This window comes from Streptomyces sp. SGAir0957 (assembly GCF_043523415.1).
This window is the reverse complement of the sequence record NZ_CP027292.1, coordinates 167,613-223,446: the sequence shown is the minus strand read 5'-3', so window position 1 is coordinate 223,446 and position 55,834 is coordinate 167,613. Positions and strand designations below refer to the sequence as shown.

Here is a 55,834-nt window from a genome sequence, read left to right as displayed (position 1 = left end):
GAGTTTGTGGGTGGGTTCGAAGCTGAAGAAGTCCTGGCGCATGCGGCGGGCTTTGATGCGGTCGCCGCCGATGAGGAGTTTGACGCGGGCTTCGTCGAACTTGTCGCCGGGTTTGACTTCGGAGCAGACGATGACGCGGCGGCCGTGGAGTTCGGCGAGGTCGGTGGGGTGGCCTTCGTAGGGGCGGGCCATGAGGAAGCCGGGCGGGGCGGCGTCGGCGTAGTCGCCGAGGAGTTTCATGAGGACGTCCAGGAGGACGGATTTGCCGTTCTTGCCGGAGCCGAAGAGGAAGGGCAGGATCTGGCCGCCGACGTCGCCGGTGACGGAGTAGCCGAGGAGGATCTGCAGGTAGTCGATCATTTCCTGGCCTTCGGTGTCGTCGCCGAAGGTGTCGGTCAGGAATCGGTTCCAGCGGGGGGTGGGCTGTGGCTGGGGGCCGGTGGTGGTGGAGCGGGAGTGGAAGTCCTTGTTCGGGTCGGGGGTTTTGATCAGTCCGGTGCGCAGGTCGACGATGCCGTCGGGGGTGCACAGGGCGTAGGGGTCGGCGTCCAGGCGGGCGGCGTTGAGGACCATGCCGGGGGCGGATTTGGCCTGGGTGAGCATGGCGTTGATGCCGGTGGTGGACAGGGCGCGGCGGCGGTGGCTTTGGAGGGCTGTGGTGGTGAAGTGGCCGCGGGGGTCGTGGGTGGCGATGGTTTCGGCGAGGTCGCCGGCGGCCCATTGGACGCTGTCGTCTTCGTCGATCTGCCAGCGGGTGGTGTCCCAGCGGTACCAGCCGATGCCGGGGACGTGGCGGTAGTCGTTGGCGTACAGGCGGACGAAGAGTTTGGCGTTGCCGCGGTCGGAGAGGGTGTCGGGGAGCAGTCCGTCCGCGGTGGCGCCGTCCAGCGCGGCAGGGGCAGCGCCGGGGCGGGCGGGGGCGGGGACGGCAGTGGCGCCCTGGGCGCGGATCTGTGCGGCGACGGCTTCGGGGTCGAACTCGAAGAGGGCGTCGGGCCTGGGGGTGCTCACGGCTGCCTCCCGCTGGAGTGGAGGGGCCGCGTGGTGCCGGCGGCCAGTCCGCTGCGGATGGTGGCGTCGATGCGTCGTTCCTGTCCGGGACGGGCCGTCAGCGCGGCGTCCTTCAGGCGGTGTTCGGCTTCGCCTGGCTTGAGGCGGCCAGCGGCGATGAGGCCGCCCAGGGTGTAGGCGGCGCGGTTGAGGATGTCGGAGAAGCCGGCTCCCTCGGGGACCTGGCCGCAGGCGTGGACCGGGGCGAGGATGCTGGTGAGCAGGCCGGGCGTGGTGTCGTGGCTGCGGGCGGCCGCAACGGCTTGCCGGGCCCGGGGCGGGACCAGCCGCGGGGCGGGGATGTGGGCGGGCAGGTGCCCGGTGCGTTCGAGTTCCTGGGCGAGCCAGGCCGGGAGCGGTGCGGGCTCGCGGGCGGTGCCGACGGGGGTGTAGGTGCCGGTGGGGACGCGGGTGCCGGGGGCGATGATGTAGCTGCCGTGCGCGCGGATGTCGACCTGCCAGGCCAGCGCCCGGTTAGGGCTGGTGCCCACGGAGGACTGCCAGCGGTGGGGCGAGCGGTACCAGACGTGCATGCCGCCCGAAGGGGTGCGTACCCGCAGCGTGGTGGTGTCCTGGTCGGGGCTCGGCTGGCCGCGCAGGGCGGCCAGGATGCCGAGGGTGTGGAAACCGTTCGCAAGTCCGTGCAGGTCCACCTGGTCGCCGATGGGGATGCCGGGCAGGATCCGGTCGCGGGCGGGCGGCTCGGCAACGTGGGCGTCAATGTCGATCACGATCAGACCTGCCGGGCCGCAGGAGACCCCGGTCCCGAAGTCCGGGTGGGCGGCCCACCACTGACTGATCCTCTCTTGGTCCAGAGTCGCTGCGTGGAAGCCGTGGCACCAGCGACCGGCTGGCAGGCATGCGCACTCGGCGGGAGCGTGCGCATGCGTTCGGCAGTCCGCGCAGTTACCGGCAGGGGTTTTCTGGCCGGGAGACAGCGGGAGGACCGGCCAGCCTCTCCGGGCGCACCAGTGCGCGATGGATCCCGGCGCGAGCGGCGCAGCGACTGAGGACTCGACCGCAGCCTGCCGTGAGTCGCTGCGTGAAAACCGCAGCTCAGAACGCATCCCCATCCCCAATCAGCGACTCAAGCGACTCAACGACGGACACAGACTAGCGAATGATTCGAATGGGAGTGGGGAGGGCACTGTGCAGCGAGTTGACTCTGTGCAGGTCACCCTGCGGCGCTTGATGGCGCACCGCGGGAGGCCATCGGGTGCCCGGGAGGGGCCGGTGCGGGCACTGCGGTCCTGGACCGGAACAGCGACTCTAGCGACTGAACTGCGACCATGCACTGACGGCTCTCCGGAGAACCGCGACGAGGAATACGCATCGCGAACGGCGAGTCGCTTCAGTCGCTGTATGTAGGGCTGGCACAGGCGCCTGGCCCGGTTCATCGGAACGACAGCGACTGAAGCGAACCCACACCGCGGGATGAGCCCTCGCGTGCCGCGTGGAGGGCTGGGCCCCACTGTCCTCACGGATACCAACTGCAAAACGGGACCTGCGGGGGCGCGGAGGATGGTTGCTTGCTCCAGCGACTGAAGAGGAGCAGCAGCGACCAGACAGGCTGAGTCGCTCGGCGATACGCCTGTACATCGAAGCAGGTCAGAGCGGCTTTTCTGTACCTAACAGCGACTGAAGCGACTGAAGCCTTCTATATATGACGCACATGCGCACACTCAGTCTGTCTTATATATGGGAATGTTCAGTCGCTTCGGTCGCTGTAATCGCGCCAGCAACTCTCTGACCTGCGGTTATCGGAAAGCAGGCGGCAGCGACTGACCGATGACACGGTCGCTGCGGCTCAGTCGCTGCTCCGCAGGTCAGCCGTGCTCTTCCCAGTCTTCCTGACAGCCGCGCAGCAGGCGAAATGCAGAACAACGCTGCCCCTAAAAGTCCGCGGCCGCCTCTTCGAGATGCCCGGCTAGCCGAACGCGCACACCGTCCACGCAAGAACTGGGCCAGGAGTCCGGCGGCCGTCCGGTGTTCCTGGTGGGCGTCCTGACCGGATATCTGATCGCCGAGCCGCCCGGCGGCGGAGAGCAGCTCGATCCGCTCAGCGACCTCATCCCTGTCGTGATCCGTAAGCTGCCCGCCTTCGAGATGGCGGACCCGGAGCAGGTGCCGATGGCCACCGGTGTCCTGATGGCCGCGGCCATGGGCATGGACACCGTCGCCTGGCGCGACCAGTACGGGCCGATCCCGCCGAAAGAAGCGGTCCTGCACGGTTTCCTGCTGTGGCTGCTCGCCGACCTCTTCGACTCCCTGATTGACAAGCCCGGAACCATCGACCAGATGCTGCGCGAGACCTTCGACTCCATGAACACCTCGCAGGACTGACGCTGCACACCCCGCCGGACGTTGAGTGAGGGGATCTGGAACCCACCCCTCGAAGCCCGCCGGGACGACATCCAGACCGTGCTCGGCTTCATAGCGCTGTCCGCCGCAACGTGGGTCGTTGATGCCTCCCGCATCGACGACGTCCCCGCTCGCCGCCCTAACCTTGAGCTCACGCCGTCCGGCCAAGCGGCGTCGACTGCAGGACCGCGGCCTCCCTCCCCGGCCGGGCCCCTTTCGCTGCCGACACTCGTAGGCATCACAGCAGCCGTCGGTCTCGCCGTTTTCGCGGGCCCTGGGATCTGAGCCCCGGCGCCTGCTCAGCAAGTCCGGCGCGCGGAGTCACTGCGCCGGTCGCGTGGAAGCAGATCAGGAGAGGGTCCGCCGCGGTCTTTCGCCGCCCGGCGTACCTCCAGCTCCACGTCAAACCGGTTCAGGCGCTTGATATTGGCGTACTCGGTAATGGCTTGCTGTGCCGCTGCCGCCGCCTCGAACCAAATCGCTCGTTGGCGGGTGCGGGCCTCGTATGAATCAAGTAGGCCGAGATTTACGTGTTCGCGGTTGGCGGCCTCCTGCAGGCCAACTACGGCAGCCCAGGAATCAGTTGCGGTCAGATCGGTGCCGTCGTTTGAGCGCTGGAGGGCCGGTTTACCTTCGGGCACCGATGCGAATGCCTCGGGCGCTGAGTTCCGCTGCTGGGGCGGAATCCTTGGCAAGAGTGGGCGCGCTGGCGCGTCGGCCACGCCCAGCTCTGCGGTGGGGCCTGTAGCCACCGTGAGGGCTTCGCCAGCGTTGGGCGGACCATGTGTCGGGCGGTCTCGGGTGGGCGCTGATGCGTCGGCTGTGAGCGTCAGTTCCACGCCGTAGATGCCGCGGCGTTCCAGGGGTGCGCTCGGAATCCACGTGTCGTCGCCGAAGGTGCAGGTGGTTTCCGCGTCTCTTCCGGAAAACTGCACGTCCTCATCCGGCGCCTTTGGTTCCTGAAAGGTGGGGGTTTCCCCGCTTTGATAGTCGTTCCACCGAGCACGGTCATCGGTGGAGACCCACATGTAGGCGCCAGATCGCCGGTCCCTGCGGGAAGAAGCAAAGAGAGGGGCCACGGTGCCCGTGACAGCACCGATCAGGGTCTGACCGACCATGACGGCTTGGGTGTTCCCCTTATAGCCCGTCCATCCCGTGCCTTCGTCGTCCAGGCGACGCGGGGTCTCCCATTGCAGGTGAACTTTGCCGCATCCTGTCTTCAGCAGACCGTTTGGACAGGGGCGCTCAGCGCTCGCGGTGCACTGCCACTCGACGAGAACGCGGAAGCCGCCCGTCAGCGCAATGTCTTGCGATCTGTCGATCTCCCGCCAGGTCATCTCCCGGGTCAGCATCCAGTTCGCCCGGTCGATGAGGTGGAACCTGTCGTCATGCGTGATCCAGTTGGCCACCAGTCCCGCGTCGGCGTGTGCCTTCGATCGGCGCAGCACGGTGCCGGCGCTGGCGTTGTAGTACTGCGCTTCGCATCCCAAACTCACCCCATTGGTGCCGATGAGTGTCACATCTGGCCGGGACGTTCTGTTTTTTGTCGCCTTCTCCACGCGGAACTCGATGCCGGCCGACTGGCCGGTGCGGGCCAAGAAGTCCTTCATGGCCTTGTGCCTGTCGCTCTCCTCCGCGGTCATCTCATGCGTCGTCGGCAAGTGCACGGCGCGCAGACGCAGGGCGCCATCGGGTCCCCGGTGTTTTCGCACATACATGTGCGGGCTCTTGACCCCGCTCAGCTCTGCCTTGCACTGCTCGCCTTGGCTGCTCTCCACGCAGACAAGCAGTTCACGATCTCTCGTGGCCACGGGTTGGAGGAGGCTCTCGAAGAGCTCGGGCAGATCCGGCCAGGCAGTGCCGAGGCCGAGGTCGGACTTGTCGAGTTCGAGAATCTTTCCGATTCCGGAATGCCAAACACCGTTAGCCACAAAGGCCCCCACCCGGTAGCGGTGCGCGGAACACTTGATTCTCAGAGTAGGGCCGGGTACTGACAACAGGCAGTCGCTTCGGGATTGCTCGCCCGTAGTTCGCCGTGAGGCCGCCATCTCGGCCCGTCGCCGCAGAACGGACTTGCCTCGGGGACGTTCTCTTGCCTCCCCACTCCCGTCTCGGGATCACTGTCCGAAACGCTACGCGGCCCCCAACTGCCCGGGGTCGATGCCCTTTCCGTGGCCTGGCCGGGTCTGCTTCGTTGTACAACCATGAGCGAATACGACGACACGACAGCCGACCGCGCTTTACCCGCCACTCCCACCGGCCTCACCTCAACTTCCGCCCCGGACCAGCTGCGCGCGCCGGTCTCTGAGGTGCCCGCACAGGATCGTTTCGCCGCGATCAGGCAACGCCGCCGCAACGAAGCCATCGCCGCACGCCTGCGCGCAGCCCTCCAGCTGGGCCGCATCCTCGCTGCCCACACCACCGCCGAACTCGAAGTGGCAATCGGCCAGGACGCGCGGCCGCGGCTCACCGAGGCCTACGAGCAGCTGCGCACCGGCACCGGCTCGCTGCTGGAGCTCCCCGAGCCGGTGCACCAGCTCCGTACCGCGCACCCCGGCTGGTGGGGCCTGCCCGAGAACTGACCGACGCGCGCGCGGCCTCCATACCTCCCGCGGCGCCGGCTCGGGAGGTTCTCACGGGCGCCATAGCGCAGCAACGTTGGTAGACACATCGACGCGGTGGCTCGGCCCCAGTGACCGTCGCCCGCAGCGCGGAGCTGCAGTCAGGCGGTCCAGCGTCGCCTCTCCCGTCAGACGATCAGCAGCGTCAGGAGGCAGCTCAGTGACCGTGACCATAGACACCTCGACCGACGCCGGACGGGCCATGGCCACCCACGATCGCTACCCCACCCTTGACCAGGTGATCGATGCGGCGCATGTGTTGGCCCAGGGCCACCCCGAGCTGTGCAGGCTGCGCACAGTGGGCAGGTCGCGCGAGGGAGAGCCGTTGTGGCTGCTGTCCGTCGGCCGCTCTGCCCAGCACGCGCTCATCCTTGCCGGCGCCCATGCCGACGAGCCGCTTGGTGGAGCGACGATCGTCGAGCTCGCTCACCGGACGGCCACGAACGCCTCTGTGCACCGCGGTGTCACCTGGAACTTCCTGCTCTGCCTCGACCCCGACGGCGCACGGCTGGCCGAAGCAGACGCGCACGGCGATGGCGGGGATTCCAGCACCCTCGCCGGTCACTTCACCCGCGCCTTCCGTCCGGCCGCCGACGAGCAGCCGGAATGGGCGCCCTCCCTGGGGGTGATGCTGCCCGAAACCCAGGCGCTCCTCGACGTCATCTCGACACTGCGGCCGTTCCTGCAGTGCTCCCTGCACAACAACGACGTGGGCGGCGCTTTCGTCGAGACCACCCGCCCCTTGCCCGCCCTGGCCGAGCCATTCACCCAGTCCGCTGCCGCCCTCGGCATTCCGGTGGAAGCGGGAACCTACGACGCCTTCTACTGGGACAGCTGCGGACCCGGTATCTACGTCATGCCACCACCGCAGAACGACAAACGCTGGGCCATCAGCCCCGGCGACGCCGGCACGACGACATGGCACGCCCCCCGGGCCTACGGCGGCACAACCCTGATCATCGAATCCCCGCTGTGGACGAGCACACGCCTCGCCGACCCCACGGTCATCGACAACCCGGCCCCGCTGCTGGAGAACGCAGCCGACCGGCTACGACACCGCTGGACACAGCTGTCGAGCATCCTCGCAGCGGCCGCACCCCACCTGAGCGCCGACACCCCACTGCTGCGTGCGGTACACACGCACATGGACGTCTGTGCCCCGATGGCCGACGAATGGGACCCACGCATCGTCCAGCCCGGCGCCCCGCCATGGCCCACGATGACCCAGGCCCGCTACGCCAGCATCGAAATGATCAGCCTGCGGGTGCCCATACGCGCCGCTGCGATGCTGCGCCGGGCGCTCCCCGACGAGCCCCCCACGGCACGACTTCGGTCCCGGCTGCAAGCCCTGCTCAATGCCTGGTGTCTGCAGTGCGAACAGGCGTTCCAGGGGGTGTGGCTCCCCGTAGCCCATCAGGTCGAACAGCAGATCGCCACCGTCGTCGCCGCCGTCGAGCTCACGCGTCCGCCAGCCAACGTGTCGGCCTGAACCGTGGAGTCCGATCTGCCTGCGACGAGGGGAAGATCAAGTGGCCGCGCGCCACCGCCTCTCTGATGCCCGAGCCCATCCAGGATCCTGGCGGCCGGGACGGGGCAGGCCTGCGGCATGGGAGAGTGACGCAATGGATGAGCAGGCGGCGGCCGACTGGGTGAGTACGGTGACCGCTGACGCGCGCGCCACCCGGGGCAAGGTCTTCTCGGCGAGCGTGCCGATCAGCGATCCGAGCGCAGCGTGGCCATCGGAGCCGCTGCTGGCTCAGGTCATCGAGCAGGTCGAGGACCAGGGCTGGCGTCTGGCGTCCGTGAGCCCGTACGGCGCACCCGACACGGCCTACACGGCAGGCACTTTCCGGGCTCTGCTCGTCTTCCGCTCTGCGTATGAGGGCCGGACGTAAGCACTGCGCGCGGTCAGCCGGAACATCCCCCGTGCGGCCAGAGGGTCCTGTCCGGCGACAGAATTACCGGGTCCGCTGAGACGTCTTCGGCCGCCAGCCGCCAGGCCGGGCGGCCGTCTGGCCGCAGCAGATCAGGCAGGGGCGCGGCGTCCTGTGCCGGTACCTCGCCCGTTCAGGGGGATCAGGGTCTCCAGACGGGCGCCCTTGACCCACGCCCCGAGCAGATCGCGGTGCAGGGCCACGATGTCCTGGCGCAGGGCCAGACCTTGCGCGGCCTTGGTGAAGGTACGGCAGGTGGTGACGAACAAGGCGACGTCGGCGCCGTGCTCGAGGCGGGCAGTCCCGACGAACTTCTGCATGTCCTGCGAGGAGACGCTGCGGTGCGGGGCGTACTTCTTGCACTGGACAACCAGCTTGCGGCCATCAGCCAGGTAGCCGACGACGTCGGCGCCCAGGTCGCCACTCCTGCCGCTCACCACCACCCGCGTGCAGCCGTCGCGCCGACACAAGTCCGCGATGTACGCCTCGAACTCCTGCCACGACAGGTCGTCGACCTCGGCCATCGACAACTCCCGCGCCCGCGCCTCCTCCTGCGCCCGCCAGGCACGGTCCTGGCCGATGGCGCGGCGGTGCGCGCGCAGCAGCATCCAGCCGGCACCGCCCACGACTGCCGCGACGAGCACGGTCAGCAGGGCGGGCCACACCGCCGCCCAGTGCAGGGCCATCCACCACACGGTGACCACTGTCGCCGCCGCGGCCGCCACCTGCAGTTTCTTGCGCGTCTGCTTCTTCAGACGCCGACGCCGCCGTGTCGCCATCAGCCGCCCGCTCCCCAGGCTCGTGACGAGCAATGCCTGAAGTCCGCTCGAGTTCGGTTCATCGGCTTGCCTGGGTGACGCCGGTGGCGAGCTGCCCGAGGAAGTCGGTGATGCTCGCGCCCAACGGCGTGGGGGCGATCAGGATGCCGAGGGCCAGGACGAGGATGACGGTCATCTTCTCGTCGTTGCGGCTGCGGGCCTCTGTACGCCGCCGCAGTCGGAAGAACACGATGATCGCCAGCAGCAGTGCCACGTTGATGGTCAGCATCGTCCGTCCCCTCCCCCAGCGATCCACTCCGCGTGGGGCGGCAGGAGACCGCCCCGGCGTTCCTGTGTAGCGGGGCCCTGTTGATGTTGGAGGGGCCTTGCTGACGAATGGCATAAAGCTGTCGGGCTTGACCGAATCTGGTGGGGCAGTGTCGGTGCGGGCGGGCAGGCCACGTCAACGGTGTCGCGCAGCAGGTGCACGGTGCTCATCCAGCTCAGGTGCAGCGGGGCCGTGACCGGGCGTCCAGTGCAGTGCAGGACTGCCGATGGCTGCGGTGTCCTCTCTTGGCACCGAGTGGGTTAGGAGAACATGACGCGGTAGGTCTGGTAGCCGTGTCCTACCTGGCGCATGGCGGCGAAGGGGGCGGTTGCGTTGCCAGTGCCTTTGTAGAAGTACAGGTCGCCGTTGGGCTGGCGGGCGATGAGGTCGGCTTTGCCGTCGAAGTCCATGTCGCTGGTGGCGACGAGGGCGTCGAACTGGTTCCAGCCGCCGCCGATTTTGGTGCGTGTCTCGAAGGGGGCGTTGCCGTCTCCGGTGCCCTTGTAGAGCCACAGGACGCCGGAGGTGTCCCGGGCGATGAGGTCGGGCCACTGGTCGCCGGTCAGGTCGCCCTTGCCGGTGAGCTGTGTGTACTGGTTCCAGCCCTGGCCGACTTTGTGGCGGGCGGTGAGGGTGCCGTCGCTGTAGCCGTAGTAGAACCACAGCACGCCGTCGGCGTCGCGGCCGAGTACGTCGTATCCCGGCGCGCCGGCGAGGTTGCCGGGTGAGAAGACGGTGGCGTACGTGTTCCAGCCGCCTCCGACGTAGCCGTAGCTGCTGGACAGGCCGCCGTTGGTCGTCCAGACCCAGGTGTTGTCGGCGACGCCGTCACCGTCGTCGTCGGCGTTGCTGGCGGTGCGGACGTCCGCGTAGTCGGTGGCGAGCTGCTCGCGGGGGGCGAGGATGTCGGCGCTGTCCGGTGCGTAGGAGTACAGGGCCCCTGTTTTGTCGATGCCGAACATGCCGAAGACGGCCGCTGTTTGGGGCGTTGCGGCTATGCCGCTCCGGGTACGAGGGGGCGCGGTCTGCTGTGCGGTCTGGGTGAGCTGGCGGGCCTGGGCCGAGGCGGTCGTGGTGCCGGCGTCTGCGATGGCGGTCCCGGATGCGGCCGTGACCACGGCGGTCATGGCAACGGCGAGTGCCAGCTGTGCGAACGGTCTGAGTGAGCGGTTCTTGGCGGTGCTGGGCATCGGATCTCCCGTGGATGAGCTGCTCGTGCGGCAGGGCGGCGTGGTGCATGGCCGTATCGGCTGTTGCCTGGCTGGAAAAGCCTTGCCGCGGGGGCGGAAAGTGAACAGGTGCTACAACCTTTTCTGGTGACGGGTAGTCACTCATGGAAGCGGCTGCTGGTCACTGTCCGAAGTGGTGGGCCCGGAGAGCTTGTCACATGCACCTTCTGTGTGCCTAGTGTGATGTTCCTGTGGCGTATCAGTGAAGATCACGCCTTTCGATGCGGTCGGGCGATCGCCTCGCGCCAGGTCGCCGTGCCGCCAGCTCGCTGAACATGCAGTCGATCCGGATGAGGTGATGTCAGGCCCACGCCAAGCGCATCGTTCAGTGCGGTGCGCGAAAGGATGCGGGTTGAGACTCACAAGCACATCAGGCAGGCGCAGGAAACGCAGACTTGTCCGCGGTGCACCGGCGCTGACCTCGGTTACCGCGCTGGCTCTGATAACCACGCTGGCAGTACAGCCGGACGCCCTGACGCCGAAGCAGGACGACCGTATGGAAAAGGTCAGCCAGGGCTGGTACGAGGACACCCCCGCCGAACAGCTGCGCCAGGACCAGTGTCTGATGAACGGGGTGCTGCAGCTGGGCGGCACTTCCATGGCGGCGGTTGCGCAAGACGCCCTCAACCAGCCGGCGGACCAGTTGCACGTACTGGCCAACCGTGAGCACTGGCAGGACACGCCCCTCGCCAAGGCCTACGACACGGACAAGGCCGCAGCCGACAAAGCGATCAACGACTTCGCCGCCCTGAAGACGGGCTGGCAGGCGAAACTCGAAGGCCTCGCCACCCCCGGCGGGTTCACGGAGACCGGCTTCCACTGGCCGCCCGGCTCACCGGGCGACGGCAAGAAGGACTTCTACGACCAGACCGGACTCGGCCAGTGGGCCGCGAACCGGTTCTGGCAGAACGACAGCGACTTTTACGAGGACCCCACCCCGCTCGCCGACGCGGCGACCAAGAACGCCGTCAAGGCCCTCGGCGCCCCGCTGTACGGCGGCGAGACGGACGGCTCCAACCCCGCCTACGACCGGCACGAGGCGTACGACTACCTGACCGACTGGAGCATGGAGCCCACCGGCGCGGACAACGCCCGGATCTTCCTGGAGTCCGGCGGCTTCCCCACCGCGGCGCCCGCGCCGGACAGCGCCGAGTTCCGCATCGCCGTTGAGAACCTCAAGGCGCGCTTCGCCGCATGCGCTTGGCGTGACCCGATCGACCCTGACGGCGTACTGGGTGCGGAGGTGGACACCTCGGCTGCGGAGTGGCAGCAGGAGATCGCCTCCCAGGCCACCCAGCGCAACCAGATTCTGACCGCCAACACCCAAGCGGCCAAGGCACTGGTCTCCGGTTCCAAGATTCTCGGCAACATGCTCGGCAACTCCTGGGTCGCTGACCATGCCGTGCGCTGGCAGTCCTACTGGTCGCCCGGCGGCGGCGGAAAGGATGAGGCGTTCCCGCCGGACGCGGCACAGTTCACCAAGGCCAAGAACGCTCTTGCCCAGGCACAGTCGGTCACCAAGGCGCAGCTGATCCTGCTCAAGCAGCAGGCGGCAGCCGCCAAGCGGGCCATGACCGCCAGCGACACGGCGGTGCAGGACGCGAATGCCATCGCGGACACCAACAGCACCCCGCGCGGCCGTGGCCTGCTGGTAGCACAGCAGAAGGCTCAGGTCACGCACGGCATCGCGGCAGCACTGGACGCCATGGTCATCGCCGGGCAGACCACCGAGACAGCCACCCACGCCTCCGCCGCCGACAGTGCCACCATCGCGCAGCGCGCCATCGCCCAGGCCGCCCAGTCCAAGACAGAGTTCCGCAAGCAGTCCGCGCAGTACGCCGAACTGCAGGCCAAGTGGGCGGCCGAGTCCGCGAAGCAGCACCGTGACAACGCCAAACAGGACAAGGAAGATGCCGAAGCCGCCCTGCAGGTGGCTCTGACCGCCGAGGGCGACGCCAAGGCCGCCGCGGAAGACGCGCACAAAAAGCGCCTGGCAGCCGAGGCGGAGGAAAAGACCGCCAAGACGGAAAAGGAGACCGCGGCCGCCAAGCAGGCGGAAGCCGCCCAGCACCGCAAGGACGCCGAGGGCTACAACACCACCGCACAAGAGGCCAAGAAGAAGGCCGAGACCGCGGCCGACACCGCCTCCGCACGCCGCAAGGACGCGGAGACAGCCCGCGACGACGCCAAGGCCAAGCGCGATGATGCGTGGGACGCCGAACAGAAGGCCGACGCCGCACGCGCCAAGGCCGATGCCAAGGGCGCCTACGCCGACTCCCTCGACGCCGGTGACGCAGCCACCGCCGCACGCGCGGCCGCCGACGAAGCCGACCGTCAGGCCACCACCGCCGAGACGGCGGCGAAGAACGCCCGCACCTCCGCCGACGCGGCCACCCAGGCCGCGGCCGACGCGGACGCCGCGGCCACCCGCGCAGAAGCAGCCGCCAGCCGGGCCCGCGCCAACGCCGACGCCGCCCAGGCCGACAAGCTGAAGGCCGACGCCGCCGTACGCACCGCCACCAGCGCCGCGGCCGACGCCATCGCCGCCGCCAAGCACGCGGCCGCCGAGGCAGCCCTAGCCGTCGAGGCCGCCGACAACGCGGAAAAACACGCAGGGGAAGCCAAAACCCATGCAAACGCGGCGCTGAAGGAGTCGGTGACCGCGCAGGTCGCGGCGGCCCGCGCAGCCGGTTTCGCGTACACCACGGCCCAGGTCGCCGTCGATGCCCGCCAGTCCGCGGCCCGCGTCGTTGACCCGGCCAACGACGCCATCCAGCTCGGCTCCCCGTACGTCACCAAGGACTCCGCAGCCGACCTCGTCGTCCTGGCCGGCCAGGGCGCGAAATCCATCGCCGACCAGCAGGCGGCAGTCGCCGACGCCCACGCCAAGAACGCCGCCAAGGAAGCAGCCCTCGCCAAAACCCTGGCCGACAAGGCCACGGCGGACGCCAAGGCCGCACTCACGGCAGCAGCCGGCGCAGCAGCCTACGCATCCCAAGCCCGCGGATATGCGAAGGAGGCCCTGGGCTACTCAGCTGCGGCAGCCCTGGCGGCCTCCAAGGCCACCCAGTCCCTGACCCGCACCATCGAATACGACCGCCAGGCCACCGCCGACGCAGCAGCCGCCGACGCAGCAGCCGACCGCGCCGAAGGCTACGCCACCGACGCCCGCAACTCCGCCGACGCAGCAGCACTCGACGCCGAGGCAGCCCGCGCCGCCGCAGCCCAGGCCGAAGCAGCCGCCACGGACGCACGCATCGCGGCGAACAAGGCGGACGCGGACGCCACAGCAGCCGAAGAAGCCGCCAAGGACGCCGACCAGTACGCCAAGGAGGCGCAAGAGGCATCCGACCGCACTGAGAGGCAGCAGGCCAATCAGGCGAGCTCCGAGGGGACCGGTACGGGAATTCCCGGTGTGTTCGCCGTTCCGGACGAGTCCACGGTCGAGATCGTCAGCTCCAAGCAGATCGGTACCTGCCCGGGGATGCCGGACGCGGCCTTCTCCGGGTGCGACGCCAAGTATGACCTGGTCGTTACCTATGAGGCCGACTTCTACCTGTGTGCCGACAGCGAGGCGCAAGCCACGGTCGACGGTTGCCCAAAGGCGGCATGGCAGTTCCTCAAGCGGGCGACGCTGAAGAACATCAAGATCGAGGGCTGGACGCACCACTTCTCCGGTAAAGACATCGTCCGGGCCGGATGGCAGAGCCTCTTCGGTGACATACCCGGATCAATCTTGTTCTCCTTCTTCGCCGAAGACTTGATGGACTGCTGGCACGGCGACAAGTCTGCCTGCGCTTGGAGCCTTGCCACGTTCTTTCCGGTCGAGGTTCTGCTCACCCCGATCGTGGATGCCGTCAAGGCTCTCAACACGGCTGCCAAGACCGGCACCGGTTTCACCGACGCGTGGAAACAACTTCGCACACTACAGTTGTCCGACGAAGCCATCGCGGGGCTCGGTGCGAAAGCACTCGAAGCTCTAAGCAAGGCGCGTAAGTGGTGCACTGCCAACAGCCTCCCTGGCACCACGCGAGTGCTTATGGCCAACGGCACGACCAAGAGGATCGCGGACATCAGGGTCGGCGAGACAGTTCTCACAACCGACCCTGAAAGCGGCCGCACTGAACCCCACACGGTTTCCCGCACCATTTATACGGCAGACGACACAGATTTCGCTGACATCACGATCGACGTCGGTCATTCGCGGATCACGGCAACACAGCATCACCCCTTCTGGTCGCCTAGCACTCATCGCTGGACGGACGCGGGAGACCTGCGCCGCGGACAAACGCTGCGAACCGCCACCGGCGCGACCGTCCGCGTGCTCAGCGTTCACCGCTTTCACCGGCCGCACTCCGCCTACAATCTCACTGTCGAAGACGTCCACACCTATTATGTGCTGGCCGGGTCGACGCCGGTTCTGGTGCACAATACAAACGGATGCCCGACCGGGACCATGGTGCTCGGGATCGGCGAGCATTCTGAAGCACTGGCCAAGGAGCTCGCAGGAGGGTATACCTTCAACGGCGATGCTTTCGCAGAAATTGTCGGTAGAGTCGGCGGGAAGCCGGTTGCTCTATGGATGACCGAGGTCTCCAATGTGCTACGCAACAACGGTAAGGTCGCCGTCAGCCTGAAGGGGTTCGACGGCGAGAATCCGGCTGAGCAGTATGCGCTCGCTTACAAGGCCTGGCGTTCGGGTGACTGGGCGGCCACCCAGTGGGAAATGGGTCAGATCGGTCTCCAGATACAATTGGGGAACTTTGAGTGGCGCAACATAACGTTTTACAGCAAAGAGGGCAAGGTCGTGAATATTCCCGAACCGAACTGGGACGTATTGAATGGCTGAACCGCATCCCACCTCGGAGTTCTGCGGTGCCGAAATCTATCGGTCCAGCAGGTACTTCAAGGTCTGGCAATACACTGTCGGCCATCGCAGGCTACTTCTCCGGAGTAGCCGGGATAGGCCACCGGAGACGCGAATCGACGTCCACTTCGGTAATGTTGACCTCATGCTCCTTCGCCCCAGATACGACGGCCTGACAATCCGCCGAGCTGAAGACGAAGAATGCGTGAAGGTCGGCTTGGACTACGGTGTGGAAATCAAGCCGGGGCGCCTGTTTCTACTGGGGCGCGACCTGACGAGTTTCGTTGTTTCCGCGCCTCCGCAATGGCACGAGGATGACGGCGCAATGGATGACCCTTCGTGGTTCGGCCAAATGCGGGGAACGCGCTGAGGACTGGGTGGGAGGCTCCTTATAAGGAGCCTCCCTTCTTCTTTTCGTTTCCCTCGTCAGAGCTGATCCGACAAGCGCCGGCCGCTACCGTCATCTCGCACTCCCTGCTCTCACCGGCACCCCTGACGGCGCCGTCCGCGCTGGTCAACGAGCGAGCCGCCGGGAAGGGGCGGCCGGGGCCGGCTGCACGCACGCGGCGGCTGCTGGAAGCACGCCATGCGTGATCCGCTCCGGGCCTCCTTCACAAAGTGCGGTGGAGGACTTCGCGATCCGCTTCGAGGATGTCGATCAAAGTCGCGTCGTCGTCGGGCAGTTCCCGGCCCAGCCGCTGCGCCAGCAGCCGGTACAGGCGCACCGACCTGTCCTCGCCATCGGCAGCGAGAAGCGTGGACCACAAGGGATCCTCGGCCGCAGTGCCGCGCTCGACCAGGACCAGAACCTCCAGACGTTCCTGCTGATCGAGCCCCGCGAGCTGACGCATGCCGGTACGGGTCTGGATGTCCTGCCAGGACGTGGGCCGCTGTTCACGCGCAGCCTTGCGCAGCGCACCCCGCACCGCGGGGGCGAACCGGCGTGCCGTGGCCGCACGAGCATCGACCAGGGCCTGCTGCGCGGCCTGGACCGCCTGGCGCTCCCGTTCCTCCTGCATCCGGGCAAGCTCGAGAGCGAGCGCCGCGCGTTCCTCCTCCGCGCGCTCTCGCGCACGCTGGTCGGCGTCCAGGCGCTGCTGCCGCTCCGCTTGCTCAGCGATCCGGCGAGCAGCCTCCTGGCGTTCGCGTTCGGCACGCTCCTGCTGCTCCGCAGCGCGCAGCCGGGAACGGCAGTCGGCAACGATGCTGCGTTCCTCGTCGGTGGCGTCCGCGTAGCGAAGGAGTTGCTGGGCCCGGCCGAGCAGGTCGCGGCTGGGCAGACGCTGAAGCAGCTCCAGAACCTGCTCACGTTCTTGTGCCCACTGCTGTTGCCAGGCCTGTCCGCGGCGCAGGGCTATGTGCAACCGCGGCGCGTCGAGTGAGTCCGGATCCCGCGCCAGCATCCGGCGGATGTCCTCCATGGCCGGGACCACCCGTGCAGGGTCCTCACGCAACGCCTTGTCGAAGCGGAGCAGTACTTGCGGTGCGCTGTCGGCGGCCGCCGGCCTGGCACCGGAGCCGGAGGACCTGACGGTCACGACGGTCCGCTGCGGTGATGACGCCGCCCGTTGCCGCGGGGGCGCAGGGGCGGTCACGGCGACGGTGGGACGGGCCGTGGTGAGCAGGCCTTCCTCGGTCAGGACGACATCGCGGGTGTTCTGCCACACGGTGCCCTTGACGGGGACTTCGGTACCGAACTGCATCGCGCGGCCGCCGCCTTCACGGTCGGCGAAGCGCACACGGTGCACGTAACCGCGCTCGGCCAGCACGTGCGCAGAGACCCGGACGCCAGGGCCCAGGATGGTCTCGAACATCTGCGGATCGAACGTGACCGGGCGACTGCGGTCCAGGTGCACCAGGATGCTGCGGCCGTCACCGAGGCGGGCCAGCACCGCAGATCCCAGAGGGTCGGGGTAGCTGAACTCGGCCGAAAGTTCCTGGGTGCGGAGCCAGGACGCCAGGTGTGCCTTGGCGAAGAGATGGTCAGCGCTGTCCTTGCCGCGTTCGGTACGCGCACACCGGCTGGCCCCGTCACTGGTCCCGATGTGGGCGAAGTGGCAGATCTTGTCCGTGCAGCGGCGGGTGGTGAGCCGCCGACCGCAGCCGCCCTCGAACATCGTGCCGCACCAGATGGTGGCATCCGCGTGCTCAAGGCGAAAAGCGTCCAGCTCGTCCGGCGTCTCCGGACACAGGGCTGGTTCATCGGAGTCCGGACTACCGAAAACCGCGGTACGGATCAAACGCCTGTCCACAGCACCCCCCACGAGTGACCATCAGGTAACACACACGCCATTGTGCTCGCCACCACTGACACTCAAGCCTGCCTCCACCTACGGCAATTGGGCGACTATCTATTGCGCGGTCAATTCTCGGAGGTATGTGCCGAACTCGAAGGCCGCCATTGCGAGCGATGGCAGAGACGGTCGCTCTTCGGGCGCACGGGCCTGACACCGACAGTGTCGTGGAATACAGCGAAGTCACCGGTCGCTCCTCGCGTGTACAGGCCGGGCACCGGGCCACGGCCTGCCACCACGGTGGATTCCGGTTGCTCGCGTAAGGGCCGCACCTTCACGACCTGGGCTTCTGGAAACCCTTTCCCGTTTCGTATCCGGCTACGGAGCGCCAGCGGGTTGCTCCGCTGGGGCGGGCCGGGCGCGCGGCGTTCGGTCAGAACGGCGGTGGCGCGTCTGCTGGTGCGGACAGTCGGTCCCAGGGGTTGTTGCCGGGCTGCGTGCGGTGCTGGGGTTGGGAGGGGATCGCGGGTGCCGGGCGTGGTGCAGGGGCGTTCTGCGAGTCACGGGTGCCACGGCCTTGTGGGTGTTCGTTGAACCAGGCCAGGCCTCCGATGTCGAGATTATGGCGGGCCCGAGTGACGGCTACGTATGCCAGTCGTGCTTCGCCTCGCGGGATGGAGCCTGGCCGCCCGAGGGCGTCCTCTTCGGGGGCGAGGAAGTCTTCCCCGATGCGGACCGAGGCCCATTCGCGGCCTTTGGCCTTGTGGGCGGTGGAGACGGTGACGTCGGCTGCGTCTTCGGAGCCGAGCCGGTCGACGGCTTGCAGGATGGCGCTGGTGCCGAGTTCGTCGACAAGGTCGACCCAGGGCAGCAGGTCGGCGCCGGCGGGGTCGTTCTCGGCGTAGTCCTGGACCTCGCCCCAGGTACGGAAGAGGAAAAGTTCCGGGTGCCGGGTGCCGCGGCCGTTCTTGAGGTCCTCGGCGGCGGTGGCAAGGCTGCGCAGGGCGCTGCTTCCGCCGGCCATGGCGACGCGGCGGCCCGCGTCGAGCTGGTGGAGGACTTCGGCCATGGCGCCGCCGTTGGTGCGGCACAGAACGGCGGCGGGGCGTTCCAGGGGTGCGAGGCGTGTGGGGGTGGGTTCGTGGCCGCGCAGGCGCAGGTGGGATCCGGTCACGGCGAGCCAGCGGTTGGCTTCGGTGGCGAGGTCCGGGCCGAAGCGGAAGGACTGGCTGAGGGTGATGTGGGTGCCGTCGAAGCCGGTCATGATGTCGCGGGCGCCGCGCCAGCCGTAGATCTGCTGTGCGCTGTCGCCGACCAGCACGATCTGGGCGTGGGCGCGCTGCACGTTGAGGACGTACTCCAGGGCGCGGTTGGTGTCCTGGGCTTCGTCGAGAAGGATGTAGTCGGCTGCGATGTGCGGGTCGGTGAGCTGCCAGACCTTGAGGTAGTGGTCGTGTTCGACCCTGAGCTTGTCGCCGCGGGGGTCGCGGACGTCGTCCCAGGCCCGCTGGGCGTAGGGCAGGACGGTGCTGGCCAGTACCATGTGCACGCCGGGGTCTTCCGCACCGCGCTGGACGGGGACGTGCTTGGGCAGGAGTTCTTTGTCGGCCGACTGGGAGAAGACCAGGACGGTCTGCTTGGCGATGTAGGCCAGGCTGGTGTGCTCGAAGACGCGTTCGCCGACGGTGAGCCCGTGGGTGAGGCCGAGGGCTTCGGCGGTTTTCCAGGCGGGGACGCGGGCGCCGCCGAAGCGGTGACGGTAGCGGTGCCCCACGGCTGCGTAGGCCAGGCCGTGTCCGGTCCGACATTTGACGCGGGCGGGAAAACGCTTTGCCGCAGCTTCTTTGATGGCGCGGTTGAACGTGATGTAAAGGCCTGCGCGGGTGGTGTCGGCGGCGGCGAGCAGTTCCAAGGTGGAGGTTTTCCCGGTGCCGGCCCCCGCCTGGATGACGAGGTTCCTTCCGGTGGCGAACTCGGTTACAGCGCCCTGCTGTTCGTCGGTGGGAGTCAGGTTCGGCAACGGTTGCACTCCAGTCTTCAGCTGCGGGTCGAGTCCGGGACGTCTCTCGCTGGAGGGTGACAGAAGGCACTGACAGGGCCCTTTGCAAGATTCGTACATGCGGCTCGACTTCGAACCTGAACTGCAGAATCTGGCCGATACATGTCCGGCGAAACGTTCCCCCCGCATTCCAAGTGATGACGCGAGGAATGAAGGTTCGAGACCATCTGGCGCTCCGCAGCGGACCTTTCTAGCCTGATGTTATGGCGAACGGGGTGTGGCACACCGGCTATCGCATCAAGATCGAGCTGACTCACGCGGACCTCGGGCACCCAGGTCGGCCCGGCCTGCTGGACGAGATCACCCAGCCCATCGAGCGGCGCGACCGCGAGTTGCTGCAGTGTCTGCAGCACCACGACACCGGCATCTGCCGGGCCGAGGAAGAAGACCGCTCGCCATGGATGACGATCCGCCGGCGCACCGTCGACGGGGTCACGACGCTGGTGGCCGCGCATCTGCCGGTGCGTACCAAGCCGACGGCGGAGGAGAGCGACAAGCACAAGGCGCTCAAGGAACGGATCGCGAGGGCCGCGCAGCGGCACGGCCTGCCCGCCAAGATCGAGGCCCGCAGCGCAGACGGCAAGGTACGCAGCGACGTCCTGGTGACGGGCAGCGCGGAGCGGATCGGCTGGGAGGCGCAGTACTCGCCGATCACCGCGTCGACGGTCCGGCGGCGCTCAAGTGCGGCAGTGGAACGGGGGATCCTGCCGCTGTGGGTGACCGACAGCGACCGGGCCGCCTTGATCGACCGGGCGCCGTGGGTGAGGGTGGACGACTGGTCCTGGCGTGAGATCGCTTCCAAGCGGGCCATGCTGGTACGTGGCGGGGTGCGTCACCTGCAGGACTGGGCCTGTACACCTGCCGCCGAGCGGCCCTGTCCCATCAACGGCAGCTCGTGCGGAGCGCTGCATGTGCAGTGGGACCTGCCTGTGCTGTGCCTGCCGCCCAAACCGCACACGGCGGTGGACGACCTTGTGGCGGCAAGCGCGGAGGGCCAGTACGTGCCGCTGAAGATCCCCAGCCAGCACAATCCGCGCGCCTCGACACGGCTGTGGGCCCCGGCAGCTGACCGGGACCGCTGGCGCAACATCCTCGGTGAGGACGAGGCGCTGCCCGAAGCGGAACCTTCGGCGGAAGCAGTCCTGACGTTCACGGAAGAAGCGCTGGACTCCACGTGCCGCTACGGCGAAGACACCCGCGTCTTCGACGACCGGCGGCCCCGGCGCGACCACTCCGACGCCTCAGGACTGCATACCTTTCCTGAAGTTCCCCAGCGGATCTTCCGCATCCCCCGCAGCCCTCAGCGGCTCTCCGCAAGCCCAGAGCAACGAACAGCTGCAGCACAGCACTACGGCTGTGCTGTCTGGCACGTTGGCCCCTGCGCCGGCTGTGGGGCACCGATCCACCGGTACGGTCCTGGCTCCGCCCATGCTTGCCGCGACTGCCGCAATCGTGTTCGCTAAGACGGCCGTTGCCGATCGTCTTACCGACGGAGAGGCGTCCGGCTAATCTTCCGGCATGGAAGATACGCGTGGCGCGGTGAATGTCATTCTCAAGGGACCAGCTGACAGGTTCGATGATGCTCTCGCTGTGATTCAGGCGGCCGGCATCTTTGCGAAACGGGACGAGTACGAGCGTGAGGCCATCTCCGCGTTCTTCCACGACGGCACCGACCGTCCTCCCAAAGAGTTTGTCGACCGGTGCGAGTCCCAGGTACGCGCTATCGCCGAGGGCACAGGCTTCACCGTAGACCGGACGGCGGTTTGGAGCAGCAATGCCGCTACGCGACAGCTGCCGCATAACCGGCATACGGGGAAGTGGTTGGAGGAGTTCGTGGACAGTGAGACGCCGCTGCATCTGCGCCAAGAGCAGCTGGAACGCCTGGCAGAAGGGTACGGCATCAGCGTGAATGACATCGAGCTGCGAGACTTCGTTCAGCCGCTATCCGATGAGCCAGGAGGCTCATGACGTTGCGCGTCCTGCCCGCCCCTCCCTGCCCGGCCCGGCTGCATTTTTTCGCCGTTGCGACTGCCGACTTGTTCCCTCAGAACCCGCCAGGCCCTGGATACGGTTGAGTTTCTGGGCGCTTTCGGGCGGTCAGCGCTTGCATACTGTGGCGTTCGTACCTAGGACGGAGACCCGTCTGTCACGGGAGTGCGCCCAACGCCCTCGATGCTCTGCTTCAGATCGCGTTCCCTCGCTGTTTCCTTGCCTTCAACAGCGTCCGCTCCCTCGGGATTGTCGCGAACCTGCGAGTCGGACGCGGCCTGTCTGGGGACGTCACGCTGGGCGACGGCATAGGGGTTGCAGTCGGGACAGCGGTGCATCCTTTCGCGCCCGTCAGCGCCGGTGTTCAACACCCATCGCGTATGGAGGTCCGGCCCGTCGCAGTTGCCGCACCACTGCGGTAGCTCCACGGGCGGCTCGGCAGGCGGCGGTGTGGACCCGATGACGGTGTAACGGGTGTCCGCCAGACGGAGATACAGCTCGGCGATCCCCCGGTAGTCACGGGCGAGTTCGAGCTGGCCGTCCCTGAGCCAGGTGAGAGCTTCGGCTGCAAGCTGCTCGGCCGTCGCAAGGTGTTCATTGGCCATGGGCATGAGGAGTGGTCCTCCAGTACAGGCAGGGATGGTTGTTACGGACGGGACTGTCGCAGTCGCCGCAGCAACTGCTCGTGGGGGTCAGGGCGGCCTGGACGAACTGCGACTCGAGGAGGACCGCTCGCGGCGCGCCGCTCCCTGGCAACGCAGAACATGCACCGGGGCCCTCCGGCAGCTGCGGGATCGATCGGCGCCCCGGGATGGAGGCGGCAGCCCTGGGTGCGCGGGCGTGAGAGCTCGCGGGCAATGATGAAGGCCGAGTGCACGAGGTCTGCAACCCGGTCGAACGCCGCATACGGCGAGCGGTACTCGAGCTCTTGCGCCGCCTCGTTCAGCGATGTCCGGGTGGCCATGAGCGTGGCGTGTGAATAGGGCGGATCAGGAACGGCCCACAACGTCGCTTTGATCTCTCCGGTGGTCTTCACCCCAGGCCGGTTGATCCGTCGGTGGGTATTGCAGATGAGACAGGTGCCCCAGCCCGCGGGCGCTTCGGTGTCTCGGGGGCCGCCCGGGTGCCGCTCGCATCCGGACAGATTCCGCGGGAGAACCAGGTTGCGGGCCGTCAGGAAGAGGTCCCACAGAGCGTCGGCGACGTCCTCATACTCCGTGGGGTCGGCAGGGTCCGGCAGATTGCAGACGCGGTCGTCGACGCTGGGCAGTTTGTTGTACAGCTCCCGCATCAGACGAGGCCGTCCTGTCGGAACCCTGAATGACGAGTCCTGCTCCCATCCCATAGCGGAAAATTCTAGGCCGCCGTGAGCACGCAGGAGCACCAAAGACCTCTTTTCGCTCAGGTGTTATAGCCGCGGCACAGTCGGACGTGCAGTTCCCGGTGCGAGCAACCAAGATCCATCTGAGCGTCGATGACCGATCCAGATCGTTCACTCAACACACTGTCAGAAAATGTTCAAAAACGATCATTCGATGGGTTTATCAGGAGGGCTATAAGGTCTTTCTTCCTGCCGGTCCCGCAGCAGTCCTCTCGCCCACTATGGCGATCTTGATGAGATACGGCGGGGTGGCCTCGGCCGCTGGGCCAAGATTCGCGCTCTGCCTCCGCTATGCCGCGAAACCGACAGTGGTCACATGCTCGTAGCGGCCCCACGAAGACCCCAGGTCGACCATGTGAGCCACCCAAGCGGCATCGAGGGCCTGCTCGTCGTCGTCGGCCCAGGCCTGCACGAGGTTGTCCCAGTGCCGGACGTTGAGGGTGCGGTGCTCGATGACGCGTTGCTGGGGGCGGGGGACCTGAGACTGGTTGAGCGGGTGTATCTCTACGCGGGTGCCGCGTCCGGAGCGGTTGAGGCGGGCGGCCAGGTGCCGGGCAACGTTCTGGCGCCGCACCTGCTGGTAGGCCTCCTCGATCCGCGTCAGGTTCGCCTTCGACGGAACACGCCGTCCGTCGAGCCAGGCCTGGACGGTGCGGTCGGTGGCGGTGAGGCCGGCGGCCCGGGCGGCGGTGCGGGCCCGTTCGGAGCGGGTGAGGTAGTGCAGGCGGGCCAGCAGTCCGCGGCGCTGGATGATGGGGGTGGCGATGAACCCGGCCAGGGCATCGAGCTGACGGGCGACGGCTTGGTGGCCCTTGATGCCGCGGGCCCCGAACTTCCCGAACTCCAGGTTGCGTGCGGGCATCAGGCGACCACCTTTTCGGCGAGGAGTTCTTGGGCTCGGTGGCGGGCGCACACGTGGCGCTCCGGCAGGGCCGGACGCCCGCACGGTTCCTGGGCGCTGCCGCCCGAGCAGGTCGGGGGCGTCGTGTCGGCGGCCGGTGCCGCGGCGGGGGCCGGGATCACGGCGCGGGAGTGTGTCCGCTCGCGGCAGTGCTTGCACAGCCCGTCCTCGAGGGCCGGGCCGATCACCACGATGTGGGCACCGCAGTCGCCGCAGAACCCGCGCGGCACGGCTTCGAGGACCGGTTGGTCGCCTGTCACCACCGCAGTGGTGGTGGGCGGGTGGGCGATGACGTGGTCCAGTTCGCACACAGTGCAGCGGCCCGAGCGGTTGGGGCGGGTGCCGTGCTCGGGGCACAGGCCGGCCGCGATGCGCTCCTCGCGCTGGCGGGCGGCGCGCTTGTCCTGCAGGGCCTCTTCGCAGATCTCGCAGGCGGCGCCGGTACGCCAGATCACCCCGGACTCGCAGTCCTGGTAGCCGCAGCCCCACCGGGGCAGCGCCACCCCCAGCAGCCAGCGGCCCGCGTCACCGATGTCGCAGGTCATCGTGTTGGCCATCCGGGTGTCCAGGCGGTAGTACAGCCGCTCCGGAGCCGTGCCCGCCTTCAGCTGGCGGCCCACCTCTCGTGCCACCTTCCGCGCCACGAACGTGTTCACCTGCGCCAGCAGCATGTGGACCGGCTCCAGGACGGCGTAGATCTTCGCGCTCATCGCCAGCTGCGGGCCGGTGTACTGGGAGGCGGGAGACGGCTTCGAGCTGCTGTTGCGTTTGGTCGGCGTGGAGGGGGAGGAGGGGCTTGGCACACCCGCGCGAAGCGCGAGACCACCCTCGCCCACCCCAGCCGCGCTTTCGTCACCGGCCGGGTTTTCCACAGGCTCAGGCGCCTTACCCACCTGTACTTCGCCTGCGGCGGGTGACCCCAGTCCGCGTTCGTTCTCAGGTGAGTCAATCCAGTGGTCTTCCTTATACGCGAGGGATCCCTCACCAACAGGGGAACCCGATCCCTCACCAACTTGGGAACTGCCCACCTCATCTGCCGCACCGTCAACCGTCGCCTCAGTAGCCTCAGCGGGCCCCTCGACAGCGGTCTCAAGGGCCTCGGGGCGGGCCTCAGGAGCAAGGTCGTGCGCCGTGTACACGTTCCGGCCCCGCTCCCCCGCACGCCGCTGCACCGTCAGCCAGCGCGCCGCCTCCACCTCATCCACCACCGCCGCGGCCGCCGTCACCGACAACGCCTGACCAGCCCTCTTGCCCGAGTGATGCCGCAGATGCCACGCGAGCTCCGCCTCGGTCACCGCGATCCCCCGCGCCTGCGCATACGCGATCAGCGCATACACGCGCAGCTGCCGCGGCGTGAGGTCCTCCGCGGCCGCCACCGGCAGGATCACGAACGCCTCCTCCCGCGCCATCTCCCGCACCCTGCGCATCGCCGAGTGACCGCTGCCGCCCGGCAGCGTCCGGCGCACCGAGAACACCTCCGCCACCCCGTCCGGCACCGCCCCGTACAACTCCGTCAGGCCCCGCTCCACGGATGCGGGCGACAGGCCCAGATATCCGGCGATCGTCTCCGTACGCGCCTCACACCCCTGCGGCCGCGCCGCCAAAGCCTTCACCTTCACGTACACCGACAACGCCACGTCCTGATAGAACGGCGACCACACCAGACGCATCGGCACCCGCACCCGCTGCCGACGCACCGGCCGATCCCCAGCGAGCGCCCGACCTGCGACACCGGCACCAGGCTTCCCCGAACTGTCCACGCACGCGGCATTCTTCGCCGCCACGACGCTCATCGGACCGACCCAACGCACTGCTTTGCAAGATCCATGCGAGGACCCTGCACCAGGTTGCCTGTGGACAATTCTGCGCAGCCGGACGCCTCCGACCAGCGGGCAACGGCCTGCTCGAGGCTTCCGTGGAACCGGGCGCGACGGCCCCGCAGGAACGCGGCGAGCAGCGTCGCGTGGCCACGCAGCACGAGGAGACGTGTGGCGGCGACGTGATCGTGACTATCGGAAGCAAACTCGTAAAACGGGCGTGCGAACTGCGTCACGCTCGCCGTGCGATTCCGGCCAAACGTATGGAAACGGGCAAAACTCGGCTTTTCATGCGCCACGACATCGGGCACTATGGCAACGAGCCTTTCAACTTCATGGCAGCACCGACCCCGCTCAGCGGGACGGCGCAGCGGATGAACGAGGAAGGGAGCCCGCTCCGGGAGGAGCGGGCGGCCAGATGAACCAGGGGCGACTCCGTTTCTTGGTTGATCTGGTGCGCAACTAGGCGCTGCGCGGCTGTGGTGGCCGTGGTTAGCGGCCGTGGGTTGTGCTGTGGCCCTGATGAGGGGCCGTTTGGGAAACAGCGGCTTGATGAGCCGCGGCTCAGGACCGGGTGCAACCGGACTTGAGCGGCCGTCGCGGGTGGTTAGTCCGCGGCGGTGGACGGGCCGAGCGTGGCCAGCGGATGGTTAGTCCGCCTGTGACGCGCGCGGCCGGTGGCGGTTACGTCACCCCGACCCCCTTGATTCCGAGGCTGGCGTCGGCATGCCCGAATCGGGGCCGGCCGCGTCGGGGTACTGCTCGGCCAGGCGCCGCAACAGGTGCAGGTAGGCCGCACGATGCGGACGTCGCGGGTAGGTCTCGCCCAGCTCCCAGCGAGTCACGGCGAGCCGCTTCACGCCAAGCGCTTCGGCGACCTCCTGCTGGGTCAGCCCGGCCGCACGGCGCAACTGTCCCCGCACGTGGGGCGGGGGCAGCCTGTCGTCCAGCAGGGCGTCGACTCGCCGCAGGGAATCCGCGTCGGACATGACCCCACCCTTCCATGATCGAGTAATTCCTGAAAGATACACGATCAGAAGCTCCTTGGCGATCAACTACCGATACGCCGATAGGGTCCTGTTCATGCTGGCCCTCTTCGACCTGGACAACACCCTGATCAACCGCGGCGTCGCCGTCACCGAAGCCATCACCGGCCTGTGCGACGACTACGACTACGGACCGGTCATTCAGGACTGGCTGCACACGCGCCTCGCCGACCGGGCCAACCCCGCCGACTTCACCCAACTCGTCGTGCAACACAACCTGCACGACGACCCAGTCCGCTTGTGGCAAAACTACGTCGACCGCGTCGCGGCGGCCGTCACCTGCCGCCCGGGCGTCCTCGAGGGGCTCGCTCAACTGCGCACCCACGGCTGGACGATCGGTATCGTCACCAATGGTGCTTCCGACATCCAGCGCGCCAAACTGACCACGACCGGCCTCACCGACCTGGTCGACGGTGTAGCCGTCTCCGGCGACGTCGAGATCCGCAAACCCGACCGGCGTCTCTTCGAACTCGCCGCCGCACGCTGCGGCGCCCTCCTTACAGACGGAGGCTGGATGATCGGCGACAACCCGGCCGGCGACATCGGCGGCGGCCATACAGCGGGCCTGCACACCATCTGGCTGTGCGGCCGACCCTGGCTCGACGAGCTCCCCGCCGCGGACCACGTCGTCGACGACGTCACCGACGCCATCGCCATCCTGCTCAACGAGAGGCACTAGCACTGTGGACCAGCCAACCGTCGGCATCCTCCACCCCGGCAGCATGGGCGCCGCCGTTGCCGCCTGCGCGACACGCAACGCCGCTGATGTCCTGTGGTGCGAAGCAGGCCGCAGCCCCGCCTCCGCACAGCGCGCCGACTTGGCCGGCCTCACCCCGGTCGCCACCCTGGACGAACTGCTGGACACCAGCGACATCGTGATCAGCCTCTGCCCGCCGGCCGCCGCCGAAGACCTTGCCCACGAGGTCGCCGAACACCGCTTCACCGGGGTGTATGTAGAGGCAAACGCCATCAACCCGGAGCGCTCCCAGCGGATCGCCGCCTTGCTCGAACCGACCGCGACCGTCGTTGACGGCGGCGTCGTCGGCTCCCCGCCCACCGGCGGCAAAACGCCGACGCTGTACCTGTCCGGCCCCGTACACGCCACCACCGCCGTGGAGAAGCTTTTCATCGGCGCGGACGTGCACACAAAGGTCCTGGGGGGTGAGGTGGGGCAGGCCTCCGCGCTGAAGCTGTCGTACGCCGCGTTCCAGAAGGCCTCTCGCGTCTTGGTCGCGCTCTCCACTGGTCTGGCCCGCCACCACGGCGTCGACCAGGAGCTACTGGCCGTTGCAGCCAAGCGCCAGGATTCGTACCTGTCCGAGCCTGAGTACGTGGCGAAGGCCGCGGCGCGTGCCTGGCGCTGGGGCCCGGAAATGAACGAGGTCGGCGATGCGCTCGAGGACGCCGGCCTGCCACCGGACCTGCTGCGCGCGGCCGCGGTAACGCTGGCACGGTGGGACGAGGCCAAGGACGACCACAAGCTCACGCTCGCTGACGCCCTGGACCGACTCGCCCAGCCGTAACCCGCGCTCATGCCGACGCCGCTCCCGCCCGCTGCCTCAGCAATTGGTCGATGAGCCGCGCCGCGTACTGCGGTGCCGACGCCGAGGTGTCCACCGTCAGGTCCCAGACCATGCCCGGGTGCGCATCCAGATCCTCGCGGGTCGCGTCCCACGCCGCCAAGCGGGCTGCGGTGTCGCTGTCGCCGCGCCCGGCCGAGCGCTGCTCGGTCACCTCGCGCGGGCACCACAGCAGCACCGCCGACCAGTCGGCCGGGTAGCCGTCGACCAGCGCGCGGACGCCCTCGACCTGCCCGAGGTGTACCACGGGCACGCCAGCCGCGAAGGCGGCGTCGACACCAGGCCGGTCGATCACGTACGTGTTGCCGTACCGGCTGTTCGCGTAGACCACGTCGCCCGCGGCCTCCAGCGCGCGCAATTGCTCCGCCGTACCCATCCGGTAGCCGGCGGCCTTACCCGTACCGGCCTTGAGCCGCGCGAACAGCGCGTAACGCGGGTCCAGGTCGCTGAGCGCGGCGGTGACAGTGTCCTTGCCCGACGCCGGCGGTCCGTACAGAATCACGCCCGGCTGGGTCATTGCGACATCACCCCGATCGCCTGCCGCGCCTGGTCGGCCAGTGAGATAGCCGTGCCGAGCCGGTTGTCGACCACCAGATGCGGTACGACCGGGCGTAGATCCACGTCGATCGTGGTCAGGTACTCGTGCCAGCGCTCGAGCTTCCAGGCGTCCCGCGCGGCACCGCGGTGGGAGATGTACTCGTGCATCGACTCCACATCACACCGCACCCAGATCGGTGCGACATCTACCCCCTGCGCCGCGCACCTGTTGATCAGCCGCTGCATCCACTCCTCATTGGTGAGTTCCGCAATGAACGGAGCCGTCACCACCGTGGAAATGCCGCAGTTGACGTTCGCGTACACGGCCTGCATGAGCGCCGCGTACTCCGCCGGGCGGACCTTCTCGCGATAGAGGTCCGTGTGCCGGTCGTGCGCCTGCGAGCCCAGTGACACCAGGAGCGGCTCGACCAGGGGCCGCGTCAATGGATCCTTATCCACCAACGGCCAGCCGGTCAGCTGGGTCAAAAAACGCGCGAACTCGGTCTTCCCGCTGCCCGCGAACCCGCCGACGAGTACGACACACGGCTTGTGCGGGTCACCGCCGGTGCGCCGACGCTTCCACGCCTCCATCACCCGCTGCTGCCAGCCGTAGCTGTCGAACCCACCCCCGTCCGCGATCCGCGTCAGCGCCCGCTCCACAGCGATCACGTGCGAGCCATTGCGCTGCTCCGGCAATGGCGTCACCCCGAACTGGGCGGTCTCCTCACCCGGCAACGCCGGACGAAATCCCAGCGAGGGCTCCGTGGCCCGGTACAGCAGGCAGTACACCCGGCGGTACGGAGGACCGGGGTAGCTCTCCCCCGTCTCGTGCATGCTGAGCGTCTGCGGATTCGCCGCTGGCACCTCCAGCCGGGCCTGCTCCGCGACTAGGCGAAGCCGCTCACCAGCCTCTTCGAGCGTCAGACCGTGCGCTTCGCGATGCTCACGCAGCCTGTCCGGACGCCACCCTGCACGCCGTCGTCCCACCCCTTGATCCTCCGTATGCACCATGCTCCGGACTCTAAGCGCGAGGCTCGGAAACCCATGTGTAGCTACTCGTTGAGAACTCGTTGAGGAGTCTCTGCACGGACTTGATGAGCTGGCTGTGATGTTCTCCCGAGGTTGTTAGAGGTGTGATGGCCACCACAAACGTCGCATTGAGAAAGCAGAGCCATGGGGCCAGCCGGAACGGGATCAGCCTACCGCCTTAAGGGGGTAACGCTTAAGGCGGGCGGACTGAATCCTCGTCAACCAGAGGAACTTGCCGTTGAGCTAGGAGAGGTCGATGGCGTACCGCATGCGGTATCGATGTGCCGCCTTCGTCAGCAGCGAGGCTTCGATCGGCAACGCCTTGTCCGAGTAGACGATGCGGAAGGTCATCATCACAGGCATGTCTTTCGGGAGCTGAAGAGCGACTACCTCTTCCTCGGTGGGGATCTCGGACGACACCTCATCAACGAACGACCGTGGCGGGTACCCGAGATCAGCAAGCAGGGTCGGCGTTCCACCCTTGATCTTGCGTCGCTCCATTATGGCTGTACCCTCGGCCAGTTCGAGCGGGTAGTACGACTGCGTCAACTCGGTTGGTTCGTCGTCCAGGCAAAGGATCTGCTTGCGGAGCAGGGCCTGGCCGTCGTCCGGCAACCCAAGGGCCTGACGAACTTCGTAGGGTGGATTGACCTCGTCTACCGAAAGCAGAGTCACCGATCCCCGCTGCGAACGCTTCTGGGCCTCGCTGATCCAGCGGTACGGCTGTCCAGCCCCCGCTGGTGGCATGTACGCCACGGGCGAGATCGATTGTTGCGTACCTCCACGCACGAAGACGCCTTTGCCCGGCTGGCCTTCCAGGAGCTGTTCCTCCTTGAGCATCTGCAAGGCCTTTTGCACCGTGGTGCCTGCGACGCTGTACTCGTTGATCAGGGCCGGGGTCGACGGCAGTCGAGTGCCGGGGGGGAGGTCGCCGCGCGTGATCTGCCGCCTCAGGTTGGCCGCGATCTTCTGGTGAGCCGACCGGGAGTCCGTGAACAGCTTCGCCATCTCTCAGTTCGCCTCCTCTCTCTGTCGGTATCGAAGGTGCCGGGTCATCGTCATCACGCTGACCTCCAGCGGCTCGCCTTCCTCGGACCTTGTGAAGCGCGTCAAGACGAGGACGGCTGTGCCCGGAGGGAGGGCAAGTGCGCTGCACTGGCTCGAAGAAGCGATCGCGGCAGCTACGTCTTCAAGAGGATGGGCCTCGGGCGTGAAGCCCATGGTCGCGAGAAGGGTGACGGCGCCACCGCGGATCTTCCCGGTCTCTGCAAGCTGAGTGCCTCGGGCAATTCGTGCAGGGTAGTACGAGTCGGCGAGCTCAACGGGCTCATCGTCCAACAAGATCAGCCTGCGTCGTACTACCGCCTTCTCCCCCTGGTGCAGGCGGAGAAAAGCGCGCACCGCTTCAGGAGGATCAACTTCCTCTACGGCGAGCAGGCGCTGGGTGCCACGGCGGCCGCGTTCTGCGGCCTCGGAGCTCCAAGCATCTTGGGCCCCGGCTGCGCGCGGCCTCAGGTACGGCTGCGCGTCCCCAATCCATGCGTCATCACCTGTCAAGACCCGTCCTCCCATCTGAACCTGCTCCTACGAAAACCCTAATGCCCTGCGCCTTCTGGCAGCCTGGCGCGATTCGCAGCTTGCCACCATAAGCCTTATGGCCTTATGGTGGCATACAGATCGACCTCACCGGACCAAGAACTAGCACCGGTCAGGACAGCAGACGTCAACGTCTTCCAAGGCGGCGGCAGTGGGGTGAGCCGAGCTCCTCCGGCCGCAGGCGCTGTACCGAATATCGAGCACAGATCCACCCTGAACAGCGCTGCTGCGCTGTCTGTCCGCCAGGACCCCGGCCGCGAGGTCGGCCTGGCGCGGCAGAGAAGGCAGCACTCGCGACCGCTCCCTTGTCAGGAGGCTTCTATGCCACGTAAGCGTCCCGGCCGCGTCCGGACCAAGAACACGAACCGCCGTGAGGCGCTCAAGCTCAGCAGCATGGCCCCGGAGGACTTCAACGTCCGCCCGGGTGAAGTGAAGACGATCGCGTGCCCCGACTGCCGCAGCTGGCGCCGGATCATGGGGGAGACCATCCTCAAGATCCGTGAGCACTGCATCTCCGACAGGCTCGCGCAGGGCGAGACGCACGTCTTGTGCCCCGGTAGCGACCAGCTCGTCATCGTCGACATCGACCTCCGGCGCTGGCAGGTCCTGCAGGACCGGCTGCTGCGGGACGCGATGCCGCAGGACAACCGACGCGCTGCCCGGCAGTTCTACAAGCCGATCCCGGCCCCGGCCGCTCCGGTCGCCCGGATGCAAGTAGAGGTCACGCTCGATGCGACCCGGCAGGCATACCTGGCCCACCACAAGAATTGCGCGGGTTGCGTCGATGTCGACGCCGATGGCGCCAAGCGGATCAAGCGGTGCCCGGACGGTGTCCTCCTCGCCCGCCGCTACCTCCTCGCGCTTCAGCAGGAGCCCGCCCGCCGCAAGGCCCGCGAGCAGCAGCAGCGTGAGGAGCGCCGCAGTGCACGGGAGTTGTCGAGGCGGTGGCCGGCTGGGCGCAGGCGTCAGTGGGTCACGCGTGGCGGCGAGATGGTGGAGACGGCGAACAATCAGTGCCGCCCGCAGCCGCAGAAGACGGTTTCCGTGTTCCGCGGCCCGCAGGTGCCGCAGACCCCGCTCCACCCCCGTCAGGCCGAGCTTGGCCGAGACCAGCTGATCACGACTGGGCTGCTGGAGTGCGCGCGCTGCGATGCACGCGAGGTGTCCTTGGAGAGTGCGGCGGCAGCGGGCTGGCAGCGGGTACGGCGCGACCTGCACTGTGTCCCGTGCTCCGGCCGCTTCCCACAGTGGATGCGCGCCAGCATCTGACACACCGCCTGGCATCTTGCCCGAACAACCACGGCCCTGTCCGTCCCGGCCTATCGCGGGACGGACAGGGCCGTGGCTGCTCGTACGACCAGCCGAAACAACGCCAGCCCCGGGGATGCACCCCCGGGGCTGGCTCACATCACCAAGACCCCACGGAGGTCTCAATGTCTGTGCTTGCCAGCATGGCACACCCCATTCCCCGCCCGGCCCCGATGCCGAGCCCCCGACCGTCGTCGCTGTCCAGCGTCGACGACCGGGCCATCCGCGCGGGGCTGGAGCGTGTCATCGACGCGCAGATCGGCCCGCGCGCCGTCGGCGCCATCTACCGCAACGTCGACGGGCTGTTCGAGGTCGTCGCGGTCGTCCGGGACCACGCGATGGCCAAGGCGCTGCTCAAGCGCCGGTGCGCGCAGTGGGCGCTGCTCGTGAAGGACATCGCGCGGGTCAACGCGGAGCCGTTCGCGATCGGCAGCGCCTGGACGGACAGCGACCACCTGGAGCGCGAGGCCCTGAAGGCGGTGCGGTGATGGAGTGGCTGAACGAGGCGGCGTGCCGCCAGGAGGACCCAGAGCTGTTCTTCCCGATCGGCGACACCGGCCCGGCGCTTCTGCAGATCGAGGAGGCCAAGTCGGCGTGCCGACGGCGGTGCCCGGTCAGTCAGCAGTGCCTGCAGTGGGCGCTGGAGACCGGCCAGGAGCACGGCGTGTGGGGCGGCCTCTCCGAGAAGGAGCGGCGCCAGCTGCGGCGCAGCCGGGCCCGCCGTCAGGCGAAGGAGGCGACGGCATGACGGACGCCGAACGCCAACGCCTCGAGGACGCCCTCAAGAAGACCAACGCCGACCACGACTTCGGCCGGCGCGCGCATGGCTGACCCGCTGTACGAGCGGTACATGCAGGCCTCGCGCGCACACCACGCGCACGAAGGAAGCTGCACCAGCTGCTCGCCGGAGGCACGCTGCGAGACCGGGCAGCGCCTGCACGAATCGTTCGCCCGGCTGCAGGACGCCTACCTGACCCAGCAGAAGAAGCGCCGCTGACCACCACTGCCGCACCCAACTTTCCCTCCCCGCCACGACGTTCACGAGGCCGGGCGCCCGCACGACGGGCGCCCGGCCTCTCGCACGCCTCCGGCCCGCGATGCGCGGGCCGCGCCCCCTAGAACAGGAGCTGCTGATGCGTCGCCTTCCCCTCGTCGCTTTGACCGCCGACGGCACGACCGCGCGGCCGTGTAACCACATCCCGGCCTGCCCGAACGAGGACAGCCCGGACCGGGAGGCCGCGCTCGTCGTGGCGGCCCACCCGGAGCAGGGCTGGAGCCTGTTGTGCAACGGCGTGATCGCCTTCGACGACACCGGCGACCTGCTGTCCAACGGCACGATCGTCGCCCCGCACCGGCCGTTGCTCCTGGCGGCTTCGGCCTGACGGCTCCCTGTCACCGCTCGCACCACCGCCTTCTACGGCGGGTGGCGCGGGCGCTGGCATGGAGCCGGACAGTCCGGACCACTTGATCCGTGAGGAGCTACGGATGGCCTCTCCCATGAAGACCGGCACGGTGGCGACCGTGTTCCACGTCGACGACTACGTGCTGTACCGCGACCCGGCCCTGTTCTGGACCGGGCAGCCGGACCACACGTTCGTCTGCAGGATCACCAGCACCGTGCCGTACGCGACCGGCACCCGCTACAACCTCGCCCCGGTCACCGGCGGCCTGATCCGCGACGTGCAGAGCGGCTACATGCGGCTGCTGCCCGCCGCCGACGCGATGCGCGACATCGACACCGCCCCGCTGAACGCCGACAGTCCGGCCGACGGCATGACCGCGGCCGCGATGGCGTGGCTGGCCCAGCAGCACGCGACCGCCAACCGGCGCCCGGAGCTGCCCAACTGAACTGCCCCTTCACCACCCCTCACTCCGGCCGGACTGCCTCTCCCCCCTTTTTTTGGCGGTCCGGCCGGGGCGTGCACGATCGAAAGGACCCGCTGCTGTGACCAGCCGACGCCAGCCCGCCCGCAAGGCTGCTGCCAAGAAGACAACGACCAGGGCCAAGACCTCTACGGCCGCCGTGGTGGCCAAGGCGGCCGTGGAGGCCGGCGGCCCGAGCGAGGCCGCCGACACCACAGCCGCCCCCGCTCCCGCCCCCGCGCCGGTGGCGGAGGTCGACACCGAGGCGCTCGTGACCGCCGCCCGCGCGCAGGCCGACCAGCTGCTGGCCGCTGCCCGCAGTGAAGCCGACGGTCTGCTCGACCAGGCCCACCGCCAGGCCGCTGACGCCGACAGCGCTGCCCGCAAGGCGCAGGCGGACGCGGACAGCATCTTGTCCGTGGCCAAGGAGCAGGCGACGCGGATGCGCACGCTGACCGAGGAGCAGATCGCGGCGGCGGAGGAGACCGTGCAGCGTGCCCGCACGATCGCCGACGGCGACCTGGCGGCAGCCGAGCAGACCCTCGCCCGCCGCCGCCAGGCCGCACAGAAGCTTCAGGCCGAAGCGGAAGCCGAAGCCGCCCGGATCATTGACGCCGCCCGGACCCGCGCGCAGCAGCTGCTGGCCGAGGCCGGGCAGGACAAGGACCGCCTCCAGGCCGAGGCCGACGCCACCGCCGCGCACGCCGCGCACCTGGTGGAGGAGGCCAAGCAGCGCGCTGCGGCCCTGATCTCGGCTGCCGAGGACGACGCCCGCGCCCGTCGCGAGGCCGCGACCGAGATGCGGCAGCAGGCGGAGAAGGACTCCGAGCAGCTGCGCACCCAGGCCCGCGAGGAAGTCGCTACGGCCGAAGAGGACGCGGCGAGGATCCTGGACAACGCTCGCGGCCAGGCCGCCGAAGTGCTCCGCGAGGCGGAGCAGGACGCCGACGACACGCGCGGCCAGGCGCAGCAGGTCCTCGAAGCCGCGCAGGCCCAAGCGGAAGAAGACGTCCTGAAGGTTCGCTCGCTGGCGGAGGCCAAGGCGGCCGGCGCCATCTCCAGCGCGGAGGCCGCCGCGTCCGAGCGGATCACGGTGGCGGAGAAGGAGGCGGGCCGCCTGGTCGCCGACGCCAAGCGGGAAGCCGAGCAGGTCCGAGGCCGCGCCCGCACCGAACAGCAGACGGCATGGAAGGAGCTGGAGGCCACCCGCGCGGAGGCCGCCGCTGCCCAGGCGCTCATCGCGAAGCAGGAGAAGACCAAGAACATGGTCAACACCTGGGGCCCGCGGATCGCGCTGGGCGCCACGATCGTCCTCACCGCCTCCGGTGAGTTCGCGCTGGCCAAGCTGAGCGGCTGGCCCTGGCAGGTCGCCTGGGCGCTGCCGCTGGCGATCGACGTCTACGTCGTGCAGGCCTTCCGCCGGCACCGCGATGTCGCGGGCGCGCTGATCCTCATGGTCGCCGCGAACGCGATCTACCACCTGGCAGCAGCCGGACTGGTCGGCGTCGACCACAAGGGACACCCGCTGTGGTGGCTCATCGTCGGCGTCGCTGCGATCGCTCCGTGGGTGATGTGGCGCATCCACCAGATCACCAAGGAACCCGCTGAGACGAAGCCGGGTGAGACGAGCACCACCCCCGGCACGACGGCGAATGAGATCAGGGAGGCCGTGGCCGCCGATGAGACCGAGCACACCCGGGCCGCCGATCTCACCGGCCCGGTTGAGACGGTTCCGCATCCGCGACCCGTCCCACAGGGCGCTGTTGAGACGGGTCAGGGTGAGACACCCCTGGCCCTTGAGACGGCACGCACTGAGACGAACGCGTCGGTGAGCACGATTGAGACGGCGTCTCACTCGGGTGAGACACGCAGGTCAGGCCGTGAGACAGCCTCCACGGCCAAGAGCTCCGGCCCGGTGTCGCTGCGCTCGGGTGAGACCAGCCGCCCGGCCCTTGCCCGGGACGCTGAGATCGAGGGACAGGTCACCTCGCTCCTCAGTCTCATGTACCGCCGCCAGGGCGCGGAGACCGTCTCAGTCGACGAGGCCAAGGACATCCTCGGTGTCTCACGCGCCACCGCCGGCCGCCGACTTGAGATCGCACGGGACCGCTTCACCAAGGTCTCGTGAGACAACCCGGCACACACCGACCGCCGTCAGGCCTCTGGCCCTGAACGGCTCGCACCATCCAGCGGACCCGCCACACAGGCCGGCGCGGCCGCACCGTCCGGTACACATCAGTGAGGGCCAGCCCGCTCGAATCGGGCTGGCCCTCGCCGCGACTGCCGGAAGCAGTCACCGCTCCACCAGTACAGCAGGAAGGGAACCCCGCAGTGAACAGCAGCGACGCCCGTTTCGATGACGGGTTCAACGAGAACACGATCGCCTCGGACGGCCCGCTGAAGGCGATCGCGGAGAACCCGGCCGCCTACGCCTCCTACCTGCAGCACCTGCAGTCGGTGCTGCTGCAGATGAAGCGCAACGTGGAGACGCTGGAGACGCACGTGCGCGTCCACGCCCGCAGCCAGCGGGTGGCCGGTGACAAGTGGGGCCAGGCGTTGTTGCGGGCCCTGCCGCTCGAGCACTCGGTGCGCTCCATGATTTCCGACCTGGAAAGCACCACCAAGGCGATGGAAAAGTCCGCGCACAAGCATCATGCGCACGCCGAAAAGGTGCAGGAGGTCGCGAAGCAGCGAAAGGAAAAGGCGCTGGAGAAGGCGCGGAAGAAGAATCCGCTGCCGCAGGCCGTTCCGCCGCTGCCGCAGCAGCCCCCGACGGCTGGACAGGATCCGAATTCTGGCTATGCTGTTCCTACGACCCTGTACGGCCTCGCCGATCGGAATTCGGCTTGAGCGCCGGTCGTCCGCTGACGAAAGCGGAACGCAAGGACTTCAACCGTGCCGCGCACGAGCGCAAAATCCAGAAGGATTTGATCGCGCAGCACGGTGAGGAACTCGGGAATTTCTATTTCTGGCTCCGGGTGGTCAATATCCGGGGCACGCAGGAGTTCCGCCGGGGCGACAACCGGCTGATCCGGGAAGTCTCCCTCGCCCTGCACAACGTCTACAGCCGCCACAACGGCTGAACCATCACGCACCCCGTGAAGCGGGCCGCTCCGAAGGTTCGGGCGGCCCGCTTCGGGCTGCCAACGCGTGCCGCGCGTGCCGCGTGCCGCGCGTGTCGCGCACGCGTGTACGCGAGGCGCGCACCGCCTGTCAAGATCCGAAGGAGGCTGCCGGTGTCCGATGACGACGACGGCACGAACGTTCTCCATTTGCCCACCAGGGGCGGCAATTCCGGGCCGGTTCCCCGCGCCCCGGACGCCGGGAGCCTTTTCTACACACCCGCCCCCGACACCCCGGAACCCGACGCCGACGACGAGCCGGAACAGGATTCCGGAACTCGCGGCGGAGTTCACATTCCGGCCTTGCGGGATCCGGCTTCCTTTCTGAGTGAGCCGGGAATTGCTCCGACCCCCGATGTTTCCGGGGAGGAAGAGGAATCGGAATACGAGGGTGAATACGAATACCCGCGTACTCTGGCCGACCGGCTGGGTGACTGGCTGGAGCTGCGCCTGGATATCCGCCGGGCCCGCCTCGACGCCGAATCCCCTTACCGGGAGGCGGAAATAGCGCGGAAGGTCGCGCTGCTGGAATCCCAGACCGCCGCTGAGACCGGAATGATGGAGGCGCAGAACAAGCTGCGCCAGGCCCACCTGAAGGCGCGCACCGACAAGGCCGGCGCCCGCGCCGGTGCCTCGTCCGGGTTCGGTGCGGACAAGGGCCGCGGCGGATCCGGCGGCGGTCGCGGCGGCGGCCTGGGCGGCGGTCGCGGGGGCGGCCGCGGCCCAGGCGGCGGATCGTCCGGTGGTGGCAAGGGGCCGGGTTCCGGCTCCGGGCGCGGCGGGTCCGGAGCCGGTCTGGGCGGTGGGCGCAACACGCCGTCCCGCTCCAACAGCGGTTCCGGCAAGCCGACTTCCACCGACAAGCCCCGCACGCAGACGCCCAGCAAGGCCTCTGGAGGCGGCTCTGGCGGCCGTTCAGGGGGTGGCGCGACAAAGGGCCCGCAGAGCGGCTCGCGCGGCTCCCAGGGCGGCTCAGGCGGCTCGCCGAAGAACCGTAACGACGGCCCGACGAAGAACCGCAGCAACGGCGGTGGCAGCGGCGGCAATCAGCGCCCCGCACCGCACCGGACGCTGGATCCGCACAAGCCCGGCAACCGCCCCTGGCGGAACAACGGCGCGACCAACAACGGTGGCGGTGGCGGCGGCGTGGCGAAGAAGCTGCCCGGCAGCGGCGGCGCAGTCAGCCCGTGGAAGAACAAACCGACCAACAACCCCACCCCCCACAAACCCACTCCCAAGCCCAGCCCGACACCCGGGCCCAAACAGCCCGGCCAGGGCCCCTCCGGCGGGACGTCCGGAGCAGGACCGGTGAACAACCGGCCCAAGCTGCCGCCGCACCGCACGATCGACCCGCACAAACCCGGCAACCGGCCATGGAAGAACAACCCCAGCACTAGCGCCGGCGCGGCGAAGAACTTGCCGGGCAGCGGCGGCGCAATCGGCCCGTGGAAGAACAAACCGACCAACAACCCCACCCCCAACAAACCCAACCCCAACAAACCGCCCCTCAACACCCCTGCTGCGCACAAGCCCACGACGCCCGGATCCAAGCAGCCCGGGCAGGGCGGCACCGGCTGGTCGTGGAAGACACCTCCCGCAACTCCGACCCCGGTGAACCCGAAACCCTCGGCAGCAGGGCCGAAACCGGGGACAGTCCAGCCCCCGCCGATGCCGAAGCACCCCCCGACGGCCGGTGGCGGACCCGGTGCCCGTCCGAAGGTCAACTTCACCAAGAAGACGGGCTCGCGGGCCGCCGATGAGGCCCGCGCGCGTGAGGAGGACCGGCTGGAGGAGCGGTTCACCACCTGGTGGACCAACAACAGCACGGCCCTGCTCAACCTATGGCGGGACTGGACCGACGAGGCGATCGACGCCCACCTCAACCAGCTGCTGAAGAACACCGATTTCGACCGGGGCAGCTTCCGGCACCGGATCAAGACATCGTTCAGGGACTACCTCGCCGCCCGGCGTGACGCTCGCAAACGGGCGGGGCGCGCGCAGCAGGAGCGGGAGCAGCACGAGGCCGATGCCGCCTCGAGGATCCCGGTCCCGCCGGAGGATCTCGGCATCTCTACCGAGTTCGGCATTCCGAGGGCGAACAGCGCCTCTCCCCCGCCGCCCGAGCCGGAGCCGAGTGCTTCGGCCGCGTTGCCCCGCAGCAGTGACCGCGAGGCGCCTGACGGCAGCGAGGGCGATGAGCCCGCACCTGAAACACCCGTCCGGCCGGGCACGACCCGGCCGGGCCTGAGCAAGGAGGAATCCGTGGCCGATACGCAGGTGGCACCCGCCGGCAGCGGGCAGGGCGGTCTCGCCGCCAAGCACCAGACCGACATCACCTTCGGCGAGTACCTGATCGAGATGGCGTCGATCGCGGTGACGGCCGCCATGGACGGCGAGCGCTCCGAGGCACTCACCCAGGTCATGACACAGGTCGCCGAAACGCTGGAGGAGATGGCGGCCGACCTCGCCGACGACCACAACGTCGACCGCGAGATCACCGACATGCTCTCCGGCCTGGCCGACCAGGCGGGCGACATGAAGCAGATCGCGCAGCGGTGCGCCGCGGAGTGCGCGGACGCGGCCGAGGCCGCCAAGCTCGCCGGCCAGCGCGTCGCCCGCGTCTACGGCGAGGACATGGCTGCCAAGCAGGACGGCGGCCTCACGCACGCCTCCGCCGCCGCCCATCACGCCTAACGAACAGCGAAGGAACCGCACATGAGCGAGATCGTTCACACCCCCGGACCGGGCGCCACCCAGTCCGACGACAACAGTTACAGCGCGCTGCAGGCCAAGCTGAACGTGCTGATGAAACTGCTGGACGACGGCGCCACCGAGCTGGAGCTGGTCCGCATCTCGATGGTGAACAACGCCAAGCGCTGCGACAGCACGGTCACCGCGATCGAGAACGCGGAGTTCGACGAGGAGTTCATCGAGCTGACCCGCCTGGTCAGTACCGCCCTGGTCGGCGCCGCCCAGCAGGTGAGGCAGCTCGCACAGGGCGCCCACGAGATGGCGGAGGAGACCCGGCTGGTGCGCCAGCAGCATGCCAAGAAGTACGGGCCGCTGGACGCCGTACGCAGCGGGCGCCGCCACCGCACACCCAAGCCGGGCGTCTTCGCGGACTGACCCCCGCGCCAGCACCCCCACTCCGTCCCGCCTTCAGGGCCGGGGGCGGCCCTCGTGCCCACGAGGCCGCCCCCGGCCCTCTCACTCCCCCACTACCGCCCTGCCCGCCCTTTCGACAGACCGTGAATGGAGTCCCGCTGTGTCCATGCCGCGCGCTGCCGCGCTGGAACGTCTCGCGTACACCCTGGCCGCGCCGGTGCTGGCCGCAGCCCCCAACCTTGACCCGAACGGCCCCGTCACCGCCTCGATCGCCGGGGCCGGAGTGATCGGCATCGGTGGCATCGCCGCGGCCAGCAAGTCCCTCGAGGAGGGGCGCGGCCGCAAGATCCTGCGCTGGCTGCCCCTGCCCCTGGCGGCCGCCGTCGACGTCGCCGCCACCTACACCCCCGGCTTCGGCCCCTGGTACTGCGACGCCGTCGCGGCTACCGCCTTCGCGGCGGCGGGCTGGCTGGTCATGCCGATGTCCCGGCACGCCCGCCGCCACCACCGCCCGGCCCTGGCCGCGCCGCTCACCGCCCCGCAGCTGCAGGAAGCCCCCGCCGCCACTGCGCCGACGCCGATCCACGACGGCGCTGACCCGCTGACCTGGGGCATGCAGCAGATGTGGGAGCGGGCCGGGATGCCCGCCCGCACCATCGTCGTCAAGGCCGAACGCCACAAGGGCCGCATCCACGACCTGACCATCCTGCTGCGCGCCGCCGAACCCGGCCGCCCCATCACCGGGCTGACCACTACCGCCGTGGCCGCCGCGGTCAGCGTCGACGACGCGCCCGGCGTCATCCACATCAACCCGGTCGTGCAGATGAAGGGCCGCCAGGCCGGGCCCGGCTGGGCGGAAGTCCAGATCACCCCGGAGGCCGCCAAACGGCGCCGGCAGAACCCGACCGCGACTGAGAAGTGGACCGACCGGATCGCCGGGCCGCGCGGCGGCGCCCCCGGCACCGAACTCACCCAGGAGGCCCGGGACGACCAGCGCGGCGTCACCTTCTACCGCGGCTGCGCCGCCGACTCGGGCGACCTGCCCACCATCGACCTGATGAAGGTCCTGCGCGCCCTGGGCCTGCCCGAGGACGACAGCCGCGCCTTCCTCATGGTCGAAGGCGCCGAATTCCTCATCAGCGTCTTCGACCAGCCGCCGTTGTCCCCGACGTTCAAGGCCACCCGTGAACTGCTCACTCCGGATCCGAAAACCGGCCGGTATGTGTGCGGGTTCAGCATCACCGGGCAGCCGGTGACCAATTTCGTTTTCCAGCACGACAAGAACGCCGCCAAGCACGGCCTGGTCCTCGGGGTCACCCGCGGCGGCAAGACCCAGTTCATCGCCGTCACCGTGATCGCCGAATCCCTCGCCGGGCAGATCGTGTGGCTGTCCAGCTACATGCGGGACGAGAAGACGACCGCGCTGGGTGAGCACATCGACCGCCAGGGCATCGGCGCCCTCTACATGGCCCGCCAGCTGCGCGCGGCCATCGCGCTGTGTGAGATCCGGGCGAACATGCCCTGGCCGCACGACGGCAAGCCGCACGACTACAAGCCGGGCGATCCGCGCTGCCCCTACCGCCAGCTCAACGTCTACACGGACGAGTTCATGTCCGCCACGGCCGATGCGGACTACGGCGAGTTCATCCAGACCGACGCCGACGCCCTCACCGTCATGTCGCTCAAGGCGGGCATCGGCTTCAACCCGGCCGGACAATCACCGTTCGCACATGAGGGCTTCTCCACCAAGATGAAGGACAACCTCAAGCAGAACTCCCGCCCGATCATCTTCAACATGGGTTCTCCCTCCGCGACCCGCAAGGCAGCCGAGGGCACCATGGAGAACGTCTACGACATCCCCTCCATCCCCACCCGCTACGCGCCCGTGGAGGGCTCAGCGATCGAGCGCGCCATGGCCGGCGAGGCCGAGCCCGAGAACGGTGTCTCCACCGGTGGTGTTGCCATCGTCGTCCTCGACAACGGCCGCCCGATGCTGATGAAGGCGCTCTACGTCGACTTCGACGAGGACCTCGCCGACCTCTTCCCCGACCAGGTCGCCGGGCTCACCGACTACGAGATCAGCGAGCTCGAAAAGCGCGGCCTGTGGTTCGACTGGAGCGAGCCCAACCCGCGGCCCGGCGAGCCCTGGTACGAGGACGACGACGAGGACGGCGGGAACAGCAGCGGCGGTCGCGGCGGTCGCGGCGGCGGTGGTGGTGGCGGTCGCGGGCGGAAGGGCGGGGGCAAGAGCGGCGGCAAGCGTGTCCCCCAAATCGCCACCGCCGGCCAGGCCCTCGACGCCATGCGCACCCTCACCGACGCCTGACTCCAGCCCCACCAACACACCGAAGCCCGGCCGCTCCTCTGCGAGCGGCCGGGCTTCCTGACACCTGAAGGAGACCCCAGCCCGTGGCCGTGTCCCTGTCCCTCACCCTGCTCCTGGCCGTCATCGTCGTCGTCCTGCTGCGCACCGGCAGCGTCCGGATCGGCGGCGCCATCGCGTGTGCCCTGTTCGGGTTCGCCCTGGCCAGCACCGGCGCCGCCCCCGCGATCAACTCGTTCCTCGCCTCGCTGGCCGGCCTCGTCTCCGGGCTCTAGCCCTGTGATGCCGGCAGTCGCTCAGGCGGGTGTCCAGGGCGGGTACGGCGTTGTGTTGGCCCCGTCGCAGTTCCAGCAGTCGAACACCTCGGGGTCCTCGAACCGGTTGCCCCAAAAGCCTGCCCGGCGGCAGAACACCACGCACTCCTCGTCGCACCAGTAGCACACGAACACGAAGTTCATCTCTCGCCTCCCTCCAGCGCCCCTCCAGGCTGCCCGCTCCCGAGGCCCACCACAACATCCCGTTGAGCCATGCCAGTTGACCGGTGAACGGTCACCGCCACGGCATGCCTCCCCCTCGCACTGCCACGACACGGGCCCGCCACCGGGACTCGTGCCCTGCCCGTGCCCGCATGGAGATCCGATGCCCGCACCCACCCCCGTCCCGGCCACCAGAGCCGCCCCCACTCCCCCGCCCCCGCCCGGCGCCGCGGCGCCGCTGTCTCTTGAGGAACGCCTCGCCCTCCTCAACACCGCGATGACCGCCCGCCTGGACGAAGCGGCCGTCGCCTACGAGGTCAACACCGCCCACATCGACACTGGCGCCCCAGTCACCTTGGCCGACGTGGTCACTGTGCCCCTCACCCCGCACCTCGCCCCCGAACCGGACCGCACCCCGATCGCCGGTCTCCTGCACCGCGCCCACCAGCTGCTGCAGACCGACGGCTGGTGCACCGGCACCCTCACCGACCCATCCGGTGCGCGCTGCATCCTCGGAGCGCTGCGCGCCGCGTCAGGCGGCAACCGCCGCCTGGAACAGCACGCGGTCGACGCCGTCATGGACGCCATCCACAGCGAGTTCGGCGACGACATCGACTCCATCCCCGCCTTCAACGACGCATGGGCCACGGCCCGTACGCCGCTGCGCCTGGTCGACGTCGCCGCCCGCCGCGCCGACGTCCGCGGCCTGTGACCACCGCACCGCATCGCACTGTTCCGGATCCCCTGCCTCGTACCCGCCCCGATTACCGGCGCGGTTGCGGGCCAGGCCATCCGGCCCGCCCCACACCGCCTACCGCACCGTTTCGAAGGAGCCTTCATGCCTCAGCACCCCGACTTCCCCCAGCAGCAGACCACTGACGAACCGCGCACGACGATGAAGCAGGCGGTCAAGCCGTCACCGTGGGCCGACCTTGCGGCGCGTTCGCGGCGGGTGTGGGAGCAGGCCTGGGCGGAGGGAGGATTCCTGCACAGGTTGTGGCAGGACATCCGCACGGCCCAGCGCCGCGGCGCGGACATGGCTCACTGGCTCAAGGCCCTGCTCATCCTCGCCGGGCTCTCCCTCGTCGTCCTGGTCGCCGAGGCGGCCGGCAGCGCGATCGCTGACGCCGTCGGCGACCTCCTGGCCGCGGCGCCCACCGTCGACATCGGTGCGGACACGTCCTCCGGCGTCTGGGCGGTCATCGACGACCCGATCCGCTCCTACATCGCCACGCACTCAGTCGGCATGGCCGTCTCCGCTTCGACGGTCTACACGCTGTGGCAGGTCACCGGCCTGTACGGGCTGATCGGCGGGTTCATCGGCTCCACCATCGCCCGCCTGGTCTGGACGGCATGGGGCATCGCGTCCGCAGCCGCGATCTGGGTCACCGTCCCGCCCGCCAACCGCCCCCTCACCGTCGCCCTCGCCGCGCTCGCCTGGGGATTCGCCTCGCTGGCCGCGCTGCGCGACCTGCGCCTGCTGCCCCACGTGCACATCGTCAACAAATCGACCTTCACGCCGCAGTTGCAGCTGCCCAGCCAGAAGATCCCCGGCCCGTTCGAGGCGCTGCGCAGCCCGGGACAGCGCCCCGGCTCGCAGCGCTGACCTCCGGTTCGTCTGCCTGGTCCTCACCGCCCCGTGCGGTGAGGACACGGACAGGCCACCCGGCCTCACCCCGCTATGTCCCCGAGCGCAGGAGATCCCTTCCCGTGGCTAACCAGCCCCCGAAAGTCATAGGCGTCCTGACCACCCCGGCCCCGCCGACCTGGTGGCGCGCCCACCGGCACCAGGTCCTCGGCACGCTCGGACTCATCGTCGGCTTCTGGGCCGGAATGCACCTGACCGGCGACACCGACCAGCCCACGCGCCAGCCGCTTCCCGGACACAGCAGCCCGCCCCCGGCCACGCCGTCCGGCCCGCACACCGACCGCGGCCTGCCCGCCTAACTCCCCCGCACGCCATCTGCGAGCCGGGCCCCGCCGACCACCACGGTCGGCGGGGCCCGGCCCTGTCCTGCCCTGGAGGAGATCGCTCGTGCTCATTCCCCGCCCGCGCCGCCGGATCGGCCGTCCCCGCCCGCTCCGTCCCGGCACCCGCTACCCCAAGCCGCCGCGTCAACCGCCCGACGCCTGGGGCAAGTCGTGACTGCCACGACCGCAGTTCGCCTCACCGGTGACGAGCACGTGAGGGACGTCGACGTGCACGACCCGGGCGACGGCTCGCTGCCCATCTTCCGCTGGCGGCAGGCCGGTTACGACAACCTCGCCACCCGCCGCCAGCTGCGCGCGATGGGCCTGCGGCCTGGTGGCCACGACCCGGGCGACGGCTCGCTGCCCATCTTCCGCTGGCGGCAGGCCGGTTACGACAACCTCGCCACCCGCCGCCAGCTGCGCGCGATGGGCCTGCGGCCTGGTGGCCACGAGCCGGTCGCGCGGATCGAGTGCCGGGGCGGGACCAGGTGGGCGTGGCTGTATCGCGTCGATCTGGCTGTGCCCAAGCTGCCGATGACCCTGGCCAAGGAGGCGGCGCTCGATCGCGCGATGGCGGCCCGTCAGCAGTGCCCCGGGCTGTGCGGCCGCCGCTACACGATCTGTCTTCCCCTCAAAACGATTGGGACGTGTCTGGAGTGCTACGACGGCACCCCGGCCGACCCCACCACCCACATAACCCCGGCCCGGCAGGCCCTGGCCGCGTGACCTTGGGAAGGGACCGACATGCTGAACTCCATCACCGTGCCCGCTGTGCAGGCCGGCCGTCCGGCGGATCTGCAGATCCGCTACCTCAACCGCGTCGGCGCGCACGTCGACGTCACCGGCAGCGGCGAACACCTCCAGGACAACCGCTGGCGCTGCCACGGCTGCCAGGACGCATCCTCTGCCCCGCAGACCGACTGGCTCTGGCGCACCCGGGAGCAAGCCAGCGCCCACGCCGCCGCCTGCACGGCCATCGCGCTGACAGCGACCGCCCCGCCCACGAACGCCGCGAGTCTCACCGACAAGAACCTGGACGCCGCCTGCACCGCGGTCGCCCAGGAGGTCGCGCGGACCGACAACAAGAGCTCCTTACTGCTCGCCTTCCAGGGCGCCGCCCTGGCGGGCCTCGCCTCCGTCGCCGACACGAACTTGCCGCTGCCCACGAAGGCGTTCGGTACGGCCGCGGTGCTCTGCCTGGGCGCGGCTGCGGTGCTCCTGCTCCTGGTCGTGCGGCCCCGCCTGCGCGGCGACGACCGCAGCTCGTTCCCGCACTGGGCACGCCTCGACGAGCAGCAGATCCGCTCCGGTATGGACGGCGACCAGCGCGCCGCCCGCATCCGGGTCCTGTCCCAGCTCGCCGTGCGCAAGTACACGCATCTGCGGCGCGCGGTCGACCTCAGCCTTGCCGCGCTGGCCCTGCTCGCGCTGGCCGCGGCTGGCCTCGCCCTGTGACACCCGCCCCGCGCAGCCGCATCGACCGGGTACGCACCTGCGCCGGAATCGCCACGCTCGCCCTCCAGCAGATCGAGGACGACCTCGCATCCGCCGACGTCGACCCGGCCGAACTCGCCGCCATGCTCCGGGAGCTCATCGAGGACACCGACCCGCCCGGCGGCCTCCTCGCCCAGCTCGCGCAGCTGCTCACCGCCGCCGCGCACCGTGCCGAGCAGGTCGAGCCGGACCGCGATGGCGAGGCTTCCTGCCCGCTGCACGAAGCCGCCGCCCTGTTCACCGACGACGCCGCGCCCCGCCTGATCCAAGCCATCCACGCCCTCACCCGAAACGGAGCACCCACATGAACACCACCATGACGCCGACCCAATCGCCGGTGGAGCGCCTGCTGTCTCTGGTCGGTGACCGCCTCGCCGACCAGCGGGCAGAGCAGTGCGAGAACGCGGCTGCGGACGCTGCCGCGCACATCTACGACCGCTACCCCGACACGCTGCGGCTCGTGGTCGACGGGGACGACTGGCGTGGGCACCCGGCCGTCCCCGAGCATCGCCTCGCGCCGGCTGCGACGGCTCACCTCGGTCAGGGCCTGTGGCTGGTCCACACCGGCACCAGCGAAGCCGAGAACGAGAAACTTCGCCTGCTGATCCCGTGCGCCTGCGGAAGCGGCTACGCCGATCTGCTCCTGGACGGCGACCGGGATTTGCTGGGCATCCTCGCCGACTGCCCGCGCCAGCCCGTACGGATGCCGCACGGCAACCCCGACGACTGCGCCAGCCTGCCCGACTCCCGGCCCGCCACGGTCTGATCCGGCGAGCACCATCGGCCCCGCCCTCCCCCGCACACCCCTGCGGTGGAGGGCGGGGCCGTGTGGTGCCCGCCGGACCACACCGGGCCCGACGGCCGTATGCGCCCGCGGCCGCGTCCGGCGCACGCAGGAACGAACGGTGCAGCCGTCAGAGGCCCGGTGCAAAAAGAGGGCGGCGCGAGCCGCGCCGCCCTCTCGCCCGCGGGTCCGCCCGTATCAGTTGCCGTTCATGTCCTTCTCGAAGTCCCGCTTGCAGGCTTCGCGTTCGCTCTGCGAGTCGGCGTGCTTGACGCAGTCGTCGAAGTTCTTGTACTCGTCGGAGTTCAGGAACGAGGCGCCGATGGCGATGATGATCGCGCTCGCGACGAGACCCAGCGCGCCGAGCACGGCTCCGACGATCGCCATCACCTTGTGGGGAGCCCTGCCGCCGCGCGCTCTGCGGGCGGCGATGATGCCAAGGACCAATGCCAGGATGCCGAGCACGATGCCGCCGAAGACGGTCCAGAACGACAGCAGGGCGAGGATTCCGAGTACCAGCGCCGCGATCGCCAAACCGTTGGACTGCCGGGCCGGCAGCCGGTCCGTGGCTGGTGAGTTGTAGGCCGGGTACGTGGGATCGGGGTGAGACACGCGGCTGCTTCCTTGTCTGCTCGGGTGGGGTAACTCGTCGTGCCCATTTGCCCCGCGAAAGCCGTCAGATGCGCTTCCGCTTAAAATTAAGCCAGCAACTGGCAACACCCGGCCGGGCATTGAGCGAGACCGGTGGGCGCGGTGGACCTTTTGGTGGAGGCCACAGCCTCGGCACCGGCGGGAGGCACGGAGAAGGTTTCATCCCTTCGGTGGGTGGAGGTTCCTGTGACTGCTTGGAGGATTCGGTGAAGTGGCCTCCCTGTCGCCACTGCCTCTTTCCAGTTGTTCAGCTTCTTTCGGGGACCAGGACGACGTGCGCGCTGGGGGCCGTGGTGCTGTCGGTTGTGGCGACCAGGAGGTGGCGGCCGGCCCGGGTCGGGTGGAGGACGTAGCGGCCCTGGCTGTCGGTGTAGGCCACGTCCGCCTGATTGCCGGCGGGATCTATCAGCGTCACAGGGGTGTGGGGCAGCGGAGTGCCGTTGCTGCCGCGCAGGTGCCCGTGGACAAGGTGGTCGCCGGCGGGCAGGGGCAGTCCGTCGCTCAGCGCCGCGCGCAGTCGCCGGAAGGCATCGCGGGCTTCCGGGGTCGCCCAGCCAGCGGGCAGGCCACCTGGCCGGGGCGGGGTTCCCTGCCCCGCTGCCTCGGCCAGGGTGTTCATGGCCGGGACAGCATGGGCGTGATCGGTCGCGGACAGTGGCCGGGCGGCGAGTTGGAACCCGAGGTCCTGCAGGGCGAGGAATGCGGGCCACAGGGCGAGTGCCGCCTGCGGGGGACGGATGTCGCCGAGGGCTTGGCGGAAGGCGTTGCCGGTGTAGTACACGGCGGTGAGTAGGGTGCGTCGCCGGATGCGCTCAGCATGGGGGCCGGCGGCCTCAGTGATCAGGGCTCGGGTGGCCGCGGCCAGGTGCCCGCGCAGCAGATCGGGATCAGGGCGCCGCCACAGTGCGAAGACGGCCAGGACGGCTACTGCGCAGCCGAGGGCCGTGGTCAGCAACCGTTCGTCCAGCGTATGCGTCGATCGACGGCCTGCGCGCGGTCGCGGGAGGCGGATTCACCGCGACACCGCCGAGCCCGTCCACCTCCGGGGCCCCGCAGTGGGTGGCCCAGGGCACCTTCACCGCCGGCACCGGCACCTCTCTGGCTCTGACCGTGGACGACGGCAGCGGAAACCTGAAGGTCTGCTCCGTCGCCCTCACCGCCTCCGGCACGACCACCACGCTCGGCGCTGTCCTGGACGCGGCAGCCGGCGCTGCCACGCCTTCGGGTTGCGTCACCGCGGTGACCCCGTCCAGCGGAACCGGCACCATCACCTCGCTCAACGGCAAGGCCAACAGCGGCACGAACACGTGGAAGGCGAGCGTGGACGGCTCTTCCTTCACGTCGGCCGCCCGGAACAAGGTCATCTCCGTAGGCGATACCATCGCGCTTCGCTGGGGCTCCTGACGGAGTCCCTGACTGTAGGGCCTGCCGAACGCGCGGCAGGTCCTACAGTCACGGCATGCGCATCGTGTCCTTGTTGCCCGCAGCCACCGATGTCGTTGCCGAACTCGGCCTGACCGTCCGTTTCCTACACGTAAGGCAGGAAGTGCTAAATGGCCTGCAGTTGCTCGGCCCGCCGGGCCCCAAGCACGGCAGCGATCTGGCGCCCCTCCTCCAACCGTTCAGCAGAACGCCGGGTAGCACGCTGAGACACAGCTGTCAGACCACCACCGAGCCCGACACCCAACCGTGAGAACAACGGCGCCACACCTCCGCCGCCACAAAGCGACCTATGCTGCTGGATGACCGGGGACGTCATCCAGACCTGGCGCGACAATCGGCCTTACGACCACAAGCTGCGCCGTGGCGAGTGCGAGCGCACGAAACGAGTGCTGCAGATCGAACTGCTGAAGTTGCAGCGGTGGGCCCAGGAGTCCGGGGCCCGGCTGGTCGTGCTGTTCGAGGGCCGCGACGCGGCGAGCAAGGGTGGCACGATCCAGCGCTTCACCGAACGCCTCAACCGCGCGGATTGTCGCGCTCGACAAGCCGACCCAGCGCGGGGCCGGACAGTGGTACTTCCGGCGGTACATACCCTACCTCCCTGCACGCAGGAAGATCGTCTTCTTCGACCGCTCCTGGTAAAACCGGGCCGGAGTGGAGAAGGTCAAGGGCTTTTGCAGCCAGGCCGAGCACGAACTTTTCCTCCGTCAATGTCCTGAATTTGCGCAGATGCCGGTGGAGGAAGGCATCATCCTGGTCAAGTTCTGGCTCTCGGTATCCCAGGCAGAACAGCGCACCCGTGTCGCGATCCACTGGGTGGATCCGGTGCGGCAATGCAAGCTTTCACCCACTGACGTCGCCTCACTGGATCTGTGGGGCACCTACACTGCGGCCAAGGTCGCCATGTTCGGAGCCACCGACACCGACGCAGCCCACTGGACTGTCGTCAAGAACAACGACAAACGCCGTGCCCGCCTGGAGGCGATGCGCAGCCTGCTCTGGCGCATCCCCTACGACAACAGAGATCCCGAAGCCATCGGAGAACCCGACCCCTTGATCGTCGGATCCGCTGAAACGCTGATGGAGCGGGGCGAAGACGCCGCAGACCTCTCCCTCACCCTCCTCGCAGACAACCATGACGGGCCCGGGAACCACCCGGGCAGGCAATCCTGAGTCCGGTTCCACGCCGTACTGAGAGGCAGACACGGCGAGGATATGAGCGGCGGCGACTCGTCCGGCGGCCTCAAGCGGCGGTCAGGATGCGGTGGTCCCCGGTTCGTCGTCGACGTCGATGCGTTCCTTGCGCACCGTGGCGCTGACTTCCTGCTGCTCGCTGACCCGCTCGGTCTCCAGCCGGACGCGCTCGACAGCTACCTGTTCCTTGGCCACGACAGGCCGCTCTGCGTGCAGCGTGACCTCGGCCTCATCCTCGGCGATGCGGGCGTGTACCGGGTCACCAGAGCGCACAGGCTCGCGCACCACGCGCACCTCCTCATGGCTGACGGGGATGGTGGTGGTCACATGCTCGGTCACCACCACCTTCCTCAACCGTGCGACACCGACCACGTCCTCCTCCGTACCTACGTGCAGGCGTTCTTCGGACCGCACCAGCTCGGCGTCCTCCCCGGCCCGGTCGGCCTGTGCGTCGGAGTGGGAATCCACGCTCTCACGGCCCGGGGTACCGGCTCCGGGCAGGCCGTCGTGGTCGTACAGCCTGCGGCCCTCCGAATGGGTCAGGTGTCCGTCGGCATCGGCGTTCGGTGCGGCCTTGATGTGCTCCCTGGTGAAGGGGACACGGAGCTGGTCACCCGTGATCTCGGCACCCGCCAGGGGAACGAACGTCTCCCTGGTCCCGAACAGACCGGTGATCACAGTGACCCATTCAGGCCGGCCGGACCCGTCCGCGGCGTAGGCCTGGCCGACACGGCCGACCTTCCCGCCCTCCTGGTCGTACATCGTCATGTCTGCAAGTCGGTCACTGGACAGAAAATCGGGCATTTCATTCCTTCCCGGATGTGCGCGCCGCAGGTGAGGAAGGGGACTTCCCCACAGAAACCGCGGACCTGCAAGCGGGCGGAGACATCGGCCACGGCCTGCGCAACACCGCGTGCCTCTCCGCCACCGTGCCCGAGTGCCCGGCACAGCCATAAAAAGCCAAATAGCCGCATACGTAAACCGGTTCGCCCTCTCACCCCTCCCCCGCACCCCTGCCGCTTGAAGGGCTGTCGCCCAACACTGCGCGGAACTCGGACTGGAGATGCGGTCCGCAGCCGATGAAACACGTTCCGAGACTGGCTGCATCGCACGGCCGGCCGGGAGCCTCGCGCACCCTGCTGCGTCGGCCGTGCGCCTGTACGACGGGGTGGGCTACCAGTTCCCGAAGCCGAATATCCGTCGCCCGGAGAACGCAGCATCACGCCGGTCCCGTGCAGCAGCTTCGGCCACCTCGCGGCAAGGGCGCGGGTCGGCGTGCGGCACCCTGGCGTGTGCATTTCGGGGCAGCGGTCAGGCGAGGTACGGACAAGGCCAGCCATACACGCAGACGAAGGAGGTTGCCGCTCAGAGCGCTCCCGCCATGCCCGGTACTGAGAGTATGACCTGTTCGGGCGCGCGCCGAGACCGGCGCGGCCGTCCTGCCCCTGTGCCAGGGCGTGCCTCACCACCAGGCGCGCCGACTGCACGAGGATGCGCTGCTCATCGCCAGCGAGCTCGCGGCCAATGCGCTCCGCCACGGCGGTGGCGTCACTCGCTTCAGCGCCTGCATTCACGACCGCACCCTGGTGATCTGGGTCCGCGACCGCAGCGCCCGGCATCCCCAACCGCGTGCCCACGATCCCGCGGTAGCCCGAAGTTTCGGCTGGCTCGTTGTTCAGAGTCTGGCCCGCTCGGCCAGCGCCGAACTCCACCACAGGGCAAGACGGTCTCGGCCGTGGTGAACGCCGTCCGTACGCCCTGAGAAACGCTTCTTCGTAACCGGCTCCCGGCAGGGACCCGGGCGCCAGGCCCCTGCCGGGAGGAGACGGGGCTGGAGGAGTCCGGCGGTTCCATCAGGTATTAGCCGACCGCTGTTCGTCAGCGGGGCTCAGTCCGTTTTACTCATAACTGTCCTCGCTGTGCTGAACCTATGACCAGGCCTCGGCAGCAGAATTCCACACCCGTAACCGCCGCGTGAGGCGAACCGGGCGTAAACGCCCGGTTCGAGTGATCCACAAGCCTTGATGGGTTGTAGCTGAAGGGGAGCGGGACAAGGCGGGGCGCTGGCCGTCCGCATGCAGCCAGTACCCCGTTTCCTGGATGTTCCGTCGGTCCGACGAGGTCGTGCTGTCCTCGAAGTAGAACCAGTAATCGCCATTGTCCGGGCCGAAGGAGCAGACGGGCGGGTCGTCGTCGGCCTTCACCTGAGCCACCGGCGCCGCGGTGTGACCCTCGGCAAAAGCCACCGCCGGGGCAGCCAGGGGCAGGGCGGCAGCAACCAGCACAGCCGCCGCGAGCGCAGAACGTACACGCATGAGTCTTTCAATAGGGGAAGGGGAAGGATCTTGGCTCTCCACCCGTCCCCTGCCGCTCCACCGAGCACCCCGACCGCCCTACCGACCACCCGAATGCTGCCGCCGCTCCCCCGCCTCAGCTCACCGGTCGCGGAGAACCTCCCACCCCCGCCCCAACGCTCCCGGACGCCAGCGCAGTATGCGAGTTGTGCAGTGGCATGCAGCCGGTGTCAGCCCCGCGCCCGACGGAAATGCCCGGCAAGCCCCGGCGCCCGGAGCCGATCCCACGGGCGCTGGCAAAACCAGGGCTCAGGCAAGGGCCCTCGCCACGGTCGGGTGCACGGCGATGACTGTGTCGACGCCAACGATCTGCAGGATGCGCAGCACCCGCTCACCGGCGCCGGCCAGGCGCAGCCAGCCGCCTGCCATGGCGGCCTGGTGATGGGCGATGAGCACCATGTTCAGGCCGTCGGAGTCCATGAAGGTCGCCTCGCTCAAGTCCACCACTATGCGCGGGGCGAGGCGGGTGCAGGCGTCGGTGAGCAGATGGCTCAGGCGGTGCCCGCTGTAGTAGTCGATCTCCCCGCACACTGTGATCACCACCGCGCTGCGGTCGGCGGTCGCGACAGCAGTCGCGGTCGCGGTCAGACGTTCGGACTGGGGGCTATCACTGTTGTCCGGCACAGATTCCCATCGGCTGCTGCCCGCCCCGTGCGGGCGAGGACGGACCGCATCCTAAACAGGACAAACCGCTCGCGGACAATGACGTGTAGAAGGCAAAACGCTGGGCACACCATGCCGTTTGAGCACCGTCATCCTGGGGGCCCTCCATGGGCTCGCCGTCAGGCCGCTCCTTGAGCGGGGCCGATCACACCAAAGTCAGGCTGCCGGAGACGGCCGGGCCGGAGGGCGGAGCGTGTCCGGCCCGGCCGCAAGGGTGGCCCCGGGGCGCCATGTGGCACCATGGCGCCGCGCCAGGCCCCCCACCCTGAGTGGGTGTTCTGCGAGTGTTTGCCGGGTCTAGTCCGGACGTGGGATTGGCCGGGGAAGGGTGAAGAGGCCAGGTTCGGGTTCGGCGAGGATGCCGCGGCTGACCAGGCGTTTCAGTTTGGCTCGGATGCCTTCGACGTGCCGGGGTTCGGTGCCGGTGTTCAGGGCGAGGCAGACGTCTTTGGGGTGGAGTCCGTCGGCGGTGTCCTCGAAGAGCGTGAGGATCTGGCGGTAGGCCGAGGGCAGGGGCTCGAGGCCGCCGGGGAGGTCAGGGGCGATCTCCAGGATGGTCTCGCGGGTGATGCGCAGTCGCTGCAGGGCCGCTTCGGTGGCCTGGAGTTGAGCGGTGAGCTCGGCGATCTGGGCGCGGAGCTTGTCGGCCAGGTCGCGGGCCGCGGCCTCGCGGATCTCAAGCTGTTCCAGGAACTGGTGCATGCTTTACCCCTGCTCGTTCGAGCTGACCTCGCGGGGCGGGCCGGGTGGCGGGTCACGCCAGGTCAACGCGGTGGAGGCGGTGAGCCGGCGGGTCATCACGCCGGTCATCGACCAGCGGATCCAGGACGCCGAACTGGCGGGCCGGGCCTCGTAGTCGCGGGCCAGGCGGCGGTGCAGCATCAGCGTGCCCAGGGTCTGCTCGACGATCCACCGTTTCGGTGACGGGGTGAAGCCCGTGGTGGCCGGATCCCGGTGGACCACCTCGACGTCGATGCCCAGGGTGGCACCGTGGGCGACGACGGCGTTCTTGAACCCGGCGTCGACCCAGCTCTTGGACAGCGACGGGTTGTCGGCCGCGGCCTCGTTGAGCAGGGTGATGCCGATGGCGTTGTCGTGCACGCTCGCGGCGACCACGATCACGGCGATGAGCAGGCCGAGCATGTCGGTGGCGATGCCCCGCTTGCGGCCCCGGCTTCTCTTGCCCGGATCCAGCCCCGTGCTCTCTTTGGGTGCGTTGAGCGAGGCGTGCACGGTCTGGGTGTCCATCACGATCGCGGTCGGGTCCGCGTTTCGGCCGCGGCTCTCGCGGACCTGCCAGCGCAACAGGTCATGGACCGCCTGGTCGGTACCGTCGTCCCGCCACAGCCCGAAGTAGTAGTAGACCGCGGTGTAGGGCGGGAAGTCGTGCGGCAGATAGCGCCACTGACAGCCCACCCGGGCCTGGTACAGGAGGGCGTTGACGATCTCCCGCATCGCATACCGGCCCTGATGGCCGCTGACCGACGGATGCCGGCCCTTCCAGGCCGTGAGGACCGGCCGGATCAGCTCCCACGCCTCATCCGACAGGTCACTCGGGTACGGCTGCCGGTCAGCCACTCCTCCAGCACACCGCACCGTCACTCATGCGCAAGCCCTCAATCAGGACAACCACGCCGACGACTCACAGAACGCCCACTGAAAACTGGGGCTACTGGCCCTTTTGCGGTTCGGGGCCCGTCCTAATCTCGGCACATAGACCGGGTGCCGGCTCGATGTCGGCCCCGTGACGGTTCCCGGCCCCCGAACCG

The 55,834-nt window shown here is 68.8% G+C and carries 57 protein-coding genes and 2 pseudogenes (1 of these 59 running past the window's edge); 34 read left to right on the top strand and 25 right to left on the bottom strand.

Annotation, left to right across the window (positions count from 1 at the left end; genetic code table 11):
- A protein-coding gene (locus C1N81_RS05305) for a DNA primase family protein (RefSeq protein WP_394427279.1) crosses the window boundary here: on the bottom strand, positions 1-1,011 show its 5' portion. The gene continues 516 nt to the left of window position 1, outside the view; 1,011 of the gene's 1,527 nt are visible here — the first part of the coding sequence; the start codon lies at positions 1,009-1,011; the stop codon falls past the left edge of the window.
- The gene (locus tag C1N81_RS05300) at positions 1,008-2,117 is read right to left on the bottom strand and encodes a bifunctional DNA primase/polymerase (RefSeq protein WP_394427277.1); all 1,110 of its coding nucleotides are present in this window, start codon (positions 2,115-2,117) and stop codon (positions 1,008-1,010) included. Before C1N81_RS05300 ends, C1N81_RS05305 begins: the two co-directional genes overlap by 4 nt.
- 928 nt (positions 2,118-3,045) lie before the next feature.
- On the opposite strand from C1N81_RS05300, the gene C1N81_RS05295 reads away from it, so the two are divergent.
- A complete protein-coding gene (locus C1N81_RS05295) occupies positions 3,046-3,393 on the top strand; it encodes a hypothetical protein (RefSeq protein WP_394427275.1) in 348 nt (115 codons plus the stop codon).
- Positions 3,394-3,710: 317 nt separating this feature from the next.
- Here C1N81_RS05295 and C1N81_RS05290 read toward each other — a convergent pair whose 3' ends face one another.
- Positions 3,711-5,342, bottom strand: coding sequence for a competence protein CoiA family protein (locus C1N81_RS05290; RefSeq protein WP_394427272.1), 1,632 nt, complete (start codon positions 5,340-5,342; stop codon positions 3,711-3,713).
- A gap of 273 nt (positions 5,343-5,615) precedes the next feature.
- Between C1N81_RS05290 and C1N81_RS05285 the strand changes: the two genes are divergently transcribed.
- The 3 genes from C1N81_RS05285 to C1N81_RS05275 all read left to right on the top strand — a co-directional run bounded on the left by C1N81_RS05285 (position 5,616) and on the right by C1N81_RS05275 (position 7,927).
- Positions 5,616-5,993, top strand: a complete 378-nt coding sequence (locus C1N81_RS05285) for a hypothetical protein (RefSeq protein WP_394427270.1) — start codon at positions 5,616-5,618, stop codon at positions 5,991-5,993.
- Between the two features lie 199 nt (positions 5,994-6,192).
- The gene (locus tag C1N81_RS05280) at positions 6,193-7,521 is read left to right on the top strand and encodes a M14 family zinc carboxypeptidase (RefSeq protein ID WP_394427268.1); all 1,329 of its coding nucleotides are present in this window, start codon (positions 6,193-6,195) and stop codon (positions 7,519-7,521) included.
- 133 nt (positions 7,522-7,654) lie between these two features.
- On the top strand, positions 7,655-7,927 hold the full coding sequence (locus C1N81_RS05275) for a hypothetical protein (protein WP_394427265.1): 273 nt from the start codon (positions 7,655-7,657) through the stop codon (positions 7,925-7,927).
- Between the two features lie 131 nt (positions 7,928-8,058).
- Here C1N81_RS05275 and C1N81_RS05270 read toward each other — a convergent pair whose 3' ends face one another.
- The 3 genes from C1N81_RS05270 to C1N81_RS05260 form a co-directional block, all read right to left on the bottom strand.
- A complete protein-coding gene (locus tag C1N81_RS05270) occupies positions 8,059-8,745 on the bottom strand; it encodes a restriction endonuclease (protein WP_394427263.1) in 687 nt (228 codons plus the stop codon).
- A 58-nt stretch (positions 8,746-8,803) separates the two neighbouring features.
- Positions 8,804-9,013, bottom strand: a complete 210-nt coding sequence (locus C1N81_RS05265; protein WP_394427260.1) for a hypothetical protein — start codon at positions 9,011-9,013, stop codon at positions 8,804-8,806.
- A gap of 299 nt (positions 9,014-9,312) precedes the next feature.
- A complete protein-coding gene (locus C1N81_RS05260; RefSeq protein ID WP_394427258.1) occupies positions 9,313-10,242 on the bottom strand; it encodes an FG-GAP repeat domain-containing protein in 930 nt (309 codons plus the stop codon).
- 535 nt (positions 10,243-10,777) lie between these two features.
- On the opposite strand from C1N81_RS05260, the gene C1N81_RS05255 reads away from it, so the two are divergent.
- Together C1N81_RS05255 and C1N81_RS05250 are read left to right on the top strand one after the other, a co-directional pair.
- Positions 10,778-15,130 carry a polymorphic toxin-type HINT domain-containing protein gene (locus C1N81_RS05255; RefSeq protein WP_394427256.1) on the top strand — a complete coding sequence of 1,451 codons (4,353 nt, stop codon included), beginning with the start codon at positions 10,778-10,780 and terminating at the stop codon, positions 15,128-15,130.
- Positions 15,131-15,293: 163 nt separating this feature from the next.
- Positions 15,294-15,518, top strand: coding sequence for a hypothetical protein (locus C1N81_RS05250; protein WP_394427254.1), 225 nt, complete (start codon positions 15,294-15,296; stop codon positions 15,516-15,518).
- Positions 15,519-15,759: 241 nt separating this feature from the next.
- Here the strand turns inward: C1N81_RS05250 and C1N81_RS05245 are convergent, their stop codons facing one another.
- Both C1N81_RS05245 and C1N81_RS05240 read right to left on the bottom strand, forming a co-directional pair.
- Positions 15,760-17,388 carry a competence protein CoiA family protein gene (locus C1N81_RS05245; protein WP_394427252.1) on the bottom strand — a complete coding sequence of 543 codons (1,629 nt, stop codon included), beginning with the start codon at positions 17,386-17,388 and terminating at the stop codon, positions 15,760-15,762.
- A 427-nt stretch (positions 17,389-17,815) separates the two neighbouring features.
- The gene (locus C1N81_RS05240; protein ID WP_394427250.1) at positions 17,816-19,402 is read right to left on the bottom strand and encodes a UvrD-helicase domain-containing protein; all 1,587 of its coding nucleotides are present in this window, start codon (positions 19,400-19,402) and stop codon (positions 17,816-17,818) included.
- A gap of 242 nt (positions 19,403-19,644) precedes the next feature.
- Here C1N81_RS05240 and C1N81_RS05235 point away from each other — a divergent pair, with 242 nt between their 5' ends.
- Entirely contained in the window at positions 19,645-20,904 is a 1,260-nt protein-coding gene (locus tag C1N81_RS05235; protein WP_394427248.1) for a competence protein CoiA family protein, read from the top strand.
- 55 nt (positions 20,905-20,959) lie between these two features.
- Complete coding sequence (locus C1N81_RS05230) at positions 20,960-21,409, top strand: hypothetical protein (protein ID WP_394427247.1); 450 nt, start codon at positions 20,960-20,962, stop codon at positions 21,407-21,409.
- 158 nt (positions 21,410-21,567) lie between these two features.
- On the opposite strand, the gene C1N81_RS05225 is transcribed toward C1N81_RS05230, so the two are convergent.
- The 4 genes from C1N81_RS05225 to C1N81_RS05210 all read right to left on the bottom strand — a co-directional run bounded on the left by C1N81_RS05225 (position 21,568) and on the right by C1N81_RS05210 (position 25,505).
- A complete protein-coding gene (locus C1N81_RS05225; RefSeq protein ID WP_394427245.1) occupies positions 21,568-22,041 on the bottom strand; it encodes a hypothetical protein in 474 nt (157 codons plus the stop codon).
- 35 nt (positions 22,042-22,076) lie between these two features.
- Complete coding sequence (locus tag C1N81_RS05220) at positions 22,077-22,721, bottom strand: hypothetical protein (RefSeq protein ID WP_394427243.1); 645 nt, start codon at positions 22,719-22,721, stop codon at positions 22,077-22,079.
- A 379-nt stretch (positions 22,722-23,100) separates the two neighbouring features.
- Positions 23,101-23,673 carry a transcriptional regulator gene (locus C1N81_RS05215; RefSeq protein ID WP_394427241.1) on the bottom strand — a complete coding sequence of 191 codons (573 nt, stop codon included), beginning with the start codon at positions 23,671-23,673 and terminating at the stop codon, positions 23,101-23,103.
- Complete coding sequence (locus C1N81_RS05210) at positions 23,673-25,505, bottom strand: hypothetical protein (RefSeq protein ID WP_394427240.1); 1,833 nt, start codon at positions 25,503-25,505, stop codon at positions 23,673-23,675. Before C1N81_RS05210 ends, C1N81_RS05215 begins: the two co-directional genes overlap by 1 nt.
- A 170-nt stretch (positions 25,506-25,675) precedes the next feature.
- Between C1N81_RS05210 and C1N81_RS05205 the strand changes: the two genes are divergently transcribed.
- On the top strand, positions 25,676-25,951 hold the full coding sequence (locus C1N81_RS05205; protein WP_394427238.1) for a hypothetical protein: 276 nt from the start codon (positions 25,676-25,678) through the stop codon (positions 25,949-25,951).
- 267 nt (positions 25,952-26,218) lie between these two features.
- Here C1N81_RS05205 and C1N81_RS05200 read toward each other — a convergent pair whose 3' ends face one another.
- A complete protein-coding gene (locus C1N81_RS05200; RefSeq protein WP_394427236.1) occupies positions 26,219-26,518 on the bottom strand; it encodes a helix-turn-helix domain-containing protein in 300 nt (99 codons plus the stop codon).
- A 94-nt stretch (positions 26,519-26,612) separates the two neighbouring features.
- On the opposite strand from C1N81_RS05200, the gene C1N81_RS05195 reads away from it, so the two are divergent.
- Positions 26,613-27,254, top strand: a complete 642-nt coding sequence (locus C1N81_RS05195; protein WP_394427234.1) for an HAD family hydrolase — start codon at positions 26,613-26,615, stop codon at positions 27,252-27,254.
- Positions 27,255-27,258: 4 nt separating this feature from the next.
- Entirely contained in the window at positions 27,259-28,098 is an 840-nt protein-coding gene (locus C1N81_RS05190; RefSeq protein WP_394427233.1) for an NAD(P)-dependent oxidoreductase, read from the top strand.
- Between the two features lie 7 nt (positions 28,099-28,105).
- Here C1N81_RS05190 and C1N81_RS05185 read toward each other — a convergent pair whose 3' ends face one another.
- From C1N81_RS05185 to C1N81_RS05170, 4 genes are all read right to left on the bottom strand, one after another.
- Entirely contained in the window at positions 28,106-28,672 is a 567-nt protein-coding gene (locus C1N81_RS05185) for a phosphotransferase-like protein (protein WP_394427231.1), read from the bottom strand.
- Entirely contained in the window at positions 28,669-29,703 is a 1,035-nt protein-coding gene (locus C1N81_RS05180; RefSeq protein WP_394427229.1) for an AAA family ATPase, read from the bottom strand. The genes C1N81_RS05185 and C1N81_RS05180 overlap by 4 nt, the downstream gene beginning before the upstream one ends.
- 261 nt (positions 29,704-29,964) lie before the next feature.
- Positions 29,965-30,729, bottom strand: a complete 765-nt coding sequence (locus C1N81_RS05175; RefSeq protein ID WP_394427228.1) for a GntR family transcriptional regulator — start codon at positions 30,727-30,729, stop codon at positions 29,965-29,967.
- Positions 30,730-30,732: 3 nt separating this feature from the next.
- A complete protein-coding gene (locus tag C1N81_RS05170) occupies positions 30,733-31,293 on the bottom strand; it encodes a UTRA domain-containing protein (RefSeq protein ID WP_394427226.1) in 561 nt (186 codons plus the stop codon).
- Between the two features lie 417 nt (positions 31,294-31,710).
- Between C1N81_RS05170 and C1N81_RS05165 the strand changes: the two genes are divergently transcribed.
- The 13 genes from C1N81_RS05165 to C1N81_RS05105 all read left to right on the top strand — a co-directional run bounded on the left by C1N81_RS05165 (position 31,711) and on the right by C1N81_RS05105 (position 43,313).
- The gene (locus C1N81_RS05165) at positions 31,711-32,586 is read left to right on the top strand and encodes a hypothetical protein (protein ID WP_394427224.1); all 876 of its coding nucleotides are present in this window, start codon (positions 31,711-31,713) and stop codon (positions 32,584-32,586) included.
- 182 nt (positions 32,587-32,768) lie between these two features.
- Positions 32,769-33,113, top strand: coding sequence for a hypothetical protein (locus C1N81_RS05160; RefSeq protein ID WP_394427222.1), 345 nt, complete (start codon positions 32,769-32,771; stop codon positions 33,111-33,113).
- Positions 33,113-33,373 (top strand): WhiB family transcriptional regulator, encoded by a 261-nt coding sequence (locus C1N81_RS05155; protein WP_394427220.1) that lies wholly within the window; start codon positions 33,113-33,115, stop codon positions 33,371-33,373. Before C1N81_RS05160 ends, C1N81_RS05155 begins: the two co-directional genes overlap by 1 nt.
- Positions 33,374-33,448: 75 nt before the next feature.
- Positions 33,449-33,622, top strand: coding sequence for a hypothetical protein (locus C1N81_RS05150; protein WP_394427218.1), 174 nt, complete (start codon positions 33,449-33,451; stop codon positions 33,620-33,622).
- Positions 33,623-33,758: 136 nt separating this feature from the next.
- On the top strand, positions 33,759-34,007 hold the full coding sequence (locus C1N81_RS05145) for a DUF5999 family protein (RefSeq protein ID WP_394427216.1): 249 nt from the start codon (positions 33,759-33,761) through the stop codon (positions 34,005-34,007).
- A 103-nt stretch (positions 34,008-34,110) separates the two neighbouring features.
- Positions 34,111-34,473 carry a hypothetical protein gene (locus C1N81_RS05140; RefSeq protein ID WP_394427214.1) on the top strand — a complete coding sequence of 121 codons (363 nt, stop codon included), beginning with the start codon at positions 34,111-34,113 and terminating at the stop codon, positions 34,471-34,473.
- 97 nt (positions 34,474-34,570) lie between these two features.
- Positions 34,571-36,616, top strand: a complete 2,046-nt coding sequence (locus C1N81_RS05135) for a coiled-coil domain-containing protein (RefSeq protein WP_394427212.1) — start codon at positions 34,571-34,573, stop codon at positions 36,614-36,616.
- 203 nt (positions 36,617-36,819) lie between these two features.
- A complete protein-coding gene (locus tag C1N81_RS05130) occupies positions 36,820-37,338 on the top strand; it encodes a hypothetical protein (protein ID WP_394427210.1) in 519 nt (172 codons plus the stop codon).
- On the top strand, positions 37,335-37,571 hold the full coding sequence (locus C1N81_RS05125; RefSeq protein WP_394427209.1) for a hypothetical protein: 237 nt from the start codon (positions 37,335-37,337) through the stop codon (positions 37,569-37,571). Before C1N81_RS05130 ends, C1N81_RS05125 begins: the two co-directional genes overlap by 4 nt.
- A 153-nt stretch (positions 37,572-37,724) precedes the next feature.
- Positions 37,725-40,304: a hypothetical protein gene (locus C1N81_RS05120; RefSeq protein ID WP_394427207.1), complete on the top strand. Its 2,580-nt coding sequence runs from the start codon at positions 37,725-37,727 to the stop codon at positions 40,302-40,304.
- A 21-nt stretch (positions 40,305-40,325) separates the two neighbouring features.
- Complete coding sequence (locus C1N81_RS05115) at positions 40,326-40,736, top strand: conjugal transfer protein TraB (protein WP_394427205.1); 411 nt, start codon at positions 40,326-40,328, stop codon at positions 40,734-40,736.
- Between the two features lie 145 nt (positions 40,737-40,881).
- Positions 40,882-43,041 (top strand): chromosome segregation protein ParM, encoded by a 2,160-nt coding sequence (locus tag C1N81_RS05110; RefSeq protein WP_394427454.1) that lies wholly within the window; start codon positions 40,882-40,884, stop codon positions 43,039-43,041.
- 83 nt (positions 43,042-43,124) lie between these two features.
- A complete protein-coding gene (locus C1N81_RS05105) occupies positions 43,125-43,313 on the top strand; it encodes a hypothetical protein (protein ID WP_394427203.1) in 189 nt (62 codons plus the stop codon).
- 21 nt (positions 43,314-43,334) lie between these two features.
- Here C1N81_RS05105 and C1N81_RS05100 read toward each other — a convergent pair whose 3' ends face one another.
- Entirely contained in the window at positions 43,335-43,496 is a 162-nt protein-coding gene (locus C1N81_RS05100) for a hypothetical protein (RefSeq protein WP_356493312.1), read from the bottom strand.
- A gap of 181 nt (positions 43,497-43,677) precedes the next feature.
- On the opposite strand from C1N81_RS05100, the gene C1N81_RS05095 reads away from it, so the two are divergent.
- From C1N81_RS05095 to C1N81_RS05065, 7 genes are all read left to right on the top strand, one after another.
- Positions 43,678-44,226 carry a DUF6197 family protein gene (locus C1N81_RS05095; RefSeq protein ID WP_394427201.1) on the top strand — a complete coding sequence of 183 codons (549 nt, stop codon included), beginning with the start codon at positions 43,678-43,680 and terminating at the stop codon, positions 44,224-44,226.
- 126 nt (positions 44,227-44,352) lie between these two features.
- On the top strand, positions 44,353-45,120 hold the full coding sequence (locus C1N81_RS05090) for a hypothetical protein (protein ID WP_394427198.1): 768 nt from the start codon (positions 44,353-44,355) through the stop codon (positions 45,118-45,120).
- A gap of 104 nt (positions 45,121-45,224) precedes the next feature.
- Positions 45,225-45,461 carry a hypothetical protein gene (locus C1N81_RS05085; protein WP_394427196.1) on the top strand — a complete coding sequence of 79 codons (237 nt, stop codon included), beginning with the start codon at positions 45,225-45,227 and terminating at the stop codon, positions 45,459-45,461.
- 195 nt (positions 45,462-45,656) lie between these two features.
- Positions 45,657-46,211, top strand: coding sequence for an RRQRL motif-containing zinc-binding protein (locus tag C1N81_RS05080; RefSeq protein WP_394427193.1), 555 nt, complete (start codon positions 45,657-45,659; stop codon positions 46,209-46,211).
- An 18-nt stretch (positions 46,212-46,229) separates the two neighbouring features.
- Entirely contained in the window at positions 46,230-46,940 is a 711-nt protein-coding gene (locus tag C1N81_RS05075) for a Pycsar system effector family protein (RefSeq protein WP_394427192.1), read from the top strand.
- Positions 46,937-47,287: a hypothetical protein gene (locus C1N81_RS05070; protein WP_394427190.1), complete on the top strand. Its 351-nt coding sequence runs from the start codon at positions 46,937-46,939 to the stop codon at positions 47,285-47,287. Before C1N81_RS05075 ends, C1N81_RS05070 begins: the two co-directional genes overlap by 4 nt.
- Positions 47,284-47,745 carry a hypothetical protein gene (locus C1N81_RS05065; RefSeq protein WP_394427188.1) on the top strand — a complete coding sequence of 154 codons (462 nt, stop codon included), beginning with the start codon at positions 47,284-47,286 and terminating at the stop codon, positions 47,743-47,745. The genes C1N81_RS05070 and C1N81_RS05065 overlap by 4 nt, the downstream gene beginning before the upstream one ends.
- A 216-nt stretch (positions 47,746-47,961) precedes the next feature.
- Here C1N81_RS05065 and C1N81_RS05060 read toward each other — a convergent pair whose 3' ends face one another.
- A complete protein-coding gene (locus tag C1N81_RS05060; RefSeq protein WP_394427452.1) occupies positions 47,962-48,321 on the bottom strand; it encodes a DUF4190 domain-containing protein in 360 nt (119 codons plus the stop codon).
- Positions 48,322-48,661: 340 nt separating this feature from the next.
- Positions 48,662-49,369, bottom strand: coding sequence for a carboxypeptidase-like regulatory domain-containing protein (locus tag C1N81_RS05055; protein ID WP_394427461.1), 708 nt, complete (start codon positions 49,367-49,369; stop codon positions 48,662-48,664).
- Here C1N81_RS05055 and C1N81_RS05050 point away from each other — a divergent pair.
- The 3 genes and pseudogenes from C1N81_RS05050 to C1N81_RS05040 form a co-directional block, all read left to right on the top strand.
- A pseudogene (locus C1N81_RS05050) lies at positions 49,363-49,818 on the top strand (hypothetical protein); the annotation flags it as partial. The gene C1N81_RS05055 and the pseudogene C1N81_RS05050 overlap by 7 nt on opposite strands.
- Before the next feature lie 55 nt (positions 49,819-49,873).
- Positions 49,874-50,107: a hypothetical protein gene (locus C1N81_RS05045; protein ID WP_394427186.1), complete on the top strand. Its 234-nt coding sequence runs from the start codon at positions 49,874-49,876 to the stop codon at positions 50,105-50,107.
- Positions 50,108-50,156: 49 nt separating this feature from the next.
- Positions 50,157-51,027, top strand: a pseudogene (locus C1N81_RS05040) (polyphosphate kinase 2).
- An 81-nt stretch (positions 51,028-51,108) separates the two neighbouring features.
- Here the strand turns inward: C1N81_RS05040 and C1N81_RS05035 are convergent.
- From C1N81_RS05035 to C1N81_RS05015, 5 genes are all read right to left on the bottom strand, one after another.
- Positions 51,109-51,816: a YsnF/AvaK domain-containing protein gene (locus C1N81_RS05035; RefSeq protein WP_394427184.1), complete on the bottom strand. Its 708-nt coding sequence runs from the start codon at positions 51,814-51,816 to the stop codon at positions 51,109-51,111.
- Positions 51,817-52,976: 1,160 nt separating this feature from the next.
- Positions 52,977-53,363 (bottom strand): hypothetical protein, encoded by a 387-nt coding sequence (locus C1N81_RS05030; RefSeq protein ID WP_394427183.1) that lies wholly within the window; start codon positions 53,361-53,363, stop codon positions 52,977-52,979.
- A 288-nt stretch (positions 53,364-53,651) separates the two neighbouring features.
- Positions 53,652-54,026 (bottom strand): STAS domain-containing protein, encoded by a 375-nt coding sequence (locus C1N81_RS05025; RefSeq protein WP_394427181.1) that lies wholly within the window; start codon positions 54,024-54,026, stop codon positions 53,652-53,654.
- Positions 54,027-54,362: 336 nt separating this feature from the next.
- Positions 54,363-54,767: a hypothetical protein gene (locus C1N81_RS05020; protein ID WP_394427180.1), complete on the bottom strand. Its 405-nt coding sequence runs from the start codon at positions 54,765-54,767 to the stop codon at positions 54,363-54,365.
- Positions 54,768-54,770: 3 nt separating this feature from the next.
- Positions 54,771-55,643, bottom strand: a complete 873-nt coding sequence (locus C1N81_RS05015; protein WP_394426175.1) for an IS5 family transposase — start codon at positions 55,641-55,643, stop codon at positions 54,771-54,773.
- Positions 55,644-55,834: the final 191 nt, after the last annotated feature.

What these genes read in the sequence shown, in the direction of transcription:
- C1N81_RS05265 (WP_394427260.1), bottom strand. Translation starts at nt 9,013, where the DNA reads ATGCTGACCATCAACGTGGCACTGCTGCTGGCGATCATCGTGTTCTTC.
- C1N81_RS05225 (WP_394427245.1), bottom strand. Translation starts at nt 22,041, where the DNA reads ATGCCCATGGCCAATGAACACCTTGCGACGGCCGAGCAGCTTGCAGCC.
- C1N81_RS05210 (WP_394427240.1), bottom strand. Translation starts at nt 25,505, where the DNA reads ATGAGCGTCGTGGCGGCGAAGAATGCCGCGTGCGTGGACAGTTCGGGG.
- C1N81_RS05170 (WP_394427226.1), bottom strand. Translation starts at nt 31,293, where the DNA reads ATGGGAGGACGGGTCTTGACAGGTGATGACGCATGGATTGGGGACGCG.
- C1N81_RS05285 (WP_394427270.1), top strand. Translation starts at nt 5,616, where the DNA reads ATGAGCGAATACGACGACACGACAGCCGACCGCGCTTTACCCGCCACT.
- C1N81_RS05045 (WP_394427186.1), top strand. Translation starts at nt 49,874, where the DNA reads ATGCGCATCGTGTCCTTGTTGCCCGCAGCCACCGATGTCGTTGCCGAA.
- C1N81_RS05215 (WP_394427241.1), bottom strand. Translation starts at nt 23,673, where the DNA reads ATGCCCGCACGCAACCTGGAGTTCGGGAAGTTCGGGGCCCGCGGCATC.
- C1N81_RS05250 (WP_394427254.1), top strand. Translation starts at nt 15,294, where the DNA reads ATGCTCCTTCGCCCCAGATACGACGGCCTGACAATCCGCCGAGCTGAA.
- C1N81_RS05115 (WP_394427205.1), top strand. Translation starts at nt 40,326, where the DNA reads ATGAGCGAGATCGTTCACACCCCCGGACCGGGCGCCACCCAGTCCGAC.
- C1N81_RS05185 (WP_394427231.1), bottom strand. Translation starts at nt 28,672, where the DNA reads ATGACCCAGCCGGGCGTGATTCTGTACGGACCGCCGGCGTCGGGCAAG.
- C1N81_RS05260 (WP_394427258.1), bottom strand. Translation starts at nt 10,242, where the DNA reads ATGCCCAGCACCGCCAAGAACCGCTCACTCAGACCGTTCGCACAGCTG.
- C1N81_RS05090 (WP_394427198.1), top strand. Translation starts at nt 44,353, where the DNA reads ATGCCTCAGCACCCCGACTTCCCCCAGCAGCAGACCACTGACGAACCG.
- C1N81_RS05275 (WP_394427265.1), top strand. Translation starts at nt 7,655, where the DNA reads ATGGATGAGCAGGCGGCGGCCGACTGGGTGAGTACGGTGACCGCTGAC.
- C1N81_RS05150 (WP_394427218.1), top strand. Translation starts at nt 33,449, where the DNA reads ATGGCTGACCCGCTGTACGAGCGGTACATGCAGGCCTCGCGCGCACAC.
- C1N81_RS05200 (WP_394427236.1), bottom strand. Translation starts at nt 26,518, where the DNA reads ATGTCCGACGCGGATTCCCTGCGGCGAGTCGACGCCCTGCTGGACGAC.
- C1N81_RS05270 (WP_394427263.1), bottom strand. Translation starts at nt 8,745, where the DNA reads ATGGCGACACGGCGGCGTCGGCGTCTGAAGAAGCAGACGCGCAAGAAA.
- C1N81_RS05155 (WP_394427220.1), top strand. Translation starts at nt 33,113, where the DNA reads ATGGAGTGGCTGAACGAGGCGGCGTGCCGCCAGGAGGACCCAGAGCTG.
- C1N81_RS05030 (WP_394427183.1), bottom strand. Translation starts at nt 53,363, where the DNA reads ATGCGTGTACGTTCTGCGCTCGCGGCGGCTGTGCTGGTTGCTGCCGCC.
- C1N81_RS05160 (WP_394427222.1), top strand. Translation starts at nt 32,769, where the DNA reads ATGGCACACCCCATTCCCCGCCCGGCCCCGATGCCGAGCCCCCGACCG.
- C1N81_RS05235 (WP_394427248.1), top strand. Translation starts at nt 19,645, where the DNA reads ATGGCGAACGGGGTGTGGCACACCGGCTATCGCATCAAGATCGAGCTG.
- C1N81_RS05145 (WP_394427216.1), top strand. Translation starts at nt 33,759, where the DNA reads ATGCGTCGCCTTCCCCTCGTCGCTTTGACCGCCGACGGCACGACCGCG.
- C1N81_RS05100 (WP_356493312.1), bottom strand. Translation starts at nt 43,496, where the DNA reads ATGAACTTCGTGTTCGTGTGCTACTGGTGCGACGAGGAGTGCGTGGTG.
- C1N81_RS05065 (WP_394427188.1), top strand. Translation starts at nt 47,284, where the DNA reads ATGAACACCACCATGACGCCGACCCAATCGCCGGTGGAGCGCCTGCTG.
- C1N81_RS05165 (WP_394427224.1), top strand. Translation starts at nt 31,711, where the DNA reads ATGGCCCCGGAGGACTTCAACGTCCGCCCGGGTGAAGTGAAGACGATC.
- C1N81_RS05180 (WP_394427229.1), bottom strand. Translation starts at nt 29,703, where the DNA reads ATGGTGCATACGGAGGATCAAGGGGTGGGACGACGGCGTGCAGGGTGG.
- C1N81_RS05035 (WP_394427184.1), bottom strand. Translation starts at nt 51,816, where the DNA reads ATGACGATGTACGACCAGGAGGGCGGGAAGGTCGGCCGTGTCGGCCAG.
- C1N81_RS05095 (WP_394427201.1), top strand. Translation starts at nt 43,678, where the DNA reads ATGCCCGCACCCACCCCCGTCCCGGCCACCAGAGCCGCCCCCACTCCC.
- C1N81_RS05175 (WP_394427228.1), bottom strand. Translation starts at nt 30,729, where the DNA reads ATGGCGAAGCTGTTCACGGACTCCCGGTCGGCTCACCAGAAGATCGCG.
- C1N81_RS05110 (WP_394427454.1), top strand. Translation starts at nt 40,882, where the DNA reads ATGCCGCGCGCTGCCGCGCTGGAACGTCTCGCGTACACCCTGGCCGCG.
- C1N81_RS05255 (WP_394427256.1), top strand. Translation starts at nt 10,778, where the DNA reads ATGGAAAAGGTCAGCCAGGGCTGGTACGAGGACACCCCCGCCGAACAG.
- C1N81_RS05020 (WP_394427180.1), bottom strand. Translation starts at nt 54,767, where the DNA reads ATGCACCAGTTCCTGGAACAGCTTGAGATCCGCGAGGCCGCGGCCCGC.
- C1N81_RS05140 (WP_394427214.1), top strand. Translation starts at nt 34,111, where the DNA reads ATGGCCTCTCCCATGAAGACCGGCACGGTGGCGACCGTGTTCCACGTC.
- C1N81_RS05195 (WP_394427234.1), top strand. Translation starts at nt 26,613, where the DNA reads ATGCTGGCCCTCTTCGACCTGGACAACACCCTGATCAACCGCGGCGTC.
- C1N81_RS05220 (WP_394427243.1), bottom strand. Translation starts at nt 22,721, where the DNA reads ATGCGGGAGCTGTACAACAAACTGCCCAGCGTCGACGACCGCGTCTGC.
- C1N81_RS05230 (WP_394427247.1), top strand. Translation starts at nt 20,960, where the DNA reads ATGGAAGATACGCGTGGCGCGGTGAATGTCATTCTCAAGGGACCAGCT.
- C1N81_RS05075 (WP_394427192.1), top strand. Translation starts at nt 46,230, where the DNA reads ATGCTGAACTCCATCACCGTGCCCGCTGTGCAGGCCGGCCGTCCGGCG.
- C1N81_RS05300 (WP_394427277.1), bottom strand. Translation starts at nt 2,117, where the DNA reads ATGCGTTCTGAGCTGCGGTTTTCACGCAGCGACTCACGGCAGGCTGCG.